The sequence below is a fragment of the Bradyrhizobium sp. CB3481 genome, from assembly GCF_029714305.1.
Taxonomy (GTDB): domain Bacteria; phylum Pseudomonadota; class Alphaproteobacteria; order Rhizobiales; family Xanthobacteraceae; genus Bradyrhizobium.
On sequence record NZ_CP121647.1, the window covers coordinates 3727302 to 3782713 of the forward strand.

58 protein-coding genes and 1 pseudogene (2 of these 59 cut by a window edge) are annotated in these 55412 nt (G+C 63.4%); 37 read left to right on the plus strand and 22 right to left on the minus strand.

Features of this window, described 5'->3' with window-relative positions:
• Positions 1-1146: the 3' portion of a DNA topoisomerase IV subunit A gene (parC, locus tag QA643_RS18065; RefSeq protein WP_283034431.1), read on the plus strand. 1110 nt of this gene lie to the left of the window's left edge; 1146 of the gene's 2256 nt are visible here — the last part of the coding sequence; the start codon falls outside the window, past its left edge; it ends in the stop codon at positions 1144-1146.
• 158 nt (positions 1147-1304) lie between these two features.
• Positions 1305-2252: a cation diffusion facilitator family transporter gene (locus QA643_RS18070; RefSeq protein ID WP_283034432.1), complete on the plus strand. Its 948-nt coding sequence runs from the start codon at positions 1305-1307 to the stop codon at positions 2250-2252.
• 35 nt (positions 2253-2287) lie between these two features.
• Here QA643_RS18070 and QA643_RS18075 read toward each other — a convergent pair whose 3' ends face one another.
• From QA643_RS18075 to QA643_RS18085, 3 genes are read right to left on the minus strand one after another with little or no spacing between them, the layout of a single operon-like run.
• Positions 2288-2521, minus strand: coding sequence for a hypothetical protein (locus QA643_RS18075; RefSeq protein WP_283034433.1), 234 nt, complete (start codon positions 2519-2521; stop codon positions 2288-2290).
• 60 nt (positions 2522-2581) lie between these two features.
• The gene (gene chrA / locus QA643_RS18080; protein ID WP_283034434.1) at positions 2582-3979 is read right to left on the minus strand and encodes a chromate efflux transporter; all 1398 of its coding nucleotides are present in this window, start codon (positions 3977-3979) and stop codon (positions 2582-2584) included.
• Positions 3979-4797, minus strand: a complete 819-nt coding sequence (locus tag QA643_RS18085; protein ID WP_283034435.1) for a chromate resistance protein ChrB domain-containing protein — start codon at positions 4795-4797, stop codon at positions 3979-3981. The genes chrA and QA643_RS18085 overlap by 1 nt, the downstream gene beginning before the upstream one ends.
• Positions 4798-5176: 379 nt before the next feature.
• Between QA643_RS18085 and QA643_RS18090 the strand changes: the two genes are divergently transcribed.
• A complete protein-coding gene (locus tag QA643_RS18090) occupies positions 5177-5749 on the plus strand; it encodes a hypothetical protein (protein ID WP_283034436.1) in 573 nt (190 codons plus the stop codon).
• A 12-nt stretch (positions 5750-5761) separates the two neighbouring features.
• Positions 5762-6988, plus strand: coding sequence for an MFS transporter (locus QA643_RS18095; RefSeq protein WP_283034437.1), 1227 nt, complete (start codon positions 5762-5764; stop codon positions 6986-6988).
• A 16-nt stretch (positions 6989-7004) separates the two neighbouring features.
• Here QA643_RS18095 and QA643_RS18100 read toward each other — a convergent pair whose 3' ends face one another.
• On the minus strand, positions 7005-7895 hold the full coding sequence (locus QA643_RS18100) for a DUF1259 domain-containing protein (RefSeq protein ID WP_283034438.1): 891 nt from the start codon (positions 7893-7895) through the stop codon (positions 7005-7007).
• Between the two features lie 413 nt (positions 7896-8308).
• Positions 8309-8563, minus strand: a complete 255-nt coding sequence (locus QA643_RS18105; protein ID WP_283034439.1) for a hypothetical protein — start codon at positions 8561-8563, stop codon at positions 8309-8311.
• A gap of 515 nt (positions 8564-9078) precedes the next feature.
• Between QA643_RS18105 and QA643_RS18110 the strand changes: the two genes are divergently transcribed.
• Together QA643_RS18110 and QA643_RS18115 are read left to right on the plus strand one after the other, a co-directional pair.
• Complete coding sequence (locus tag QA643_RS18110; protein ID WP_283034440.1) at positions 9079-9957, plus strand: DMT family transporter; 879 nt, start codon at positions 9079-9081, stop codon at positions 9955-9957.
• Between the two features lie 152 nt (positions 9958-10109).
• The gene (locus tag QA643_RS18115) at positions 10110-10928 is read left to right on the plus strand and encodes an N-acyl homoserine lactonase family protein (RefSeq protein WP_283034844.1); all 819 of its coding nucleotides are present in this window, start codon (positions 10110-10112) and stop codon (positions 10926-10928) included.
• A 41-nt stretch (positions 10929-10969) separates the two neighbouring features.
• On the opposite strand, the gene QA643_RS18120 is transcribed toward QA643_RS18115, so the two are convergent.
• The 4 genes from QA643_RS18120 to QA643_RS18135 are packed head-to-tail and all read right to left on the minus strand — an operon-like array spanning position 10970 to position 15098.
• On the minus strand, positions 10970-12133 hold the full coding sequence (locus QA643_RS18120) for an MFS transporter (protein WP_283034441.1): 1164 nt from the start codon (positions 12131-12133) through the stop codon (positions 10970-10972).
• Positions 12130-13293: an MFS transporter gene (locus QA643_RS18125; RefSeq protein ID WP_283034845.1), complete on the minus strand. Its 1164-nt coding sequence runs from the start codon at positions 13291-13293 to the stop codon at positions 12130-12132. Before QA643_RS18125 ends, QA643_RS18120 begins: the two co-directional genes overlap by 4 nt.
• 52 nt (positions 13294-13345) lie before the next feature.
• On the minus strand, positions 13346-14710 hold the full coding sequence (locus QA643_RS18130) for an NAD(P)-binding domain-containing protein (protein ID WP_283034442.1): 1365 nt from the start codon (positions 14708-14710) through the stop codon (positions 13346-13348).
• A gap of 55 nt (positions 14711-14765) precedes the next feature.
• Entirely contained in the window at positions 14766-15098 is a 333-nt protein-coding gene (locus tag QA643_RS18135) for a metalloregulator ArsR/SmtB family transcription factor (RefSeq protein WP_283034443.1), read from the minus strand.
• Positions 15099-15213: 115 nt separating this feature from the next.
• On the opposite strand from QA643_RS18135, the gene QA643_RS18140 reads away from it, so the two are divergent.
• From QA643_RS18140 to QA643_RS18165, 6 genes are all read left to right on the plus strand, one after another.
• A complete protein-coding gene (locus QA643_RS18140) occupies positions 15214-15576 on the plus strand; it encodes a metalloregulator ArsR/SmtB family transcription factor (RefSeq protein ID WP_283034444.1) in 363 nt (120 codons plus the stop codon).
• Complete coding sequence (locus tag QA643_RS18145; RefSeq protein WP_283034445.1) at positions 15569-16096, plus strand: arsenate reductase ArsC; 528 nt, start codon at positions 15569-15571, stop codon at positions 16094-16096. The genes QA643_RS18140 and QA643_RS18145 overlap by 8 nt, the downstream gene beginning before the upstream one ends.
• Positions 16096-16779 (plus strand): MIP/aquaporin family protein, encoded by a 684-nt coding sequence (locus tag QA643_RS18150; RefSeq protein ID WP_283034446.1) that lies wholly within the window; start codon positions 16096-16098, stop codon positions 16777-16779. Before QA643_RS18145 ends, QA643_RS18150 begins: the two co-directional genes overlap by 1 nt.
• Positions 16776-17186 (plus strand): arsenate reductase (glutaredoxin), encoded by a 411-nt coding sequence (gene arsC / locus QA643_RS18155; protein WP_283034447.1) that lies wholly within the window; start codon positions 16776-16778, stop codon positions 17184-17186. Before QA643_RS18150 ends, arsC begins: the two co-directional genes overlap by 4 nt.
• Before the next feature lie 208 nt (positions 17187-17394).
• Positions 17395-18654, plus strand: coding sequence for an adenylate/guanylate cyclase domain-containing protein (locus tag QA643_RS18160; protein WP_283034448.1), 1260 nt, complete (start codon positions 17395-17397; stop codon positions 18652-18654).
• 75 nt (positions 18655-18729) lie between these two features.
• On the plus strand, positions 18730-18945 hold the full coding sequence (locus QA643_RS18165; RefSeq protein WP_283034449.1) for a hypothetical protein: 216 nt from the start codon (positions 18730-18732) through the stop codon (positions 18943-18945).
• A gap of 177 nt (positions 18946-19122) precedes the next feature.
• On the opposite strand, the gene QA643_RS18170 is transcribed toward QA643_RS18165, so the two are convergent.
• From QA643_RS18170 to QA643_RS18185, 4 genes are all read right to left on the minus strand, one after another.
• Positions 19123-20367, minus strand: coding sequence for an MFS transporter (locus QA643_RS18170; protein WP_283034450.1), 1245 nt, complete (start codon positions 20365-20367; stop codon positions 19123-19125).
• 166 nt (positions 20368-20533) lie between these two features.
• Positions 20534-22303, minus strand: a complete 1770-nt coding sequence (locus QA643_RS18175) for a flotillin domain-containing protein (protein ID WP_283034451.1) — start codon at positions 22301-22303, stop codon at positions 20534-20536.
• 3 nt (positions 22304-22306) lie between these two features.
• Positions 22307-22966 (minus strand): OB-fold-containig protein, encoded by a 660-nt coding sequence (locus tag QA643_RS18180; RefSeq protein WP_283034452.1) that lies wholly within the window; start codon positions 22964-22966, stop codon positions 22307-22309.
• Positions 22963-23877: a PspA/IM30 family protein gene (locus tag QA643_RS18185; protein ID WP_283034453.1), complete on the minus strand. Its 915-nt coding sequence runs from the start codon at positions 23875-23877 to the stop codon at positions 22963-22965. Before QA643_RS18185 ends, QA643_RS18180 begins: the two co-directional genes overlap by 4 nt.
• A 51-nt stretch (positions 23878-23928) precedes the next feature.
• Between QA643_RS18185 and QA643_RS18190 the strand changes: the two genes are divergently transcribed.
• Both QA643_RS18190 and QA643_RS18195 read left to right on the plus strand, forming a co-directional pair.
• Entirely contained in the window at positions 23929-24156 is a 228-nt protein-coding gene (locus QA643_RS18190) for a hypothetical protein (protein WP_283034454.1), read from the plus strand.
• Positions 24157-24269: 113 nt separating this feature from the next.
• Positions 24270-25610 (plus strand): Nramp family divalent metal transporter, encoded by a 1341-nt coding sequence (locus tag QA643_RS18195; protein ID WP_283034455.1) that lies wholly within the window; start codon positions 24270-24272, stop codon positions 25608-25610.
• Positions 25611-25748: 138 nt separating this feature from the next.
• On the opposite strand, the pseudogene QA643_RS18200 reads toward QA643_RS18195, so the two are convergent.
• Positions 25749-26156 (minus strand): annotated as a pseudogene (locus QA643_RS18200) (arginyltransferase); the annotation flags it as partial.
• A 314-nt stretch (positions 26157-26470) separates the two neighbouring features.
• Between QA643_RS18200 and QA643_RS18205 the strand changes: the two are divergent.
• The 4 genes from QA643_RS18205 (at position 26471) to QA643_RS18220 (ending at position 31960) form a co-directional block, all read left to right on the plus strand.
• Positions 26471-28105, plus strand: a complete 1635-nt coding sequence (locus QA643_RS18205; protein WP_283034456.1) for an L-lactate permease — start codon at positions 26471-26473, stop codon at positions 28103-28105.
• An 11-nt stretch (positions 28106-28116) separates the two neighbouring features.
• Positions 28117-28338, plus strand: coding sequence for an EmrB/QacA subfamily drug resistance transporter (locus tag QA643_RS18210; protein WP_283034457.1), 222 nt, complete (start codon positions 28117-28119; stop codon positions 28336-28338).
• A gap of 45 nt (positions 28339-28383) precedes the next feature.
• On the plus strand, positions 28384-30084 hold the full coding sequence (ggt, locus tag QA643_RS18215; protein WP_283034458.1) for a gamma-glutamyltransferase: 1701 nt from the start codon (positions 28384-28386) through the stop codon (positions 30082-30084).
• A gap of 61 nt (positions 30085-30145) precedes the next feature.
• Positions 30146-31960: an SLC13 family permease gene (locus QA643_RS18220; protein WP_283034459.1), complete on the plus strand. Its 1815-nt coding sequence runs from the start codon at positions 30146-30148 to the stop codon at positions 31958-31960.
• A gap of 100 nt (positions 31961-32060) precedes the next feature.
• On the opposite strand, the gene QA643_RS18225 is transcribed toward QA643_RS18220, so the two are convergent.
• The 4 genes from QA643_RS18225 to QA643_RS18240 all read right to left on the minus strand — a co-directional run bounded on the left by QA643_RS18225 (position 32061) and on the right by QA643_RS18240 (position 35089).
• Positions 32061-32837 (minus strand): arginyltransferase, encoded by a 777-nt coding sequence (locus QA643_RS18225; RefSeq protein ID WP_283034460.1) that lies wholly within the window; start codon positions 32835-32837, stop codon positions 32061-32063.
• Positions 32838-33025: 188 nt separating this feature from the next.
• A complete protein-coding gene (locus QA643_RS18230; protein ID WP_283034461.1) occupies positions 33026-33568 on the minus strand; it encodes an RDD family protein in 543 nt (180 codons plus the stop codon).
• A 251-nt stretch (positions 33569-33819) separates the two neighbouring features.
• Positions 33820-34881 (minus strand): porphobilinogen synthase, encoded by a 1062-nt coding sequence (gene hemB, locus QA643_RS18235; protein ID WP_283034462.1) that lies wholly within the window; start codon positions 34879-34881, stop codon positions 33820-33822.
• The gene (locus tag QA643_RS18240) at positions 34844-35089 is read right to left on the minus strand and encodes a hypothetical protein (RefSeq protein ID WP_283034463.1); all 246 of its coding nucleotides are present in this window, start codon (positions 35087-35089) and stop codon (positions 34844-34846) included. Before QA643_RS18240 ends, hemB begins: the two co-directional genes overlap by 38 nt.
• On the opposite strand from QA643_RS18240, the gene QA643_RS18245 reads away from it, so the two are divergent.
• From QA643_RS18245 to QA643_RS18285, 9 genes are all read left to right on the plus strand, one after another.
• Entirely contained in the window at positions 35088-35567 is a 480-nt protein-coding gene (locus QA643_RS18245) for a DUF6163 family protein (RefSeq protein WP_283034464.1), read from the plus strand. The genes QA643_RS18240 and QA643_RS18245 overlap by 2 nt on opposite strands.
• Before the next feature lie 454 nt (positions 35568-36021).
• Entirely contained in the window at positions 36022-36537 is a 516-nt protein-coding gene (locus QA643_RS18250) for a MarR family winged helix-turn-helix transcriptional regulator (protein ID WP_283034465.1), read from the plus strand.
• A gap of 353 nt (positions 36538-36890) precedes the next feature.
• Positions 36891-37784, plus strand: a complete 894-nt coding sequence (locus QA643_RS18255) for a sugar ABC transporter permease (protein ID WP_283034466.1) — start codon at positions 36891-36893, stop codon at positions 37782-37784.
• A 4-nt stretch (positions 37785-37788) separates the two neighbouring features.
• Positions 37789-38625: a carbohydrate ABC transporter permease gene (locus QA643_RS18260; protein WP_283034467.1), complete on the plus strand. Its 837-nt coding sequence runs from the start codon at positions 37789-37791 to the stop codon at positions 38623-38625.
• Between the two features lie 57 nt (positions 38626-38682).
• Entirely contained in the window at positions 38683-39972 is a 1290-nt protein-coding gene (locus QA643_RS18265; RefSeq protein ID WP_283034468.1) for an extracellular solute-binding protein, read from the plus strand.
• Positions 39973-40044: 72 nt separating this feature from the next.
• The gene (gene ugpC, locus QA643_RS18270; protein WP_283034469.1) at positions 40045-41142 is read left to right on the plus strand and encodes a sn-glycerol-3-phosphate ABC transporter ATP-binding protein UgpC; all 1098 of its coding nucleotides are present in this window, start codon (positions 40045-40047) and stop codon (positions 41140-41142) included.
• Between the two features lie 157 nt (positions 41143-41299).
• The gene (locus tag QA643_RS18275) at positions 41300-41524 is read left to right on the plus strand and encodes a hypothetical protein (RefSeq protein ID WP_283034846.1); all 225 of its coding nucleotides are present in this window, start codon (positions 41300-41302) and stop codon (positions 41522-41524) included.
• 40 nt (positions 41525-41564) lie between these two features.
• Positions 41565-41786, plus strand: a complete 222-nt coding sequence (locus tag QA643_RS18280) for a hypothetical protein (RefSeq protein WP_283034470.1) — start codon at positions 41565-41567, stop codon at positions 41784-41786.
• Between the two features lie 117 nt (positions 41787-41903).
• Positions 41904-42473, plus strand: a complete 570-nt coding sequence (locus QA643_RS18285) for a histidine phosphatase family protein (protein ID WP_283034471.1) — start codon at positions 41904-41906, stop codon at positions 42471-42473.
• Between the two features lie 12 nt (positions 42474-42485).
• On the opposite strand, the gene QA643_RS18290 is transcribed toward QA643_RS18285, so the two are convergent.
• Together QA643_RS18290 and QA643_RS18295 are read right to left on the minus strand one after the other, a co-directional pair.
• Entirely contained in the window at positions 42486-42737 is a 252-nt protein-coding gene (locus QA643_RS18290; RefSeq protein WP_283034472.1) for a hypothetical protein, read from the minus strand.
• Between the two features lie 124 nt (positions 42738-42861).
• Positions 42862-43074, minus strand: a complete 213-nt coding sequence (locus QA643_RS18295; protein WP_283034473.1) for a hypothetical protein — start codon at positions 43072-43074, stop codon at positions 42862-42864.
• 1050 nt (positions 43075-44124) lie between these two features.
• On the opposite strand from QA643_RS18295, the gene QA643_RS18300 reads away from it, so the two are divergent.
• The 10 genes from QA643_RS18300 to QA643_RS18345 all read left to right on the plus strand — a co-directional run bounded on the left by QA643_RS18300 (position 44125) and on the right by QA643_RS18345 (position 53625).
• Entirely contained in the window at positions 44125-44760 is a 636-nt protein-coding gene (locus tag QA643_RS18300; RefSeq protein ID WP_283034474.1) for a glutathione S-transferase, read from the plus strand.
• 288 nt (positions 44761-45048) lie between these two features.
• The gene (gene glyA, locus QA643_RS18305; protein WP_283034475.1) at positions 45049-46350 is read left to right on the plus strand and encodes a serine hydroxymethyltransferase; all 1302 of its coding nucleotides are present in this window, start codon (positions 45049-45051) and stop codon (positions 46348-46350) included.
• Positions 46351-46363: 13 nt separating this feature from the next.
• The gene (gene nrdR / locus QA643_RS18310; RefSeq protein WP_171712444.1) at positions 46364-46846 is read left to right on the plus strand and encodes a transcriptional regulator NrdR; all 483 of its coding nucleotides are present in this window, start codon (positions 46364-46366) and stop codon (positions 46844-46846) included.
• Positions 46843-48006, plus strand: coding sequence for a bifunctional diaminohydroxyphosphoribosylaminopyrimidine deaminase/5-amino-6-(5-phosphoribosylamino)uracil reductase RibD (gene ribD, locus QA643_RS18315; protein ID WP_283034476.1), 1164 nt, complete (start codon positions 46843-46845; stop codon positions 48004-48006). Before nrdR ends, ribD begins: the two co-directional genes overlap by 4 nt.
• Positions 48006-48614: a riboflavin synthase gene (locus QA643_RS18320; protein WP_283034477.1), complete on the plus strand. Its 609-nt coding sequence runs from the start codon at positions 48006-48008 to the stop codon at positions 48612-48614. Before ribD ends, QA643_RS18320 begins: the two co-directional genes overlap by 1 nt.
• A gap of 162 nt (positions 48615-48776) precedes the next feature.
• A complete protein-coding gene (gene ribH / locus QA643_RS18325) occupies positions 48777-49268 on the plus strand; it encodes a 6,7-dimethyl-8-ribityllumazine synthase (RefSeq protein ID WP_283034478.1) in 492 nt (163 codons plus the stop codon).
• A gap of 4 nt (positions 49269-49272) precedes the next feature.
• Positions 49273-49767 carry a transcription antitermination factor NusB gene (gene nusB, locus QA643_RS18330; protein ID WP_225669249.1) on the plus strand — a complete coding sequence of 165 codons (495 nt, stop codon included), beginning with the start codon at positions 49273-49275 and terminating at the stop codon, positions 49765-49767.
• Positions 49760-50752, plus strand: a complete 993-nt coding sequence (gene thiL, locus QA643_RS18335) for a thiamine-phosphate kinase (RefSeq protein WP_283034479.1) — start codon at positions 49760-49762, stop codon at positions 50750-50752. Before nusB ends, thiL begins: the two co-directional genes overlap by 8 nt.
• A 207-nt stretch (positions 50753-50959) precedes the next feature.
• A complete protein-coding gene (locus tag QA643_RS18340; RefSeq protein ID WP_074832427.1) occupies positions 50960-51169 on the plus strand; it encodes a cold-shock protein in 210 nt (69 codons plus the stop codon).
• A gap of 341 nt (positions 51170-51510) precedes the next feature.
• Positions 51511-53625: a sodium-translocating pyrophosphatase gene (locus QA643_RS18345; RefSeq protein ID WP_283034480.1), complete on the plus strand. Its 2115-nt coding sequence runs from the start codon at positions 51511-51513 to the stop codon at positions 53623-53625.
• A 205-nt stretch (positions 53626-53830) separates the two neighbouring features.
• Here the strand turns inward: QA643_RS18345 and QA643_RS18350 are convergent, their stop codons facing one another.
• Positions 53831-54835, minus strand: a complete 1005-nt coding sequence (locus QA643_RS18350; protein WP_283034481.1) for a tripartite tricarboxylate transporter substrate binding protein — start codon at positions 54833-54835, stop codon at positions 53831-53833.
• 127 nt (positions 54836-54962) lie between these two features.
• On the minus strand, positions 54963-55412 hold the 3' portion of the coding sequence (bamE, locus tag QA643_RS18355) for an outer membrane protein assembly factor BamE (RefSeq protein ID WP_283034482.1). 27 nt of this gene lie beyond the right edge of the window; 450 of the gene's 477 nt are visible here — the last part of the coding sequence; the start codon falls outside the window, past its right edge; its stop codon occupies positions 54963-54965.

The window sequence follows — 55412 nt, forward strand, 5'->3', positions numbered from 1 at the left end:
CGGCGCTCGAACTACCGCAAGACCCAGATCGAGAACCGCCTCGAGATCCTCGGCGGCTATTTGATCGCCTATCTGAACATCGACAAGGTGATCAAGATCATCCGGACCGAGGACGAGCCGAAGCCGGCGCTGATCAAGGCGTTCAAGCTCACGGAAGTCCAGGCCGACGCCATCCTCAACATGCGCCTGCGCTCCTTGCGCAAGCTGGAAGAATTCGAAATCCGGACCGAGGACAAGAATCTTCGCAACGAGTTGAAGGGCATCAAGTCGCTGCTCGGCTCGGAAGCCGAGCAATGGTCCAAGGTCGGCGAGCAGGTCCGCAAGGTCCGCGACATCTTTGGGCCGAAGACGCCGCTCGGCAAGCGCCGCACCCAGTTCGCCGACGCGCCCGAGCATGATCTCGCGGCGATCGAGGAAGCCTTTGTCGAGCGCGAGCCGGTCACCGTCGTGATCTCCGAGAAGGGCTGGGTGCGTACGCTCAAGGGCCATGTCGAGGATATTTCGGGCCTTACCTTCAAGACCGACGACAAGCTCGACCACGCCTTCTTCGCCGAGACCACGTCAAAACTGCTGCTGTTCGCGACCAACGGCAAGTTCTATTCGCTGGATGTTGCAAAGTTGCCGGGTGGCCGCGGCCATGGTGAGCCGATCCGTATGTTCATCGATCTCGAGCAGGACGCGGCGATCGTCTCGCTGTTCGTCAACAAGGGCGAGCGCAAGTTCCTGGTCGCGAGCAGCGAAGGTCAGGGTTTCGTGGTCAAGGAAGAAGACTGCGTCAGCAATACCCGCAAGGGCAAGCAGGTGCTTAACGTCACCATGCCGGCGGAGGCCTGCGCGATCGCGACCGTGCAGGGTGACACCGTGGCGGCGATCGGCACCAACCACAAGATGGTGCTGTTCCCGCTGGAGCAGGTGCCGGAGATGGCGCGCGGCCGCGGCGTGCGCCTGCAAAAGTATTCCAGCGCGAAACTGTCGGATGTCGCGGTGTTCGAGCTCAAGGCGGGCCTGACCTGGAAGGATTCGGCCGGCCGCGAGCAGAGCATGAGCGCCAAGGATCTGGCCGACTGGCGCGGCAACCGCGCCGACGCCGGCCGTCTCGCGCACGGCCTGCCGAAGTCGAACAAGTTCTTGCGCGGCGTGGAGTAAATGTAGGGTGGGTTAGCCGAAGGCGTAACCCACCAAGGTCTCGATACGCGGCACGTCTGTCGGTGGGTTACGCTACGCTAACCCACCCTACGGCTCCTGTAATAGTATTCGAGATTCCGCGCGTTATATAAGTCGCCGTCCAAATTCATCGAGGCGGAATGGCGCAGGATCACTCTCATCACGCTCACTCTCACGCCCACGGCCATTCCCATGGTCATGCCGGCCACAGCCATGCGCCCGACAATTTCGGCTGGGCGTTTGCAATCGGCGCCTCGCTCAATACCGGCTTTGTCATTGCCGAACTGATCTTCGGCTATGCCGCCAACTCGCTGGCGCTGATTTCCGACGCCATCCACAATCTCTCCGATGTGGTCGCGCTGCTGCTGGCATGGGCCGCGGCCTGGCTGGCGCAGAAGCAGCCGACGCAGCGGCATACTTACGGCTATCGGCGCGCCTCGATCCTGGCGGCGCTGTTCAATGCGGGCTTGCTGCTGGTGGCGGTCGGCGGCATTGCGGTCGAGGCGGTCAACCGGCTCTATAGCCCGGCGCCGGTCGCGGGCTGGACGGTCGTGGTGGTCGCGGTACTCGGCGTCGTCGTCAATGGTTTCACGGCGCTGTTGTTCATGCGCGGCCGCCACGGCGATCTCAACATCCGCGGCGCCTATCTGCACATGGCGGCGGACGCCGGTGTCTCGCTCGGCGTGGTGGTGGCGGCGTTCGTCATCATGGTGACGGGATGGCTGTGGCTCGATCCCGCCATCAGCCTCGTTATTGCGGCCGTGGTGTTCTGGAGCGGCTGGGGCCTGGCGCGCGACAGCGTCAACCTCGCGCTCGACGGCGTGCCGCGCGGCATCGAGCTTTCGGATGTGAAGGACTATCTCGGCGGATTGGAAGGCGTCATCGAGGTGCACGACCTCCACGTCTGGGCCATGAGCACCAATGAGACCGCGCTGACCGCGCATCTTGTGCGGCCGGGTGGAACGGACGATGCCTTCCTGCATGGCGTCTGCGAGCAACTGTCGCACCGTTTCAACATCCACCACGCCACGTTGCAGATCGAAGCCGCGGCCGAGGTCTGCAAGTTAGCACCGGCCGAACGGGTGTAGTCCCGCCTGTGCACCGACACGCATTAGGGAATGCCTTACTTTCGCTCTTTGATCTGGCCGCTGCTATCGACGACGAGCCGCACTTCCTTACCGTCCTTCATCGCCTTGGCGGTCGTACCTTCGGCAGTCGACTTGATGTCGCTGACCTGCGAGTAGCCGGCCGCCTGAATCTTGGCGATGAGTTCCTCCTGCGTCAGGGCATAAACGGGTGATAGTCCCGCCGCGATCGTCAGCCAGATGGTTGCCTCAAAGATCCTCCGTGTGCGCATGCTCGTGCTCCTGGTTATATCTCTGCCCAGGTGAAGTCCGCTCTACTCCGCAGTGTTCCCCTAGATGATGCCAATCGACCGCAGCAGGATGCCTATGCTGCATGAAGCGGCCAGGACGACGAGCATCCCAATACTGAAGCGGAAGATTGCGGTTGCCGCCGCTATCGATAGGACGAGCGCCGGCAGGTCGATGCTGGCCAGCACGGGCGCGTCGAACGACAGGCCGAATCCTTGAACCGGAAAGGTTTGTCGGAACACAGTGTGTAGCGCGAACCAGATCGACAGATTGAGGATCACGCCGACGACCGCCGCGGTGATCGCCGAGAGCGCGCCGGCCAGCGCCTTGTTGCCTCGCAGCGCCTCGATGTAGGGCGCTCCGACGAAGATCCAGAGGAAGCAGGGTGCGAAGGTCACCCAGGTCGCCAGCAACCCGCCGAGAGTGCCGGCGAGCATGGGCGACAGCCCGCTCGCTTCGCGGAATGCCGCCATGAAGCCGACGAACTGAACGACCATGATGAGAGGTCCGGGCGTGGTCTCCGCCATGCCGAGGCCGTCGAGCATCTCCCGCGGTGTGACCCAGTGGTAGTATTCGGCGGCCTGCTGCGCGACATAGGCCAGCACAGCGTAGGCGCCGCCGAATGTCACCATCGCCATTTTGCTGAAGAATATCGCGATTTGGCTGAAGACATCGTTCGGTCCCAGCGCAATGAGGAGCGCAAAGACGGGAACGAGCCAGATGGCGAGCCAGACGGCCAAGACCCGCAGCATGCGCGACGTATTCGGTCGAACATGTTCGGGAATCCCTTCGCCAAGCATGCTGTCGATGATGGCAGAATTCTTTCCGCCATGTTCCAGAGCCGCGAATTCCGGCCTGCCAAGCCGGGCACCGACGAAGCCGATGCAGGCGGCGGCCACGATGATCAGGGGAAATGGCACCCCGAAGAAGAAGATCGCGACAAAGGCGATGGCCGCGAGCGCGATCATCACCCGGTTGCGCAGCGCACGCTTGCCGACGCGAACCACCGCCTGGATCACGATGGCGAGAACGGCCGCCTTGAGGCCGAAGAACAGCGCCTCGATGAAGCCGACATTGCCGTAGGCCGCGTAGATATAGCTGAGGCCCATGATGGCGATGATGCCGGGCAGGATGAACAGCCCGCCGGCCATGATGCCGCCCGCGGTCCGGTGCAAGAGCCAGCCGATATAGGTCGCAAGCTGCTGCGCCTCGGGCCCCGGCAGCAGCATGCAGTAGTTCAGCGCATGCAAAAAGCGGCTCTCCGAGATCCAGTTCTTCTCCTCGACCAGGATGCGGTGCATCACCGCGATCTGTCCGGCCGGGCCACCGAAGCTGAGCAGGGCGATCCGCAGCCAGACGCGGAAGGCTTCACCAAAACTGATGCCGTGATCGAGATGCCGGCTTGCGCCGGCATCGATCGTCTTTTGCACTGTGGCGTCCATCACGGCTTCGCCTTGTTGGTCGGCCAGTTATGCGTTTCGCCTGACGCGTCGCGGCACCAGCGGTAGAACGCGTCGTAGAGCATCATGCCGGCTTCAAGCTGCTCGAGATCGTCGTCGAACATGCGCGACAAGCCGAGCGAAGCGGCGAGCAGGCCGGGCGCCTCCGGCGATAGATCAGGCCGTCCGGTGTCGGCGCCGCGTACCATTTGCGCGAGCCGCAGCAAAGGCGGCGTGGCAAGGCCAAATTCCTCGATCATGACGTCGAAGGTGCAGAGCTCGCCGCGGTGGCTCCAGAACACGTTCTCGATATCGAAGGGCGCAGCGTTGAAACGATCGCCGACGGCGATGACCTCGGAAGGCGCGACATACAGGAACACCGCATGCGGATCGACAAAGCGGCGGATCAGCCAGGGGCAGGCGATGCGGTCGACCTTCGGTCGGGCGCGCGTCACCCAGACGGTGCGGCCCTTGGCATCACGGTGCGGCAATTTGGACGTATTGAGCAGCGGAAGCTTGGCCTCCTTCCAGCCCTCAAAGCCGCCTTCGAGTGTTTCGGCGGCGACGCCGGCGTGCCGCAGCCAGGCCGCGGTACCTTGCGCGAGTTTGGCGCCGCGCAGGCAAACAACGATCGCGGAATTGCCGGAGAAATTGCCGCTCCACTCGCCGGCGTCCTGATGACTGCGCCTGATGGCGCCGGGGATCAGCCGCGGGTCGGCGGCAAAATCTTCGTCGGTACGAACGTCGATCAGGGCCGGCATACTCGCCGTGCCGATCAACTTTGCAAGCTTGTCTGGGGATATAGTGGTGTAGGCTGACATGGCTGCGCCCTCGTGAAAAACGGGACGCGATACTTGGGCTTGTCGCCTCGTGGGGGGATCGCAAAGCCCCCATGGCCTTCTATTAGCCGCCGGCTGCTCCCGCTGTCAACGGCGCATCACGGTTCCGCCATCACACGCAAGAGCGCTTGCGAAACCTGACGTTCGGTCCTAACTTCAAACGTATCGGGGACAAAGCAGGCTCCCCGTCAGACGGTCGCCGTCCAAGCTCTGCGCACACTCGACGTGTCGAGGATGGCGCATGGACGGAAACAAGCCGAAATTTTTTCAAATTATCAGACCATATCCGGACGCTCTCCTTCTCGCGTGCATGCTTGCGTTCGCGCCATTGTCCGCGACCGCCGAGACAGGAGCCACCACCATGATAGCCATCGATCGTATGACGCCGGGATCGCCCCCGGTCGGATTTTCGTTCGCGCGGACCGGCCAGGGCCGCGAAGGCGAATGGACCGTCACACCGGACACAACGTCTTCAGCGGGAAAGGTGATCGAGCAGACCAGTACCGACCGCACCGATTACCGATTTCCGTTGGCGATCCACGAGGGCCTGTCGGCTGTCAATGTCGACGTCGAGGTCCGGTTTAAGGCCGTGGCCGGCAAGACGGACCAGGCCGGTGGCATCGCCGTGCGACTGCTGGATCCCGACAATTACTACGTCGCCCGCGCCAATGCGCTGGAAGATAACGTTCGCTTCTATCGCGTCGTCAACGGCCGGCGCGAACAACTGGATGGTGCCAATCTGAGGGTCACGCCGAATCAATGGCACACGCTGGGCCTGCGTGCGGAGGGCAATCGCTTCACAGTTTCCTTTGACGGCAGGAAATTGTTCAGTGCAACCGACAAGACCTTTGCCAAGGCCGGCGGCGTGGCGCTGTGGACCAAGGCCGACAGCGTGACGCGCTTCGATCAGGTGAAGATGACAGTCTTGCCTTAACGGAATGCTGGGATGACCGAACTCGCGACTGAAACGAAGGCTTCAGCCGGAAACACGCTGATCTCGCTGCTCTATGTCGCGCGTGGCCTGCGCGGCTTCGGGGATGGTTTTGCCGTCATCATCCTGCCGGCTTACATGACTGCGCTGGGTTACGACGCCGTCGCGGTCGGCATCGTCGCGACGGCCTCGCTGCTTGGCACCGCGCTGCTGACGCTGATCACGGGGTGGATCGCGCCGCGCCATGACCTGAGGCCGCTCTTGATCGCAGGCGCCAGCCTGATGGCAGTGACCGGAATCGCCTTTCCCGCCGTCGAGCACTTTTTACTCATCGCGCTGGTCGCCTTCATCGGCACGATCAATGCTTCCGGCGGCGATCTCGGCATGCTGGTGCCGCTCGAGCATGCGGTGCTGGCGCATAGCGCTGCCGACGAGCGCCGCACGCAGGTGTTTGCGCGCTACAGCCTGATCGGTGCGCTCTGCACCGCGGCCGGATCGCTCGCGGCCTCGCTGCCCGATTTCCTCGTCGCAGGCGGCAGCACGCAGCTCTCCGCGTTCCGCCTGATGTTCTATGCTTACGCCGCGCTCGGCATTATCTGCGCCGCGCTCTATCGCTATATGCCGCATACGCAGGGCGAAGAGAGGGCGCCGCAAACCCCGCTCGGGCCGTCGCGCGCCACGGTCTACAAGCTCGCGGCGCTGTTCAGCATCGACTCCTTTGCCGGCGGTTTTGTCGCGCAATCGCTGTTGGTGCTCTGGCTGCTCGAGCGCTTCGATCTGTCACTGTCGGCGGCCGGACTGTTCTTCTTCTGGTCGAGCACGCTGAGCGCGTTCTCCTATCCGGTCGCTGCCTGGATCGCGAAGCGCATCGGCCTCGTCAACACCATGGTGTTCACGCACATTCCCTCCAGCATCTTTTTGATCCTGGCGGCGTTCGCGCCGAACCTCTATGTGGCGCTCGGGCTGTTGCTGTTGCGCGCAGCGCTGTCGCAGATGGATGTGCCGACCCGCACGTCCTATGTCATGGCGGTGGTGACGCCGGCCGAACGGCCGGCAGCCGCGAGCCTCACCGCCGTGCCGCGCAGCCTGGCGTCGGCGATCAGCCCGGCGATCTCGGGCGCGCTATTGATGACGTCGTTTACCGGGCTGCCGCTGGTGGTCTGCGGCACGCTCAAGATTGCCTACGACCTGGCGCTATTGTTCTCGTTCCGCCATATCAAGCCGCCGGAGGAAAAGCGCTAGCGGTCGATCGAAACCTTCAATGATGCGCGACGTCTGTCTTGTCGAGCGCGGTGCGAACGTTGCGCGCCAGTTTCAGAGCGTCGTCATTGGCCCAGAAGTGCACGAAGAACATGCGCGGCTCTTCTGCAAGCATGTGGCTGTGGATCGCGGTGACCTCGATATCTCCTGCGCGTAGCGCCCGGATCAAGGGATTGACCTCGTCGCCGGTCACGAGGAAATCGCCTGTTATGGCGGCCTTGCCGCCGCCGGTCGGTTGAAAGTTGATGGCGTTCGCGCCGCCGAGAGCGGCAGTGACCTGCATTCCGCTTTCCTTGGCCGGATCGCGCCTCGGAATGCCGTACTGGTAGACACCACCATTCACGGTGCCCTTGGCACCCATTGCAGCGTCGATGCCGGCGGTATCGAGATCAATTGCCGGTGCTGCGGTGGCGGTGGTGGCAGGTGGTTCGAAGGGCGTCTTGCTCGCCGACGAAAGCGCCGCGCGGATTGCGGTCGCTATTTTTTCAGGGTCGCCGTGCCCCGCAACATGCATATAAAAGGTCGCGGGAAAGGCGCGGAGAATGTGATTGTGGATCGCGCTGACGTCCAGCCCGCTGTCCAGCAATTTGGTCATGACCGGCGTGATTTCCGTATCCAGCAGCACCAGGTCGCCCATCAGCATGGCCTGTCCCTGCATGGGCGCGAAAGCGATCCACCCTCCGAGCGCTAGCGCCGGCTTGATGGTGACGCCGTCCAGCGTGACGTGCAGATCGGATCGCGGCAGTCCGTAACGATGCACGTCGCCGCTTACGGTGGCGGTCTTCCCGAGAGCAGCGTCTACCTTCTTCCAATCAATAGCATCGGCGCGGGCGGCCTGTGACAGCAGCAGCGCAGCGCCGAGCGCCAGTAGCGTAAGCGACTGTTTCATGGTGTTCTCCTTCTTGCGCCCCATATTCGGTCGCGCCTCACAAAGTTCCAGCGAGGCATGACGCAGCGCGGCCAAGCGTTGATTTTCGTATGTGAGGGGAAGGTGTTCGGGCATGCGCATGCGCCTCCGGGAAACCGGGACGCGATACTTGGGCATGACGCCTCGTGGGGAGATCGCAAATCCCCATGGCTGTATTCAGCCACACTAAAGCGGGCTGTCAACGCAGTCACGCGACGGCGGTTGCGATGGGTGCGACGAGAACGGCGCGAAAGTCTTTATTTCGAGCGCGTTACTGGATGACTTTCCCAGAAGCCGACCGCGCGCTCACTTTCAATTGATCCATGGAGGTTGGATCATTTGTTCTCCGGTTTCAGCATTGAAGGGCAGATCACCGTGAACCACGGCTCGCGCAACTACCAGGGCGACTTCCGTCCGTCGGGGAGGGGGTCCATCACGCGCCGCTCGTCGCGGACGTGCGACCATTGCGCCAGCTTGATTTCCGGCGTGCGGGGCGCGCCAGCCTCTTCCGAAAGAAAGGCGAGCTTCTGGCTTGCCTGCACCTGGTACTTGGCGGCTTGTGCCAGCCAATACCATTTCTTGTCGGGTTCGCTCAGCGCGCGTTGCCGGCACTCGGCTTCCAGTTCACGTAAGCGGATCGCTTCCTTCATCACCAATTCCAGAGCCTGGAGGCTCCATTTCGGGCCTCGAAACCACCGGAACTCGGATTCCGGCAATTCTTCATGGCAAAAACTTCTTGACGGCATCCTATGCCGGATAGGGACAATTGATTGAAATTTACCAAGGGATTGACGCGTAATTAGCTAATCTGCCGAGCCTCGCACCAACTGATTGTACCAGCATGCTTTTTCAGAGGGAGGCTGTGGCCTCCGTTGGCGTTTTTAGGCCGAGCCCCGCGTCGGGGACAACCGGCGGCAATCCGTCAGGAATAGGTTGGATCGTCTACAGGCACGCGTGCCGACGACGATCGCTCGCTCAAACGCATGATTCATGACTCCGCGTTGGGACTCCTTAAGACCCGCTACCAACTTCCTGCTGACACGTACTGCCAACTGTCAAAAAGATTCGGATGATCAACAGTTTTGAATAGCGCATGCGATCAACCGCGATCACATGTGTAGCAGGCGCTGAATTCGATGGCGCGACGAGAAGCGAGGACACGGCGTTGGGCGAATGGGTTGGCGTCGCGATCGCATTGCTATCGAGCTGTCTGGGCGGGACCGCGGCGGCGATCACGCGCTATCTTGCCGGCAACACCGATCCGATCACGCTGGCGATCCTGCGCTGGGGAATCGGCTTCGCTTGCGTGTTGCCGGCGGCGCTACTGCTGAAGGCGCGATGGCCGAAGCGGCAGGATTGGCCTGCCGTCGCCGCCCTCGGCTTCGCCTTCTTCGGTGTGTTCTTTGTCCTTTATAATATCGCGATGTCCTACACGACGGCGGCGCGGGCTTCGCTGGCGCTGGCGACGCTGCCGCTGCACACCATGGTGGTCGGCGCGCTGCTCGGCATCGAGCCGCTGACGAGACGGAAATTGATCGGGGTCTGTATTGCCGTGCTCGGCGTGTCAGCCGCGCTCGCGACCGGATTGTCGGCCGCGCCGCCGGGCGCCTGGCGCGGCGAACTGATCATGACCGCCGCCGTGCTCTGCATGGCGTTCTACAACGTCTGGTCCCGACCGTTCATCCAGCGCTCCAGCGCGCTCGGCTTCCTCACCCTCGGCATGGGGACGGGTGCGCTGGCGCTGGTCGTGGTGAGATCGTTGACCGGAAGCATCGCGGCTTTGAGCCAGTTCGGAGCACCGCAATGGATCGCGGGCGTTTACCTCGGCTTTGCCGGCGGCGCGCTCGCCTTTATCTTGTGGGTCCTGGCGCTGCAACGGGCCTCGCCGACGCGGGTGGCCAATACCATGACGATCAATCCGGTCGCCGCAGCGCTGCTTGCCACCCAGCTCGTCGGCGAGCCGATCACGCCCAACCTTGTGGTCGGGCTGGTCGCCGTGTTTGCGGGTATCTGGATCGCGACCTCGGAGGTCAAGAAGGCGTAGGATTTGCGAAGGTAATGCTGCAACGTCGCTGTCGGCGATAACGATCAAAAATTCGTAAGCCATCATCATTTGCGACATCGTTGAGGTAGATTCAGGCGGCGGACACAGCGGCCGGACCTGCCAACAGTGGAGGAAGCAACGTGACGAGAACAATGGGTTTTGCCCTGGTGCTGTTGACGGGTGCGGTGTCCATCGGAAGCGGCCATGCGCAATCGGGCAGTCCGGGCGTCGAGAAGCTCTACATCTTGAATTGTGGTGAGGGCGTCGCCGGCGACATCTCCCGTTGGTCGCCCGGCGTCAACGAAGGGAAGTCGATGGACTTCGTCGACAATTGCTATTTGATCAAGCATGCGCAGGGCTGGTTCCTCTGGGATACCGGCGTCACCGATGCGGTTGCGGCAATGCCCGGCGGCTTGGCGCCGGCCGATCCGAGGGCGGTTCACTGGCGGCGGCCCAAGACGCTCGCGGCGCAGCTCGATCAGCTCGGCGTAAAGCCCTCCGATCTCAAGGGGATGGCGATTTCTCATACGCATCCCGATCATGTCGGCAATGTCGAGTTGTTCCCAACGACAATGCTGTATGTCCAGAAAGCCGAATATGAGTGGCCCGCCGCCAACAACCAGCCTCGGTTCAAGCCCGAACACCCCGTGACGAAACTGGAAGGCGATCGCGATGTGTTCGGCGACGGTAGCATCACCATTCTTTCCACGCCGGGACATACGCCCGGGCATCAATCATTGCTGGTAAAGCTACCCAGGACTGGCACGGTCGTTCTTTCCGGCGATGCCGTGCATTTCAAAGCCAATTGGGACAATCGCGGCGTGCCCGCCATGAATGTCAGCAAGGATGCGACGCTGGCCTCGATGCAGAAAATATCGGACGTGCTGACGAAAGAAAAAGCGCAGTTATGGATCAACCACGACAAGGCGCAACGCGACGGGTTGAAGATGTCGCCGGAGTACTATGACTGAATGTCAAACCGGCGATAGCGGGTCAGCCGCTCGCATTCCGCTCAGGACGTCGACTGTGCCGCCTGCTTGCGCAGCAGGAACAGTGCGAGCAGCGCCGAGAGGCTGAGCGCGGAGGAGACGATCAGGACCCGCGCGCCCATCGCATCGATCAGGAGGCCGAACAATAGCGGCGCGGCGGCCTGCGCCATCCGCGCCGGCGCTCCGATGATGCCGAGCCTATAGCCGTAATTCTCGGGACCGAAGATCGCGAGCGGCAGCGTGCCGCGGGCGATCGTCAGGATGCCGTTGCCGGAGCCGTGGAACACCGCGAACAGGCTGGCCGCGCCGCCGCCGGCGAGACCGAGGATGGCGGCGCCGATCGGATGCGTGATGCAGGCAAGGCGGGTCGAGACCAGCGGATGGTAGCGGCTGAGAAAGCTGGCCTCGAAGATCCGCGCCGCCACTTGCGCCGGGCCGATCAGCGCGCCGGCGAACACCGCCTGTGTCGTCGTCGCGCCCGCCGCCTCCATCAGGCGCGGCAAATGCGCCGCCATTGCGCCAGTGACGGTCCAGGCCGCGGCAAACACGAAGGCGAGGATGATCATGGTGCGGTCGATCGGGATGTGCGGCTTGACGGCGGCGGCCACCGCCGCCTTGGCGCCTTTCACCGCCGGCAACACCAGCAGGTTCAGCGGCAGCCCAAGCAGGATGTGCGCCGCCGCCCAGGCAAAGCAGGTGTTGCGCCAGCCGATCGTCTCCAGCCCCAGCGCCGACAGCGGCCATCCGACGGTCGAGGCAAAGCCCGCAATCAGCGTGATGCCGGTGATCGAGCGCCGCGCCGCATCGCCATAGATGCGCCCGAGTGCGGCAAAGGCGGCATCATAGAGACCGGCGCTCATGCCGACGCCGAGCAGCAGCCAGGCCATCACGAGCATCGGGATCGATGTCGTGAAGCCGAGCAGCACGAGGCCGGCCGCGAGCAGCAGGTTGGACATCGACAGCACCGAGCGGCCGCCGACCAGGTCGATCTGGCGTCCGATCCGCGGTGCCAGCACCGCGGAAATCACCTGTGATGCGGAGAACGCCGCAAAGATCCAGTTCGAGGAGACGCCGAGATCGCGCGCGATGGAATCGGCAAGGATTGCCGGCAGATAGTAGCTGGATGCCCAGGCCAGCGTTTGCGTCGTGCCGAGTGCGATGATGATGGAAATCTGGCTGCGGTTCACGTCGTCTCTTGCCTCGACCAGTGGAGCGCCAGCGGCCCGAGCAGGATGCCGGTCGCCAGCACGGAAAATGCCGCCATCCAGGCCGACGAACTTTGCGGCCCTCCCGCTGCGTCCAGCGCCACGCCGACAGCCCAGGCGCCGAGTGCGGAAAGGCTGAAGCCGACAGTGGAATGCATCGCCATGGTCGCGCCGCGGTGGTTCGGGTCGGCAGACATCGACATGCCCGAGGTCAACGCGCCGGAATCGGCGGGAACGGTCAGGGCATAGATCAGGATCAGGGGCAGCAGCAGCCACGGTGACTTGTCGGCGAAGAAGCCGATCAGGATCGCCACTGCGGCGGAGGCAAACATCACGGTGGATATGGCGCGATGGCGGCCGAACCGCAGCGCGAGCTCATTGCCAAGGATGCTGGCGGGCATCGCCAGTACGGAGAATACCACGCTGACCACGATCGGCGTCAGGAGCGAAGCGTCCGAACTCCTTGCGGCCACGAACGTCCAGAACGCCACGATCCAGGTCCTGATGCCATACAGCTCGAAGCAATGCGCGCCGTAGCCGAGCACAAATCCCATAGCGCTGCGGTTCCGGAACACGGGCGCGAAATCCAAGAGCTTGCCTGAGGCGGGCGCCGGATTGACCGGGCGCAACAGCAGGCAGACGGTGAGCATGATGAGGGGCCCGACGGCGGTGACAAAAAACGCGCTGCGCCAGCCCCAGGCCTCGGCGACAAGCTGCGAAACCAGAAACGATACGCCGACGCCGAACGAGAAGCTCGAGGTGTACAGCGTGATCGCGCGGGAGGAGTCGCCGGGCGCGAGACGGTCGGTCAGCGCCTTGAGGCCGGGCATATAGGCGCCGGCAAAGCCGACGCCGGCCATCGCGTTGAAAAGGGCGCCGGACCACAGGCCGGTGGCGAACAGGCCGAACAGCAGCGTGCCGAGCGCACTCAACGCCGACCCTGCGATCAGGATTTTCCGCGCGTCGATACGATCCGTGAGCGTTGCCAGCACCGGCACGGTCACCATGTATCCGGCGGCGCCCGAGCCCGCTAGCAGGCCGGCCTGCGCGCCGCTCAGATGCCATTCCGGAATCAGGAATGCGGCGAGAATGGAAGGCACGACGACATGCGGGAGCAGGCTGCCGAGCTGCCCCACGCACATTGCGATAATAACGGATCGGCCCTCCAGATAGATTCTGCTCACTCCCGATCGATCAGGCCGCGCAGCCGCAGCCTGCTTTGCCTTGCTGCTTTGCTTTTTCATCCGCGACGCAACACGCGTCAACATCCGATAATGCAGGGCCGCCGCAACAATTGCTGACCTCTGGCGCGAGCGAGCGACTGCAGACGCCGGTCTCCGGCAGCACCAGCTCGACCCGTTCCGCCGCCGCACGGTCGCCGGCGATGTCGGCGGCGATCGAACGCACCTGTTCGTAACCTGTCAGCATCAGGAAAGTCGGCGCGCGGCCGTAGGATTTCATGCCGGCGAAATAGAAGCCGGGCTCATCCTGCGCCAGTTCGCGCGCGCCATGCGGGCGCACGGTGCCGCAGCTATGCTCGTTCGGATCGATCAGCCGCGCCAGCGCAACCGGGCATTCGATCGCCGGGTCGAGCCGGATGCGCAGCTCGCGCACGAAATCGAGATCGGGGCGGAAACCCGTCGCCACGATCAGTTCATCGGCCATGATTCGCCGGGCGCTGCAGTTCGACATGGCTGCGATGATGAGGCGAGGGCCCTCGGCGATCAGATGCGAAACGCGAAATTCGCTTTGCAGCTCGATCCGGCCGGCGGCCACCAGCGCGGCAAACGCCTCGCCAAGCTGGCCGCGCGCCACCAGCCTGTCGTTGGCGCCGCCGCCGAATGCCTTGGCGGGATCACTGCCGCGCAATAGCCAGATCGGCCGGGTGCTGGGTGCCTGCTCGGCGAGTTTCGCCAGATCGATCAGCGCGCCCACAGCAGAATGGCCCGCGCCGAGCACGGCGACCGTCTTGCCAGCATAGCGCGCGCGTTCCTTGCCGAGCACGTCAGGCATGCCGTAGGCGATTTTGCCCGCGACATCCTGCTCACCGATCGCGGGAAGGCCATTGGCCCCTGCGGGGTTCGGCGAATGCCAGGTGCCGGTTGCATCGATCACCGCATCAGCCTTGATGACCTTGGGGCCCAGTCCGTTCTGGTACCTGATCTCGAACGGCGCCGCTTCGCGGCCCCTGGTCTTCATCTTGTCGAAGCCGGTGCGGCTGATGCCCGTGACGCGGCTTGAGGTCTGGATGTGAGGGGCGAGCGCGGCGTGGGCCGCAAGCGGCTCGAGATAGCGTTCGACCAGTTCGGCGCCGGTTGGGTACTGCTGCGGTTCGGGAGAATTCCAGCCGGTTGTTGCCAGAAGCCGCGCCGCGGCCTTGTCGATGTTGTACTCCCATGGCGAGAACAGCTGGACATGGCCCCATTGCCGCATGGCGTGGCCGACATTTTCTCCAGCTTCCAAAACGATCGGTTGCAAGCCGCGCTCCAGCACATGGGCGGCGGCGGCAAGGCCAACCGGCCCGGCTCCGATGATCGCAACAGTCTTGGCTTCGCTCATAAGTCCTCCCATATAACTAGAAATACCGAAATAGAAGCCGAGAAAAAAGCGGCTGCTAGGCCGCGGTCTTGGTATCAGCGGTCTTGGTATCAGGGCTTTCGGCGCTCTCCGTGCAGCATTCGGCAACCAGAAACCCCACAAGCTCCCGCATCACTTCGTAGTTGGCATGGCAAACCAGCGTCGTCCCCTCGCGCACTTGGTTGATCAGCCCCACCACCATCAGCGCCTTGATGTGGTGGGAGAGGGTGGATGGCGCGATCTTCAGCTTCTCCTGCAGGCGGCCGACGGCGAGGCCGGCGCCGCCGGCGCGGATCAGCGCGCGGTAGATCTTGAGCCGGGTCGGATTGCCCAGTGCTTCGAGATGAGCGGCTGCGTCATCGATTTTCATAACGGCAGGATGACAGCGCGCGGCAAGTCTGTCAACCGTATTTCTAGAATTATAGAAATATGGCGGCGCGCACACAAAGATTGACAGCGACAAATATATCGATAAATCTCGATATATGGATTCTGAACGAACCATTCTTGCGCTGGCCGCGCTGGCCCAGTCGACGCGCCTCGATGTGTTTCGGCTGCTGGCGAAGCATGAGCCCGACGGGCTGGCTGCCGGCGACATCGCCAAGAAGCTGGCGGTCCCGCAGAACACCATGTCTTCGCACCTGTCGATCCTGTCTCGGGCGAAGCTCGTGACGGCGCGCCGCGTCAGCCGCTCGATCTTCTATCGTGCCGATCTCAAGGCCTTTCAGGCCGTGGTCGTGTTCATGCTGCGCGATTGCTGCGACGGACGCCCCGAAATCTGCGGGCCATTGATTGAAGACCTCACGCCTTGTTGTCCGCCGAAGACAAGGAGGAAAGCCCATGTCTGAACGCCTCTACAACGTGCTCTTCCTGTGTACTGGAAACACAGCTCGTTCGATTCTGGCGGAATCGATCCTGCGCAAGGAGGGCCGCCGCAATTTTCGCGCATTCTCCGCAGGGAGCCAGCCGAAGGGCGTGGTCAATCCGTTCGCGATCAAGGTGCTCAACCGCCTCGATTACCCGACGGAAGGGTTGCGTTCGAAGAGTTGGGAGGAGTTCGCCCGCAGCGATGCGCCCGTGATGGATTTCGTCTTCACGGTTTGCGACAATGCCGCGGGCGAATCCTGTCCGGTTTGGCCCGGACAGCCGATGACCGCGCATTGGGGCATCGAAGATCCGGCGGCGGTCGAGGGAACGAATATCGAGAAAGAATCGGCCTTCGTCGCGGCGTTTCGCTATCTCAAGAATCGAATTGCCGCCTTCACCAGCCTGCCGCTGCAAAGCATCGACAAATTGTCGCTTGGCACCAGGCTGCGCGACATTGGCCGCGGCGAGGGCGCTACCTCTGGTCGGAACAGGGCATCCTGATGCAGGAATTCGATCTGCCACGCCGGCTCGCAGCCGAAGCATTGGGGACCGCGATTTTAGTCGCAACCGTGGTCGGCTCCGGCGTAATGGCCGAGACCTTGACCAAGGATGTTGCGCTGGCGCTGCTCGGCAACACGCTGCCGACCGGCGCCATCCTCGTCGTGCTCATCACCATTCTCGGACCTGTTTCCGGCGCGCATTTCAATCCGGCCGTATCGCTGGTCTTTGCCTTGAAGGGCGAGCTGACCCCGCGCGAGACGCCGCTTTACATCCTTGCGCAGATTGCCGGCGGCATTGCCGGGACCGTGATCGCGCATGGGATGTTCGCGCTGCCTTTGATCGACGTCTCGCTGAAGATGCGAACCGGCGGTGCGCAATGGTTTGCCGAAGCTGTCGCGGCGTTCGGCTTGATCGCGACTATTTTGGGCGGCATCAGGTTCAATCTCGCCGCTGTGCCCTGGCTGGTCGGTCTCTATATCACCGCGGCCTATTGGTTCACGGCATCCACCTCGTTCGCCAATCCGGCCGTGGCAATCGCCCGCGCCTTGACCAACACGTTCTCGGGCATTCGTCCCGTGGACCTTCCCGGTTTCATCGTGGCCGAAACCTGTGGGGCGCTTGTTGCGTTGGCGGTCATGGGCTGGCTGCTCGGTGGGTCAGCAATCAAGGAGGCGCGGCCATGACCGTCACGATCTATCACAACCCCGCCTGCGGCACCTCGCGCAACACGCTCGCCATGATCCGGCAGAGCGGCGAGGAGCCGGAGATAATCGAGTATCTGAAGACGCCGCCGGGCCGCGCACGGCTGGTCGAATTGATCAACGCGCTCGGCATTACGCCGCGTGAGCTGCTTCGCGAGAAGGGCACGCCCTATGCCGAGCTGGGCCTTGCCGATCCCAAGTGGAGCGACGACGAGCTGATCGATTTCATGCTGGCGCATCCGATCCTGATCCAGCGGCCGATCGTGGTGACGGCCAAGGGCGTGCGCGTGTGCCGGCCGTCGGAGCTGGTGCTCGACCTGCTCGATAAGCCCGTCGAGTCCTTCGTCAAGGAAGACGGCGAGGCGGTGACGCGCGCAAAGCCGGTCTGATGTTTCTCGCGTCCCGGACGCGGTGCGGCACGCAGTGACGCGCCGCAGAGCCGGGACCCGTGCCTGACACATGGACCCCGGATCAGCAGCGCATCACCACAGCGCGTCTAAGACGCGCGTAAACGCGCTTACGGCGCTGCGCAGAGTCCGGGGAATGTTGGCCGGCATCAGCCTTCCACCCGTCACGATTGCACGGCATAATGGCCGCATGGAACTCACGCCCCGTCTACGCCTGACGAACTGGCTGGTCAGCCAGGGCCTCACCGGCTTGCCCGAAAACGATTTGATCCGCGGCTTCTGCGAGCGCTGCTGCGCCGAAGGTCTGCACGTCTCGCGCGGCATGGTCTTCATCGACACGCTGCACCCGATCTTCGAAGGGCGCGGCTTTCGCTGGAACGATGCCGAAACCAACGAGAGCGACGTCTTCGAATATGGTTCGACCAATGAGGGCGAAGCCGCGGAGGCCTGGCGCAGCTCGATCTTCTATCACATGCTCGAACAGGGCTTTTCCGAGTTGCCGATCGACCTCGCTGACCGGGCGGTCCAGCGCTTCAAGTTCGTCAACGAACTCGCCGACAAGGGGCATAAGCACCTCGTCGCCTATGTGCACCAGTTCGGCGAGGCCGGCACCATGGGGCAGATGGACTGCGTCTATTCCTATTGGGTGACCCGGCGCGACGAGGGGTTTGGTACGCAGGGGCTGGCGGCGCTGCGCGACCTCGTGCCCGTGCTCGGGCTCGCGATCAAATCCGCAGCACAGGCCGACATCACCAAGACACTGGGGCGGGTCTATCTCGGGCGCGACACCGCCGAGCAGGTGCTGCGCGGCCGCATGACGCGCGGTATCACCGAGCAGATCAACACGGTGCTGTGGTTCTCCGATCTGCGCGGCTCGACCGCGATCAGCGAGAGCATCGATCCCGGCGAGATCATTCCGTTCCTGAACGATTATGCGGAGGCCTCGATCGACGCCATCCATGACGCCGGCGGCGAGGTGCTGAAACTGATCGGCGATGGCGTGCTGGCGATGTTCACCCATGAGAACATGGCAAAGGCCAAGCGCGCCGCGCTGCGCGCCGAGCATCGCTTCCGCCGCAACATGAGGACGCTCAACGCCCGCCGCAGCGCGGAGGGCCGCCCCGCGACCTCGGCCCATGTCGGGCTGCATGTCGGCGAGGTCTTTTATGGCAATATCGGCAGCGACGACCGGCTCGACTTTACCGTGGTGGGGCCGGCGGTGAACGAGGTCAGCCGCATCGCCTCGATGTGCCGTTCGGTCGACCGTGAGCTCCTGGTGTCATCGGCATTCCGCAACGGGCTCGACGCCGCCGGACGAAACTACCTGGTCTCTACCGGCCGCTATGCGCTACGCGGCATCGGCCGCGCGCAGGATTTGTATACGCTCGATCCTGACATCGCGGCGGACGAGGTCGTGGCGGGGAAGTACGAGCGGTATCTGACGTCATAGCTCCTTTCGGCATTGATGCACGTCAAGGCATGTGACTCCGCTGCGGTCTTAACTGGCGAGAGAGGTGCAAACCGCATGTCAGCAACTGAGATCGCTACACGTCATTTCTCCACCGCCATTGCGGATGCGGAGGGCGCGGGCCTCGGGCCCGACAGCGTCTTTCGCGCGCTGCTCGGCCTTCTGGTCGCGAAATATCTCGAGAGCCGCTCGGTCGCCGACGTTCAGTCGGAGCTGCGCTTTGTCGCCGACAATTGCGATCCCGACACCGATTTCATGTTCATGCGGCCGTGAGCGCGCTTAACGACGCTCGGCAAAGCCGCTTGGTGTCTCCCGTGCCCCGGACGCGGCGCAGCACGAAGTGATGCGCTGCAGAGCCGGGGCCCATTTTAACGGGCTCTGGGTCCCGGCTCTGCGGTGCATCGCTGCAGAAGCGCTGCACCGCGTCCGGGACACCAACACTCTCCTCGGCTAGCACCCTGCCGGTTCGCCGACCATCTCCGGCTGCTGCGCCAGCGCGACGGCGGGCGACACCCAGATCACCAGCGCCTGCGCGGCGAAGATCGCGGCGGCCAGATAGAGGCAGGCTTCTGCGCCATAGAGTCCGCCGACGATGGCCCCTAACGCCGAGCCGAGCGGCCGGGCGCCATAGCTCATGATGTTGATGGCGGAGACGCGGCCGAGCAGCGATGGCGGCGTCACCGATTGCCGCAGCGTCGTCGTCGAGATCACCCACAGGATCGGGCCGGCGCCGAGCAGGAAGAAGCTGAGGCCCGCGAGCCACGGCACCGGCAGAAGCGTGGTCAGCGCCATGATGGCGGCGGCGATGAAGCCAGTGATCGGGCCGAGCCCGATCACGGTGCCGAAGGCGAGCCGCGCCATCACCCGCGTCGCCGCGAGCGCGCCGACCACCATGCCGACGCCATACATCCCAAGCGTCACGCCGACGCCGGTGGCGGACAGTCCGAGATGGCGCACGGCATAGGGCACGAACACCGCCAGCAGCAGGAACGACGCCGTATTGAAGATGAACTGCGTGATGAACACCGGCCGCAGCAACGCATGGTGCAGCACGAAAGCGGCGCCTTCCCTGATCTCCTGCAGCGGATGGCGGCGTGGGGCCGGCGCGCGCGCCGGCTCATGGATCCCCGACAGCAGCACGACGGCAATCACCGATAGCGCCGCGGCAACGCCGAAGGCCGGTGCGGCGCCGACCCAGCCGACCAGTACGCCGCCGAGCGCCGGGCCGCTGGCGAATGCGATAGTGCGCGCCAGCTCGATCCGTGCATTGGCCGCCGGCAATTGCTCAGATGTCACCAGCGACGGCACCAGCGCCGGCGCGGCGACGCTGTAGGCGACTGTGCCGCAGACCGCGATGAAGCCGAGCAGCGATAGCAGCGGCAGCGTCATCGACCCGAGCCAGAGCAGGAGCAGGATTCCGGCAAGCGCCGCGGCCCGCAGCGCCTCGGAGGCGACCATCACAAAGCGCCGCGAAATGCGGTCGGCGAGGAGGCCGGCGGGGATCGCGAACAGGATGAAGGGCAGCGTCAACGCGGTCTGCAACAGGCCGGTCTGGCCTTCGCCGACCTCGAGCAGCAGCACCGCCACGATTGGCGCCGCGGCCAGCGCAATCTGCTCGGCCGATTGGGCCGCGAGGTTGGACCAGGCCAGGCGGTTGAAGGTTTTCGGCAGGCGCGGCGTGTCGACAGTGGACATGGCAAATTCCCTGAGATTCGATACCTCCATTGTCCGAGCTCAGGAGGATCGAACCCACCCGTTTCCCGACAAAGGCAGAGGCGCGCCAACGCAAGAAAAAGGCCCGCCGCGAAAAATGCGGCAGGCCTCTTTCGATTTGATGGAACGATCGAAGTTCCCGGAGGCCTTACGATTTCGGACCGAGCGTGGCCTTGCCCGTTCCCGAGATCGTCGTGGGCGGGGATATCACGTCATCATCAAGATCAGATTCGATCGCGGGCGGTTCGGCCGGATTGGCCAATTGCTGCGCAGCCAACGCATTCGTCAGGCTGGTCAGCGCGTCCGGGCCTGCGGCAAAGCCGCCTTCGGCGAGGATCTTGTCGATGATCGGCTTGAAGGCCGAGACCGACAACAACTGCGCCGCAAGGCCATCGCCGAGGCCAAGGCCATTGCTGTGACCGTTCATCGCGCCGTTTCCGCCGCCACGGCCGAGCATGCCGCCGGTGTCGAAAATGCGGATGTCCGAAATCTTCTCGATCGGCTTGACCGCTTCGGCGAGCGCGCTCGGGATCACGTTGATGCGCGCCATGGTGAGATCGTAGTCGACCAGCGCCTGGCTGAGCTTGTTGCGCGCTTCCGCCTTCAGCGCGGCGACCTCGGCCTCGGCCTGACCGAGCGATTTGACGCCGGCGGCGCGGGTGGTCGCGGCATCGGCGTCGGCTTTGGCCAGCATGGTGATGGCTTCCGCTTTGTTGGTCGCGGCCTGGTTCTCGGCTTCCGCCATCACGGTGATCGGCATCGCCTCGGTCTCGGCCGCCTTGCGCGCCGCGATCACGTTGATGATCTTGTCGCGCTCGGCGATTTCGACCGCCTTGGCGGTGGTGACCTTTTCCTCCGCCGCAATCGCCAGCGCCCGCGCGGTTTCGGCAACCGTCTGCGCCTCTGACTGCTCCTTGCTCTTGTTGGCGACCGCAATGGCGCTTTCCTGCGCCACGATTTGCAGGTCGCGCTCCATTTCGGTGTTGCGGCGCTTCACCGCCAGATCGGCCTCGATCTTGCGGGTGTCGCGCGCCTGGTTGGCCTCGGTCTGCTTGTTGGCGACCGCCAGCTCCTGTTGAATGCGATACTCCGCCTCGTTTTGCAGCGCGGTCTGCTCGACCTGCGCGGTCTGCGCGCGCATCGCCGCCGTCTTGTTGGCGATGTCGCGCTGCTGCGCCAGCTCCGCCTCGCGCTTGGTGGCCTCGATGGTCAGCGTGGTCTGGCGTGCCACGAGGTCCTGCTGCGCGATGTTGACCTCGGTGGTGCGGACGATCTGGTTGCGCTCCTGCTCACGCTCCCTTGTGATCTTGGTCAGCGTCGTCAGGCCGTGGGCGTCGAAGAAATTGCTCGGGTTGAAATGCTTGATGTCGCTCTGGTCGAGCCGGGTCAGCGACACCGATTCAAGCTCGAGGCCGTTGTTCTGGATGTCGGCGCCGACCGCGTCCTGCACCGATTTGACGAAGGTGGCGCGCTGCTCCTGCAGCTCTTCGAGATGCATGGTGGCCGCGACCGAGCGCAGGCCGTCGACGAACTTGGCTTCGATCAGCTCGCGCAGCTCGCCGGCATTGTTGGTGCGGCTGCCGAGCGTCTGCGCGGCGAGCGCGATCGAGGAGGTGTCGGGTTTGACGCGCAGGTAGAATTCGGCGCCGATGTCGACGCGCATGCGGTCCTTGGTGATCATCGAATCCGGACCGCCGCGGGCGACTTCCAGCCGCAGCGTCTTCAGATTGACCGCGGCGACCGAGTGGAACACCGGCAGCACGATCGAGCCGCCGTCGAGCACGACCTTCTGTCCGCCGAGACCGGTGCGGACATAGGCTTCGTCACGGGTGGAGCGGCGATAAAGTTTGGCAAGCAGCAGGCCGATAACAAGAACGACGATGACGCCAATGGTGACGGGTATTGCAAGTTCCCACATGTGTTAGGCCCTGTCTGAATGTTGTTGCGCAATGAGGTCGGCGGGGGCGGAAATGGCAATAAAGCTCTTGGCGTCACGGTCGACCAGCAGCACGCTGGCGCCGACCGGGAGCGGTGCGGAATTGGGACTGGCGCGCGCCACCAGAGAATGCCAGTTGCCGAAGACATCCTTGAGACGGACGCGGCCGGGCAATCCCTGGTCGAGCGGCCCGACCGAGACCTCGGCGACCTTGCCGACGAAGTCGGCGTTATCAACCGCATAGGTCTCGTCGCGCGGGATGATGCGGGCGATGCCGCGGCTGGTGACGCGGATGGCCGGAAGGCTGACGGCCGCGGCAGCCAGCGCCGCGATCGGGGCCGGGAGGGAGAGCCCCGCACCATGGGCGAGACCCTGCAGGAAGAAGCCTGCGATCGAGAATAGGCCGAGTGCGAGGATGATCAGGACCAGCAGCGGCAACCGGCCCGCGTTGACCCACAGAAACATGCCACCGAGGCCGCTGTCGCTGTCGGCTTCGACCGCAAAATCCTTGCCGAGGAGTTCGCTGATCGAAAATCCGACCAGCGTCGTCAGCAATTCGATGCCGCCGAGCGCCAGCATGATTCCGGCGGCAATTGCAAAGGGACGTACATCGGGCGCCAGCAGCAGGTCGGATACTGCACTCATTGCTGCGATTTGATCCTTTCAAGTCTTGCTGCGATTTCCTTTTCGCGATGCAGCCGGTCGAGTTCGTCGAGCTCCTTGTCGCCGAGCACGCTGGAAGCGGGCACACCCGTTACGCGTGCAATCGCTGCCATCGCGCGGTCGGCGCTTACCGTTTTAGTCGTGGGAACCCCGCGTCCGGTTTCAAGAGGCGCTTGCTGCACAAGGCTCGCCTCGAGATCGGCGAGGCGGACCTCCGCTTCACGTCGCGCGCCAAGCATCGCCTGCAAGGCCTTGGTCTGCTCATCGATTTCGAGTTCGACGAAATCCATCGCGCGCTCGAGCGCGATGGTCTGCGATTCCAGATCAATTTGCCGTGCGACGCCGGCGCGCGCGAGATCCTCGCGATTTTCTGCAATCGCGAGACGGATTTTTTCCGTTAACGCCGACACTTCGGCGTCGAGCTCCTCGCGCCGCCGCTTCAGGCGGAATTCCTCGGCACGCGATTTGCCGAGCGCGTAACGCGCTTCGTCGGCGCCAGCATCGATTTCGCGGATCGCCTGCTTGACCAGCGCGACCTTGTTGCTGTTCTCGGCGTTGTCGATGGTCTGGCTGGCAATGGCGGCAAGAAGCCGGCCCATACGTGCAAGAATGCCTTCGTGAAGCATGGTCTTCTCCTCCGGTTGGACTGATTTCGATTTGACGGCGATCTGAATTTCGTAGTCATGACCGTCCGAGACCAGGTGAGCCGGGAAGGGGCTTTCCCAGCCGGCAACGTAGCCCGGCACATCGAACGGCACCAAGACACGTCCTTGGACAGTGCTAATGGTCAGTGAAGTTGGTCCCTTGATCGCAAACAACTTGTCGTCGAGCGGAATCCTGCGCACCGCTGCGTCAGCCACGTAGCTGGCGCGGTCGCGCAGCCCGAGCGTCACAAGGCGCGCCGGCAGGCCGGTCTCGGTGCGGATTCTTTCGTAAGCCTGGGCGTGAAGGGCCACGAGGTTGGCGCCGACGGGCGCGACCTCGGCAAGGATCGCCATCATCCGGTCGTAGGCGGCAAAGGTCGCCTCGATGGCGGCGATGCCGGCCTCGTCGGGGGTGAGGGCGTATCGCAGCGTGGCCGTTGGGGTTTCGACCGGGAGCTTGATCATGGCAACGATCATAAAGTACTTCCCCAGTACTTTCTAGCCGAGGCGCCGGTATCATTTTCGTGATCGCTAGATGCAGTTGCAAATGAGTTGCAATAAGGACGAATATCGGCCATCTTGTCGCAATGGACGCCCGAACGCCCGGATTGGGCCCAAAGACCACGGCCGAGAGTTTACCGATGACTGACACGACTGCCGCCGGATGGCGCGCGGATGCCGCCGCTGGCGCGCAGCGCAGCCTGCCCGAAGTGAATTCGACCATCAGAGTGCCCTTTGGCGGGCATTGGTCGCGGCGGCTCCTGGCCTTCCTCGGACCCGGCTATTTGGTTTCGGTCGGTTACATGGACCCCGGCAACTGGGCCACCGATCTCGCCGGCGGCTCGAAGTTCGGCTACACGCTGCTGTCGGTGATCCTGCTGTCGAACCTGATGGCGATCCTGCTGCAGGCACTCGCCGCACGCCTTGGCATCGTCACCGACCGCGACCTTGCGCAGGCCTGCCGCGCCAGTTTCTCGCGTCCCGTGAACTTCCTGCTCTGGGTGGCCTGCGAGGCCGCGATCATCGCCTGCGATCTGGCGGAAGTGATCGGCACCGCGATTGCGCTAAAACTTCTGTTCGGCATTCCCCTGATCGGCGGCGCGCTGATCACCGCGCTCGACGCCTTCCTGCTGCTGCTGCTGATGAACAAGGGCTTTCGCTTCCTCGAAGCCTTCGTCATCTCGCTATTGATCGTGATCGCGATCTGCTTTGCGATCCAGATCACCGCCGCCGCGCCGCCGGTCGCCGCGGTGCTGCAGGGCTTTATGCCCTCGACCGAAATCGTCACCAATCCGGAGATGCTTTACATCGCGATCGGAATCATCGGCGCCACCGTGATGCCGCATAACCTCTATCTGCACTCCTCGATCGTGCAGACCCGCGCGTATGAGCGCAACGACCAGGGCCGCCGCGAGGCGATCAAATGGGCGACCACGGATTCGACGATCGCCCTGATGCTGGCGCTGTTCATCAACGCCGCGATCCTGATCGTTGCCGCCGCTACTTTCCATGCCACCGGCAAGACCGAGGTCGCCGAGATCGGCCAGGCGTTTGAATTGTTATCGCCGCTGCTCGGGCTGGGCATCGCCTCGACCCTGTTCGCGGTGGCGCTGCTCGCCTCCGGCCTCAACTCGACGGTGACAGCGACGCTGGCCGGCCAGATCGTGATGGAAGGTTTTCTGGATCTGCGGCTGCCGAGCTGGGCGCGGCGGCTGTTGACCCGCGGCATCGCCATCGTGCCGGTCGTAATCGTCACCGCGCTCTATGGCGAGCGCGGCACCAGCCAGCTCCTGGTGTTCAGCCAGGTCATCCTGTCGATGCAGTTGCCGTTCGCGGTCATTCCGCTGGTCAAGTTCGTCTCCGACAAGCGCAAGATGGGCAAGTTCGTCATCCCGCGCTGGGTTTCAGCCATCGCCTGGATCGTCGCCGGCGTGATCGTCGCACTGAACGTGAAGCTGCTGTTCGAGACGTTCTTCGGATAGTGCCGCACTCCCGCTGTCGTCGCCCGACCTTGATCGGGCGACCCAGTACGCCGAGGCGTCTCATTTCATCACTGCTGTCTCTGGAATACTGGATCACCCGCCTGCGCGGGTGATGACAGGTGGCGTTGTGGTGACAGCCTAATCCTGCGGCTCGGACAGCATCTCGCCTGTCGCATCCACCCGCAGCCAGCCGGACGGCGCCAGCCGCTGCTGCGGCAGGAAGCGGCCCTTGTAGTCCATCTTCTTGGAGCCCTCGATCCAGTAGCCGAGATAGACGTAAGGCAGTCCCAGCCGGCGGGCAAGGGTGATGTGGTCGAGGATCATGAAGGTGCCGAGCGAGCGGCTCTGCTGCGACGGCTCGAAGAACGAGTACACCATCGACAGCCCGTCGCTGAGCACGTCGGTGAGCGCCACCGCGATCAGCTCCTCGCCGCGGCCGGTGATGCCGGTGTCGACGCCGCGCTTGCGGTATTCGACGATGCGGGTCTCGACATGGCTGTCTTCCACCATCATGGCGTAGTCGAGCACGGTCATGTCGGCCATGCCGCTCTGCGAGACGTTCTTCGGGTGAACATCGCTGTGAACGCACGAAAACGCGGCCATTTTATCCAAGATTGTAATTTATTTGTAGAACAATCGAAAGTAGTGATGACGAGTTGCAAGGGAGGCGCCATCGGGTGTATATGCCTGAGAAAATTGCTCGCCTAGGTAGGCGGAAACGTCCGGTCACGCATCGCGTTTCACCGTCCGAACGGTTCGAAGCCTACCCTGCATACCCTCAACGTGGAGGCCGGCGTTGAGTGAATGGCGAACAAGAGAAGATCCCGCGAAGCCGCGATGGGGCAAGCAGGACGAAGTAGATGCAAACCACGCAGGTTCCGGTTGATCTTCTGCATTGGGTATTGGCGGTCTTACCGATTATCGCACTGCTCGTATTTCTTGTTCCGCTTCGCTGGCGCGCTCCCGAAGCGGGACCCATGGCGATGTTCACCGCCGCCATCGTGGCGGTGCTCGCCTTTCGGACGCCGTGGGAGACGCTGGCAGTTGCAAGCGCGAAGGGCGTGTGGGACGCCGTCTTCATTCTGTATGTGATCTGGCCGGCGTTGTTGCTTTACCAGATCACCAAGCAGGCCGGCGCCTACGACGCGTTGCGAAAAGGCATAGCCAGATTCAGCCGCAATGACCTCTTCATCATTCTGGCGCTCTCCTGGGTGTTCGCGTCGTTCCTGCAAGGCATTGCCGGCTTCGGTGCCCCCGTTGCCGTGGTCGTGCCGCTGCTCATCACGGTCGGTGTAAAGCCGATCCATGCCGTGGCGATGGGCGTTCTCGCACATGCCTGGGCGAGGTTCTTCGGCACCCTTGGGGTCGGCTGGCTGGCACTGGTGCGAGTCTCCAATCTCGAAGACGTCGTTAGGGCCGCCTATGAGTCCGCACTGCTGATCCTCATACCGACCTATCTGGGCGGTTTCCTTGTCGTGTGGCTTTACGGCAAGGGACCGGCAGTGCGTCATGCGTGGCCGCTGGTACTGATCCTCGGCACCATTCTCGGCGTCGGGCAGCTTTTGACGGCCCTCTTTAGTCCCGAGCTTTCGACCTTCCTGGCCGGAGCCGTCGCGCTTCTCGCGCTTTATCCATTATCGCGCTGGAAGAAATACGGCGAGCCGATACCGATCGAGGAGATTCCAGAACGGCCGGGCATGATGGAAACACGGGGGAGCGAACAAAAAGAGGAGGCGCCGGTGATGAGCCTCTCGATGTCGTTCCTGCCTTATATTGTGCTGACGGCCGTGACCCTTGGCGTCCTCCTGATTCCGGCGATCAACGAATTGATGCGGCAGATTCAGGTCGGGCTGCCGTTTCCGGCCGTTGAGACCGGCTTTGGCGTCCAGAATGCCGCGGTCGAGCGCTATGCGCCCATTACGGTCTTTACGCATCCCGGCATGATGTTGCTGATCACCGCCGTGATCGTCTGGATTGTGTATAGCGCCGGCGGTTACTATCGCGCCTGGGCAACGCGCCACCAGCCGGAGAGCATCTGGGCCGCACTACTCGTCGATGCCGTGCCTGCTTCGGTGCCGGTGATCGCGTTCCTGGTGACGAGCCGTATCCTGGATCATAGCGGCCAGGTGTTGACTCTCGCCTACGGCATTGCCGCGGCGTCGCCGCCGCTGGTGTACGCCGGCATCGCCAGTGTTATCGGCGCGCTCGGCGCCTTCATGACATCCAGCAGCACCGCTTCCTGCGTGCTGTTCGGTGCTGTGCAGAGCAGCGTCGCTCAGCTGCACGGGATGTCCAAAGAGACCATTATTGCCGCGCAAGCGGCCGGCAGTGCCTATGGCAATGCAATCGCGCCAGCCAACATCGTGCTCGGCACAAGCATCGCCGGCGTAAAGGGCCAGGAGGGTGCGGTTCTGCGCATCACCATGCCCTGGACGGTCCTCGTTGCCGTCCTGACGGGCGCGGCAACGATCGCACTGGTTGTTTGGGCGCGATAGCGGAGGGCGCCATGGACAAAAAGCTGAAGGCCGAGACTCTCGCGCTGGTGCTTCTGCTCGCCGCATTCCCGATCACGAGTTGGGGCACGGCGGCCGGCAATTATCTGGTTTGGTGGATCGGCTTCCTCAATCTTGTCGCCGGCGGCGTGCTGCCCGTCTGGACACGCTACATGGATCACTCCGCCGACAGGATCAGGGACGTCGGCATGGAGTTCGATGACCGGACGTCGTAGCGCCCGCAAGGGCCGCGGTCGTCACGTTTGCGGCCGGAGAAATTGATGCCTTCGGCGGTCGCTGCTGAGTATCAGGAGGCGAAGATGAGTCATCCCAATGGCCCGCGCAGCGGGCGTCCCCCGACCTACGCGCCACACGGCGTGGTCTCAACGCCGCATTATCTTGCCAGTGCGGCCGGGCTCAACATGCTGCAGCACGGAGGTAGCGCCGTGGATGCCGCCATCGCGGCGAACGCCGTCCTTTGCGTTGTCTATCCTCACATGGCGGGATTGGGGGGCGATGGCTTCTGGTTGATCGCAGAGCCGCAAGCCGGCCAGGTCCATGGAATAAATGCAAGCGGGCCGGCCGCGCGCAAGGCAACGCTCGACTATTATCGCGCACGGAGCAAGGACAACGAGATTCCGGCGCGCGGCGCGCTGAGCGCTCTGACCGTCCCCGGCGCAATCGACGGCTGGCGTTTGGCGCATGAACGGTTTGGTCGGCTTCCCTGGGACAAGCTGTTCGACGCTGCCATTGAGTATGCACGCGACGGCATGACCGTTACCCGTTCGCTCGCCGACTGGCTGGCGCAGGACGAACCTATACTGGCCGCCTACGCGGCGACCGCAGCGATTTTCCTGCCCAACAAGCGCGTTCCTCGCGAAGGCCAACGTTTGGTGCAGGGCGATGTTGCCCGTTCGCTCCAGCAGATCGCCAGCCGGGGCCCACGGAAGGGCTTTTATGAAGGGGAGATTGCCGACCGCATCTGTGCGGGCTTGCAGCCCCACGGCTCACCGCTGACGGCCGATGACTTTGCCGCCTTCCACGCGGAATGGGTCGAGCCCATCACGGCCAGCTACCGTGGCTACGATGCATACGAACTACCGCCCAACACTCAAGGATTCACTGCATTGCAGATCCTCAAGCTGATCGAGGGTTACGATGTGATCGCTTGGGGGGACGGAACGGCCGACTATTACCACCACATGGCCGAGGCGGTTAAGGTTGCATTTGCCGATCGAGAGGAGTGGTTGACCGATCCGAATTTCGTGAAGATTCCGGTGCAGCAACTCATCAGCCCGGCTTACGTCAATGAGCGCCGGCGTTTGATCGATTCCGAGCGGGCGCTCGATGTCGGCAAGGTGCCGGCGGGTATCGCTTACGCCCATCCACACGAGCGGCGAGCGCCTGACGGCGACACGTGCTATTTCTGCGCCGCCGACCGCGACGGTATGGTCGTGTCGCTGATCCAGTCCATCTATCACGACTTCGGCAGCGCGATGATGGGCGGCGACACCGGCATCATCCTGCAGAACCGCGGCGCCTTCTTTGCGCTTGACGAGAAGCATCCCAACCATTTGCAGCCGGGCAAACGGACGTTCCACACCCTGATCCCCGCGCTGCTCATGCGGGGCGGCCAGCCCTACCTCGCGTTTGGATCGATGGGCGGCGAAGGGCAGCCGCAATCACAGGCCGCGCTCGCCACCCGCATCATTGATTTCGGCTATGACGTGCAGCAGGCGATCGAGGCGCCGCGTTGGCTGATGGGCCGCACGTGGGGTGTGCGGTCGCGCAATCTGTCGCTTGAAGGCCGCATCTCGGATGAGGTCGCCCGGGAACTGAAACGGCGAGGCCAGCCGGTTCAGATGGTCACCGATTGGAACGACAATCTGGGGCACGCACAGGCCATCCGCGTCAATCGCGATCAGGGGCACCTCGAGGGTGGAGCCGATCCGCGGGGCGACGGCGCTGCCTTGGGCTATTGATCGCGGCCGGACCATGAGGCGCTGGCAGTAATCGAACTGCGCGTCCGATGGAGCAAGTCACATGACGACGCAGATAATCATGACGCTGGCGATCATCGCCGCGGCCATGGTGCTCTTCGCGTGGAACCCCGTGCCCGCGGCGGTGGTCGCAGTCTGCGCGTCGCTGGCGCTGTATTTCACGGGCATACTAACGATGCAGGAAACCCTCGCCGGTTTTGGCGATCCGGTGGTCATTCTGATTGCGGCGTTGCTCGCGATCGGAGCGGGACTTGAAACAGCTGGAGTGGGCGCTTGGGCCGGTCAACTCCTGATTCGCCACACCGGCGGGAACGAAACGTGGCGCATGGTCGCCATCATGATCGTGGCTGCTGTCTTTAGCGGAATGATCGGCATGAACGGCGCGGTGGCAGCAATGTTGCCCATCATCGTGGTGGTCGCGGTGAGGACCGGCGTCGCACCGTCTCGCCTCATGATTCCGCTCGCATTCGCATGCCTGACCGGCTCCAAGCTGACCTTGCTGGGTACCCCCGTCAACGTGATTGCGGCGACGCAGGCCGACGAGGCAGGCGTGGGGCATATCGGCTTCCTCGAGTGGTCGGTGCTGGGTATCCCGCTCCTCGCGGGCACGATTGTCATTACTCTGTTCTTTGGGCGGTGGTTGTTGCCGGAAAGACGGAGTCTGTCGATCCCCTCCGATTTCAGCGCCCACGCACAAACCCTCGTCGAACAATACCGTCTCGAAGACGGGCTGCATCATCTTCGCGTTCGCTCGACATCACCCTATATCGGCAAGGCGCGTGCCGACGTCGACCTGAAGGACTATGTGGGCCTCCATCTGGTCGCTCTGCTGGAGGGCGATCGTGCGACCCCGCTGCAACGTGCAGAGATCGCCGAAGGTGACCTGGTGCTCGTCCGCGGTGATGCCGAGACGGCCGGGCGGTTTGCGCTCGATATGCACCTCGCCGTTCGCGAATACGAGAAGGCAGACCCCATTGCCGACGTGCTGCTTAGTCGCGCTTCCGGGCTGGCGGAAGTCGTTATCCCGTTGCGCTCCAAGATGATCGGACAATCAGTGTTCCCCGGGATGACGACGGAGGACGGCGATCTCATGATCCTGGCGTTACAACGAGGCGGCATCGAAATGCGCCGGGAGCCCGTTGCATTGCGCGCCGGCGATCACCTTCTGCTGCAGGGAACGTGGAAAGCCCTGGACAAGTACCTTTCCGATCCAAAGGTATTGGTCGTCGATTCCCCCGAAGTCGTGCAGAAGCAGGCTGTGGCTCTGGGCCAAGGCGCGCCCGCGGCGATTGCCATCCTGCTGCTGCTCTTCATCCTGCTTGCCTTCGAAATTGTTCCCCCGCCGATCGCCGCGGTGCTTTGCGCGGCCCTCATGGTTATTACCCGGGTATTGACGCTTCCGCAGTTTTATCGAGGCATCGACTGGAATACATGCATCCTGATCGGGGCGATGATACCGCCCGCGACCGCGATGACCAAAACCGGCGCAGCCGCCCTGATCGGAGACTATGTCGTTGGTGCGCTGGGCTTTGCCGGCCCGCTTGCCGTGCTGGCGGGAATCTTTCTGGTATCGGCAGTCATGACTCAATTCATTTCCAACACTTCGTCAGCGCTGGTCATGATGCCGATCGGCTTGGCCACCGCTTCTGAATTGGGCGTTTCTGCGCTTCCCATGATGCTGGGTGTCGCCATGGGGGCGAGCGCATCCTTCCTGACGCCTTTCGCCAATGGCGTAAGCCTGATGGTCTATGGGCCAGGAGGATACCGGTTCGGCGATTTTTGGAAGCTCGGCCTCATTGTCACGGCTTGGGCATTCGTCGTTACCGTGGTCGTCATTCCGCTTTACTGGGCGTTCTGAACGGCACCGAAGCACCCCTTGCCGAAGGGACTGGCCGCGGCAGATGATGCGATGGCCTGCGATGGCCACTCCCGCATTCAAGGCGGATGAGGGGGTCTCCCTAATCCTGCGGCTCGGCCAGCGCTTCGCCGGTAGCATCCACGCGCAGCCAGCCGGACGGCGCCAGCCGCTGCTGCGGGAGGAAGCGGCCCTTGTAGTCCATCTTCTTGGAGCCCTCGATCCAGTAGCCGAGATAGACGTAAGGCAGCCCGAGCCGGCGGGCACGGGTGATGTGGTCGAGGATCATGAAGGTGCCGAGCGAGCGGCTCGCCTGCGACGGCTCGAAGAACGAGTACACCATCGACAGCCCGTCGCTGAGCACGTCGGTGAGCGCCACCGCGATCAGCTCCTCGCCACGCCCGGTGATGCCGGTATCGACGCCGCGCTTGCGGTATTCAATGATGCGGGTCTCGACATGGCTGTCTTCCACCATCATGGCGTAGTCGAGCACGGTCATGTCGGCCATGCCGCCGTGGCGGTGCCGCTTGTCGAGATAGGCGCGGAACACCGAATATTGCTCGGATGTCGGCACCGCGCTGCGCTGCTCGCCGATGATGTCGGCGTTGCGGGCCAGAACCTTCTTGAAGTTGCGCGAGGGGCGGAATTCATTGGCGATGACGCGCACCGAAACGCAGGCGCGGCACTGGTCGCAGGCCGGACGGTAGGCGATCGACTGGCTGCGGCGGAAACCGCCATGGGTCAGGAGGTCGTTGAGGTCGCCGGCCTTGTCGCCGACCAGATGCGTGAACACCTTGCGCTCGTGCCGGCCCGGCAGGTAGGGGCAGGGCGAGGGCGCCGTCAGGTAGAATTGCGGGGTATCACGCGAGTGCTGGGTCACGTCGGGTCGTCACGCCTCCGAAACAAGTCAACCATAGCGCTTTCGAGCCCAGTAGACACCGGTTCCCGTTAAGAAAGCGCGTCAACGAATCAAAAACGCCGGCCCGGCCCCGGTTCATTTCAATTCGGGGACGGATCGGCTCTAGCATTGCGCTCCGAAGGCGGGCGGTCAATCGGTTTGCTGCTCGCTCAATAGCTGCTGCGCGGGGCGGGCGCTACCTGAGTACGGACCGAGCTGTTAACGATCACGGTTCCCAGGATCATGTCGTGCAACAGCCGGCGGCGGCCGTTGAACAGGCCGATCAAGAGTACCAGCGGCGTCAGGAAGGAGATCGAGACCCAGTACAGCACGGCATGGCAGGCGCCGAGCACGAAATAGCCCGGCGCGCCGTACCAGGTCCGCAGCTCCAGGTCCATGGCACGCATGCCCATGGTGGCCGAATGCGGGCCGCCGATCGAGGCGCCGTAATAGACGATCGCCCAGACGATGGTGGCCGGCCATGCCAGCCAGAACAGCATCCAGCCGAGGGTGAGCGTGATGATGCCGAACAGGAAGATGAAGATGTAGCCGAGGATCACGGGCACCGAGAGCACGACGATGTCGATCAGGAAGGCAAAAACCCGCCGCGTCAGCACGCCGCGAAACAGCTCCGGCTGCAGATCCGGATCGAACGCATGCGGCGGCACCCCGCCGTCGTTCCGCCAGGCGCCGCCAGTGTTGCTATAAGACATGATCCGTCCTCCAGGCCGAATGAATGCAGGGATCACATGGGAACCGGCAGGGTTCGCGCCAAGGCCCTGCGACCATTAACAGCGCGCAATATTCGAGTGCGAGCGGAACGGATCACAACGTTTCCGTCGTCCCTGCGAACGCAGGGACCCATAACCACCGCTGCACATTGTAGCAAAGGCAACTGGCCCCATCGTCTATTGATAAGCCGCGGCGTATGGGTCCCTGCGTTCGCAGGGACGACAGGGAAGACTTACCCTCCGGCCTTCAACCGCTCCGCCGCCTGCGGCGCAAAATACGTCAAGATCCCATCCGCGCCGGCGCGCTTGAAGCCAACGAGGCTTTCCATCATCGCGCGGTCGCCGTCGATCCAGCCGCTATTCGCGGCGCCGGCGATCATCGCGTACTCGCCGGAGACCTGGTACACGAAGGTCGGCATCGAGAACGTGTCCTTCACCCGCCGCACGATGTCGAGATAGGGCATGCCGGGCTTCACCATCACCATGTCGGCGCCTTCGGCGATGTCGAGCTCGACCTCGCGCAGGGCCTCGTCGGAATTGGCGCTGTCCATCTGGTAGGTGCGCTTGTCGCCGGTCAGCGTCTTGGCCGAGCCGATCGCGTCGCGGAACGGGCCATAGAAGGCGGAGGCGTACTTCGCCGCATAGGCCATGATCTGAACGTCGACAAAACCATTGTCGTCCAGCGCCTCGCGGATCGCGCCGACCCGGCCGTCCATCATGTCCGAGGGTGCGATGATATCGCAGCCGGCCTCTGCCTGCACCAGCGCCTGCTCCACCAGCACCGCCACCGTCTCGTCGTTGAGGATCTTGCCGTCCGCGATCAGCCCGTCATGGCCGTGGCTGGTGAAGGGATCCAATGCGACGTCGCAGAGCACGCCGAGGTTGGGGAATTCGTCCTTGATCGCGCGCACCGATTGGCAGACCAGGTTTTTAGGGTTGAGCGCTTCGGAGCCGTGTTCATCGCGCAGCGATGGCTCGGTATAGGGGAACAGTGCGATGCAGGGGATGTTCAGCTTGGCCGCGCGTTCGGCGTCGCGCACTGCCTGATCGACGGTGAGGCGGTCGACGCCGGGCATCGAGGGGACCGGCGTGCGAGTGTTGTGGCCGTCGACCACGAACAGCGGCCAGATCAGGTCGTCGGTGGTCAGCACGTTTTCCCGGACCAGCCGCCGCGCCCATTCCGCCTTGCGGTTGCGGCGGGGGCGGATCGTCAGGTCGAGCGGGTTGGAGGCGAGGGCGGTCTGCCGCCGCGGCGCGTCACGCATCTCGATCGGACGCCCGAATTTGATCGCCATGTGATGGGTACTCCTGAAGGCGCGGGTAAAGCTTTGTTCCAATTCTAGCACCTTGCGCCGGCCCCGTCACCGCGACCCGTTCGATCTCATCGGCAATTGATTTTGCCGCCCCGGCAGGCCAAGAGATGAGGCCATGAGGCCATTCCAGCACCCGTTGCGCCGCCATGCCGAGATCGGCGGCCAGGATATCCGCCAGGACAAGTGCCATGTCTGACATGTCGGCGCGCGATGCTGCGCGGGACAAGGCCAGGGACCGGGACGGCGCGATGTCCATGGCGGGCATGTCGTCGGAGCGGATCGAGTCCGACGAGAATGTGTGGACCCGGCGCCTCGTCACGTTCCTGCGCATCATGGCCGTCATCTCGATCATGAAGGGCCTGTATCACTGGGCGCAGGTCACCGGTTTCATCGGCGGCGAGGAGGAGGCGTTCGAGAACCAGTCGATGGCCTGGCAGACCGCGACGGTCTATTTCGCTGTCATCGAACTCGTCGCCGCCGTCGGGCTCTGGCTCGCCACGCCCTGGGGCGCGGTGGTGTGGCTCACCACCGTGGTGTCGATGGCGGTGATCGAGCTGATGTTTCCGGGGATCTATGGCGGCAGCCTGACGATCGTCGCGCTGGAAGCCGTGATGCTCGGTGCCTATCTCGCGCTCGCCTGGATGGCCGCGCGCGAACGCCCGCCGTAGGAGGCTTGCTTCAACCTGCACCGCGAAGAGCGGGGCGAGGGAGCAGCAGCGCCGCCCAACGTGTCAGTTTTCCGCCATAATCCGTCCGCGTGCAGAAATCGCGACGTCATCCCTTACAATTTTCCAAGATTTCGCCCGTTAACATTTCGCTCACGGTTAAGGGCCGTAAAGGTTCCACCACACTTATTACGCGAGAGTTGCCATTCCGGCCGCACCTGTTTCCGAATGCGACAACCCTTGCAGACGAAGCGTGAACATCGCGCTTCCAGCGTCAATGAAACATTGCAAAAGGCCTTGATCCGCCGGGCTTAATCCACAATTCACTCTGTTAAATTCATGATCTCTTTATTGTCTTATTTAAGCGGATGTTCAATCCGCCCCCTTAAGTTGAACCTATCAGGCGGGACAGAAGTTTCGTCGAAATAAGTCGAAAAACGACGACAGGGGAAGTGTCATGATCAAAGCCGTTGCAACGGCGGTGGAAACCGCTGAACGTTCTGCCGGTCAAACTGCCGTGCAGCCGCTCTATCTCGAAGCGTTGACGCTCGTGGAGCGTCTGCATCGCCGGCTGCTCGATGTCATCAAGGACGAATTCGATCGCCGCGGTCGCGCGGACATCAATTCGGTGCAGGCCTTGCTGCTCTATAATATCGGCGACAAGGAGCTGACCGCGGGCGAACTGCGCACGCGCGGTTACTATCTCGGCTCCAACGTCTCCTATAACCTGAAGAAGCTTGTCGAGCTCGGCTTCCTCGATCATCAGCGCTCGCGCGTTGATCGCCGTTCGGTCCGCATTCGCCTGACCCCGCAGGGCCAGGAGATCCGCAAGATCGTCGACGCGCTCTACCAGAAGCACGTCAAAACGGTCGAGCAGGTCGGCGGCATCTCGAACGAGGAGTTCGCGACGCTGAACAAGTCGCTGCACCGCCTCGAGCGGTTCTGGACCGACCAGATCCTGTATCGGCTCTGAGAAAAGCGTTGTGGCGCGTGGGGGCGCGCCATCAAACGTTTCAGGAGAAGACTTCAGTCCGCCTGAGGGCCAAGCCGGCCGTATCGACAAGACCGGCAGCCGACAAGCGGACAAATGAACTGGCAAGGCAGTAAGCCTTGCTCAAAGCGCATCGGCGCCGGTCTTCCGGCACCGGTGCGTTTTGCTTTTTGCCCGCGAAAGCGGCGTGCATGGGGCATCGGCGCTGGCCCGTTTCGCAAATCCGGATTGACGAGCCTTCGACGGCCCGCCCATAATCCCCGAAAATAAAGGCGTCACGCGCGTAGCGGCCGCAAGAGTCGTGACGGCTTGATGCCCAAATGGGGAAAACGGGCTTGTCGGCATCACGGCGTCCCATGTTCGGCGAGCAACAGCGCTTCGTGCTGCTTCTGATCGCGCCGGCTGCGCTGCTGCTGCTGTTGTTTCAGGTCGTGCCGATCGTGATCGGCGCCAATGCCAGCTTTCGCGACTGGGCGCTCTATAATCCCAAGAAGACCTGGATCGGCTTCGACCATTACGCGGCCGTGATAACGGATCCCGCGTTTCTTTACGTCGTGCTGCCGAATACCTTCCTGTTCATGATCCTCAGCGTCGCCGGCGCGCTGGTCGTTGGGCTCGCGCTGGCGCTGCTGCTCAACCGTCCGTTTCGCGGGCAGAAGCTGGTGCAGACGATCCTGCTGGTGCCGCTGATGGTGGCCCCCGTGATCGCCGCGATCATGATCCGCTGGATCTTCAACGACCAGTTCGGCATCGTGAATGTGGTGCTCGAGGCGATCGGCCTCGAGGGCCAGCCCTGGCTGGTGCAGCGCTGGAGCGCGTTCGGCGTCATCCTTTTGACGGACATCTGGCTGTGGACGCCGTGGTTCACGCTGCTGCTTCTCGCCGGCCTGCAGAGCCTGCCGAAGGAGCCGTTCGAGGCCGCCGCCATCGACGGCACCTCGACCTGGCGCGTGTTCCGCTATTTGACGCTGCCAATGTTGCGCCCGGTGATCGTGGTCTGCGTCGTGATCCGCGCCATCGACGCGTTCCGCACCTTCGACATCGTGTGGACCTTGACGGGCGGCGGACCGGGCCGCTCGACCGAATTGTTCAGCCTCTATGCCTATGTCCACGCCTTCCTCAACCTCGATCTCGGCCGCGGCTCGGCAGCGGCGATCATCGGCGGGCTGATCATCCTCGTGATCGGCATCGCGCTCTATCGTCTCGTCGACCGCATCGCAAAGGCTTGACCCGATGGCCATGGTGACCCGCCCACAATTCCTGCCATGGCTGCCCGCAATGGGACACAAGACGCTGTTCGCGCTCGCAGTTGCCTTCATCTGCTTCGCGTTCGCCTTTCCGGTACTGTGGCTGATCCTGACCTCGCTGCGGCCGGAATCCGGCGTCTATTACGTCCACCGCGGCACCGAGTTCACGCTCGGCAGTTTTGCCGAAGTGCTGAGCGACGAGCGGATCGTTGCAGCCTTCCTCAACAGCGCGCTGATCGCGACGCTTGCCACCGGGTTCTCGCTGCTCGTCACCGTATCGAGCGGCTACATGCTGTCGCGCTTCACCGGGCCGGCCTCGCGGCTCTGGTTCGGGACCATCTACGTGTTCCGCTGCGTGCCCTACATCTCCTGGGTGCTGCCGCTCTATTTCGTGACGCAAAGCTGGGGCCTCTACGACACCTATACCGGGCTGCTGCTGCCGCACGTGGCCGTGCACATCTGCTTCTTCTCCTGGCTGATGAAAGGCTTTTTCGACGGCATCGATCCCTCGATGGAATATGCCGCCATGATCGACGGCTGCACCCGGTGGGGCGCCTTCATCCGCGTCGCGGTGCCCTCGGCGCTTCCGGCGATATCGGCGCTCGCCGTGCTGTGCTGGCTGTTCACCTGGAACGAGTTCCTGTTTGCGCTGATCCTGACCGGTAACCGCGTGCCTGTCATCACGGTGGTGATGGCGCAGTTCGTCACCGAGATGGGGCTGCGCTGGAATCTGATGGCGGCGACCGCCGTGCTGGCGCTGGTGCCGGCCTTCCTGATCGCGCTGTTCGGCCAGAAATACGTGATCAGGGGACTGAGGATCTGACGGAAGGAAAGACCAAGCCTAGGCAACGAAACAACGACAAAAACAGGAGGAGAGGCGATGCAGGGACTGGCAAGATGGTTGATGGCGGCGGCCGCGGCCCTGGTGGCCGTAACAGGCAGTGCCGCCGCACAGGTGAAAGAGCTGCGGATCGGCTATCAGCCGAGCCCGATCCAGGACGCTTCGATCGCGATGTTCGAGGCCTGGGGCGCCAAGAACGGCGTCAAGATCGTCAAGGTGCCGAACTCCTACGGCGTCTACGTCGAGAAGATGACGGCCTCGCTAACCTCGAACGCCGACCAGTACGACGTCATCTGGCACAATGACGATTGGGGCCAGACCTGGGCGCATCTGCTGGAACCGATGGACGACGTCGAGGCCAACAAGTTTGGCTCCAAATGGAGCATGTCGCCCATCGTGTTCGCCAATGCGCAAGGACAAAATACCGTCGTGCCGATGGGCCAGACCTTCAGCGTGTTCTTCTACCGCTCCGATCTCGTCAAGCCGGAGGAGGTGCCGAAGACGCTCGAAGAGCTCGTCACCGTGAGCAAGAAGCTTCAGGCCGACGGCAAGGTCAAGTTCGGCTATGTCGGCGGCATGTCGATGAACCACTCCTGGTTCTCCTGGTTCTGGTCGATGTGGGCCAATAATTGCGACGTCCTGCTGCCGGCCTATGAGCGCGACAACAAGAAGCTCGCCGAAGCCGGCTGGAAGTCGAGCCTGACCGATCCCTGCATGCAGAAGACGGTTGAGTACTGGTGGGACGCGATCAACACCCACAAGATCGTGCCGCGCGGCATGCCGGCCTATGACCGCAACGAAGCCAACGCCATCTTCATGGCTGGCGACGCCGCATTCACGGTGGCCGATACGTTGTGGTGGGGCACCTTCAACGATCCCAACAAGTCGAAGGTCGCAGGCAAGATTGCCGCCGCGCGCTTCCCGCTCGGCCCCGACCGGAAGAAGCCGTTTGGCTGGGACGACATCTGGGGCTGGGCCATCCCGAAATCGATACCGGAAGAGCGCAAGAAGCTCGCCAAGCAGATGCTGAATGCGATGATGCTGGACGAGGAAGGCCAGACCAAGCTGTTCAAGTCGACCGGCGCGCCGCCGCCCAATACGACATTCTGGCCGAAGATCGCCGAGCAGGATCCCTTCATGAAGCTGCTCAAGGAAGCGGTACTCGACTCTCCGGACAAGGTGCGCGGCGCCTATTACTTCCCGCAATGGCCCGCCGTGCACAAGGCGTTCAACGACGCCGTCACCAAGGCGGTCACCGGCAAGCGCGAGGACATCGCAAAAGTGCTCGCCGAGAATGCGCCGCTGGTCAGCAAGGCGGCACAGCAGTGAATGAGCGAAGCCCGCTGCGTGACTTGCGGCGGGCTTGTTTTGAATAGGCATCAGGTTGGCTACGGCGGGGCAATGGCAGCAATTTCACTGAGCAAGCTCAACAAGCATTATGGCTCGCTGTTCCACGCCGTGAAGGACGTCGACCTCGAGATATCAGACAAGGAGTTCGTGGCCCTGGTCGGCCCGTCCGGCTGCGGCAAGTCAACGACGCTGCGCATGATCGCAGGGCTCGAGGACGTCACCAGCGGCGATATCCGGATCGGCGACCGGTTGGTCAACCACCTGCCGCCGCGCGACCGCGACGTCGCCATGGTGTTCCAGAACTATGCGCTCTACCAGCACATGAGCGTCTATGACAATCTGGCGTTCGGCCTGCGCAACAAGAAGACTGCGGAAGCAGAGATCAAGGCGGCGATCGACCGCGCCGCCGGCATGCTCGGGCTGCATGATCTGCTCGAGCGCAAGCCGAAACAGCTCTCCGGCGGCCAGCAGCAGCGCGTCGCGCTCGGCCGCTGCATCGTGCGCAACCCGCAGGTATTCTTGTTTGACGAGCCGCTGTCGAACCTCGACGCCAAGCTGCGCGCGCAGATGCGCATCGAGATCAAGCGGCTGCATGCGGAGATTCCGACCACCTCTGTTTTCGTCACCCACGACCAGGTCGAGGCTATGACGCTGGGGGACCGCGTCGTCATCATGCGCGACGGCAGGGTGCAGCAGATCGGCACGCCGCTCGAGGTCTATGGCAAGCCGGCCAACAAGTTCGTCGCCGGCTTCATCGGCGCGCCCGCGATGAACTTCATCGAGATCACCGTCCGTAGCGCGGCTGGTGTGACGTCGATCGAGGCGGAGGGCCTGCGGCTGACGGTCGGGCTTGCGGATGCGTCCCTGCTCGCGCCCTATAGTGGCCGCCGGGTGATCATGGGGCTACGGCCGGAGCATCTCCTGCTCGGCAACGGGGCGCCGGGCCTTGGTTTCGACGCCCGCGTCGAGGTCGTCGAGCAGCTCGGCTCCGAGATCCTGCTGGAGACGAGGGTGGGTGGCGCCAGCATCACCGCCGCCCGCGTGCCGGCAGAAAGTGCCGTCGCCCGCGGCGATCAGGTCCGCCTTTCGGCGCAGACCGGCCGGTTGCATTTCTTCGATCCCGAGACCGAACTGCCGATTGCCAGATAAATTCCGGGTTATTTTCATGGAAATTTCCAAAGGCGGGGAATTTCCAAGTAAAATCAGCGAATGCACCCACCGTTATCCCAGTACCCGGGTTCCAAAAAAGTGGAACCATCCAGCACCGTTGCGCATTGTCGGCCCGGCCATAAAACGGGTGAGGGGCATGCTCGTCGAACGCGGGATCCAGGTGATGAATTTTGAGGTGGTGGGCGATGCCTACGCGATAGCCTCAAACTACCTGCGCAAGACCGGCGCCATCACCCACAGCATGGTCACGGACGAGCGGTTGCTCAGGATCATCATCAGGATGTTTCAGCACGGCGAATACAACAGGCTCAAGCTAGCCAACAAGGCGATCGCCGAATTCGAAGCGCGCGTAGCGGCCTGACCGTATCATCCGCATTACCCCTGCATCAGGAGAAATTTCCATGGAAGCCGCGATCGACCGGATCATGCAGACCTATGACCTGCTGCTGAACTGCAGCAAGGCGGCGAGCGATGAGGCGCGCGCCAAGGTCACCGCCTATCTCACCACGCTGGTCGAGGCCGGCGAGAAGGATCCGCACCGCCTCACGGTGTGCGGGCTGACGTATTTGCGCCAGCTCGACGGCAGCAACGATCCGGTGAAGGCGGGGTATACGGGCTTGTAGCGGAAGGGCGCTCAGCCGCGGCGCTGCGAAGGCGACAGCGCTGATCTCGATCCTGCTGTGGCTCTGTGCCGTCTGCGCGGGGCGCCTGATCGGCTATTTCTGACGAGGGCCGCCGCCATGGGCCTCATGCATGTTGCGATCGTTGCATTGCTCCTGTTTGGCACGGCAGGGACCGCCGCCGCCGATCAGGCGGCCGATGCCTGGAGCGCGCTGCGCGCAGGCGCTCATGTTGCGCTGATGCGTCATGCCGACGCGCCGGGTGGCGTCGGCGATCCACCCGGCTTCCGCGTCGAGAACTGCGCCACCCAGCGCAACCTCAGCCCGAAGGGAAGGGCGGATGCGGAGAAGATCGGATCGCAGCTCAAGCAGGAGGGGGTTGCGTTCGAAAAGATCGTCAGCTCGCCGTGGTGCCGATGCGTGGACACGGCCAAATTGCTCGATCTCGGGACGGTCGAGACCGAGCCGACATTCGGCAACGTCGTCGTGCTACGCGATCAAAGGGAAGCGCTGACAGCGGGCGCCCGTGCGCTCATCGCCGGATGGAAGGCGCGCGGAAACCTGCTCGTCGTCACGCACGGCGCGAACATTTTCGCGCTGACCGGCGTCTCGCCGGCGAGCGGTGAGATCGTCATCGTCAAGGGCGGCAGCGATCGCGCCGCCCCCGTCGGCCGGCTGCTGCTCGATTGAGCCAGCTTAACACTACCGCGCGTCGGCTCTCGCGACCTTACCGCGGTAGCGGTTCCAGTTGGCGATGACGGCTTCGTATCTGCCAGGCTTGGCGGCCGCCACGGCACCCGTCTTGTCGACAGCTGCCTCGTGGATGACGTCGTCAGAATAAATTGCAAAGTATCCCAGAAGCCCGAAGACCATCATGCCGTAAATCAGGAAGGACGTTATCAGCCAGCGTCGCGTACTGGCTCGATGCTTCTGCTGTGGCAATGAGCTTTCCATGTCGGGAAATCCATCTGTCAGCCCCAGGGGTTTATGAACCCGCCCAGGACATTGCGCTGTGAACTGGATCACGTAGAGCCGATTTCAACGATGGCCGTTTAAGGCGGCGAGCGCAGCCGCGCGCTTAGTTTCGCTTCGCCGAATAGACCAGCGACTGATCGTCATACTCGTCGGTTGCAAGCCTGTTCACGTCACCGGCCAATTCGCTGACCGAAATTGTGCCGGCAGGTGCGTTCGGATGGTGCTTCGATGGCAGCGGCCGCGAGGTGACAGCCGTTACGGCGACGGCCAGCAAAGCGACGGCTACGAAACTGATGATCGTTCGATGCTTCGTCATTGGGAAACCTCCGTCCCCCAGCCCTTGATGTACGTCAGCGGCATCGCACGGCGGTTCAACGCCGGGTCAAATAAATGAGCGTCAGGGTTCATGTCAGAATTGCAGGTCCGCTTGATGTGAGCGGGCACTGTCCGTGCGGGTAACCATGTCACACCAAGCGGCAATTGAGACACACCCGGTTGCCTATGCGAGTGCCAGCTGATTTCGCGTGCAAAGCGCGATTGCGGATGGTGGCTTGCGACAAATCAACCCGACGGGCAAATCACTTCTGATTTTCAGAAGTGATGTCAAGTCGAGAATTTCTGGGAATCAGAAATATTGTGCTTCCATTCTGACCCAAATCGGCGGCATAACTGCGCCCGTCTCACCGCGAGATGAGGGGCGTTGGCCATCGTCACTGACGCGCGGGGAGATGCGATGGACGCCGAGGCCGTAACTGACGAGTGTGGCTGACGCGTACGGTGAAGTCGTGTGGTTCTGGCGCCGTGGTGCTGGCGTTAAGTCCGTTGGAAGCGAAAGCTGCTTGCGGGCGACGGAGGCAAAAGAGCCGTTCTCCGGGGAGAGCACGAAGTAAGCCGTAAAGCCATTGCGCAGGGAAGGCCGGGATGCTCCCGCCGAACCTGTATGCTCGTGTGCACCGCTTGCTATACGCAACAGCACACGAGACCGCGGGTGCGGCGCGCACCCGGTCTTCCCTGCGCCCTCATTTCGATGGGGGCAAATAAGATGCAAACCTCGGGCAATTCGTGTCGCGGGAACGCCGCCTCACACTCAGTCGTCGTCCTCCGCGAAGGCGGGGGACCCAGTATTCCAGAGACGCCAATGATTGAACCGATAAGCCGCGGCGTACTGGATCCCCGCCTTCGCGGGGATGACGATCGCGTGTTGGGGCGCTACCTCAGCGTCATTGCGAGCCACCCGGTCGGCGCGAAGCGCCGCCGGATGACAGGCTCCGCATCCATCGCGCAGCACGATGGATTGCTTCGCTACGCGCGCAATGACAGTCTCACGGGAGCCGTTTATGCTCCAACAACAACCCGAGGAAACCTCATGCTCACGCTTCATCACCTCAACGACTCCCGTTCGCAGCGAATTCTCTGGCTGCTGGAGGAGCTCGGCACGCCCTATGAGATGAAGCGCTACCAGCGCAACGCCGAGACTCGGCTGGCGCCGCCGGAATTGAAGGCGGTGCATCCGCTCGGCAAGTCACCTGTTATCACCGACGGCGACAGGACGATCGCGGAGTCCGGGGCGATCGTCGACTACATCATCCGCCGCTACGGCCAAGGAAAAGATGGACCCGCGATGATGCCGGAGGCGGGGAGCGCCGACTACGAGGCCTACAACGAGTGGTTGCATTATTCGGAGGGTTCGGCGATGCTGCCGCTGATGCTCAATCTCTATGTCGGGCGGTTGAAGGAGGCGGGCGCACCGCTGCATCCGCGCATCGACAGCGAACTGGCCAACCATCTCGGCTATGTCGACGCCGCGCTGAAGGGCCGCGACTTCTTCGTCGGGCCGTCGCTATCAGGGGCCGACATCCAGATGAGCTTTGTCGGCGAGATGGCCAAGGTGTTTGGCAAGCTGGAACCTTACCCGAACCTTGCCACCTGGCTGGAACGCATGCACGCCCGGCCGGCGTTCCAGCGCTCGATCGCCAAGGGCGGGCCGTATCGCTTTGCGTAATTTCCCCGATGTCGTCCCGGCGAACGCCGGGGCCCATACGCCGCGGCGGCGGAAAGGGGCACCTTGGCAGACGTCCCGCCGCCGGTGGCTCTGGGCCTCGGCTCAAGGCCGGGGCGACGATGGGAGGGGGCTTCCACCCCACCATATGTTGCATAAATATCAGCCGGATACCGCAAACCCTTGGCCATTCCGGCCCGGATGTGGTATCTCGCAGGCTTCTTTCGACCGCCACACCAGACCCGCCCGCTTCGCCCCTAAGGGCCTGCGGCGGTGGAGATATTTCGCCCAATGACCTCCAGCGCCAAGACCGCCTCTGCACCCGACTCGTTCTTTACGGCCACGCTGGCCGAGGCCGACCCGGAAATCGCCGCCGCGATCAAGGGCGAGCTCGGCCGCCAGCGGCATGAGATCGAGCTGATTGCGTCGGAAAACATCGTCAGCCGGGCCGTGCTGGAAGCGCAGGGTTCGGTAATGACCAACAAATATGCGGAGGGCTATCCGGGCGCCCGCTACTATGGCGGCTGCGAATGGGTCGACGTCGCCGAGACGCTGGCGATCGAGCGCGCCAAGAAGCTGTTCGGGGCAGGGTTCGCCAACGTGCAGCCGAACTCCGGCAGCCAGATGAACCAGGCGGCGTTTCTGGCGCTGCTGCAGCCCGGCGACACCTTCATGGGCCTCGACCTTGCCGCCGGCGGCCATCTCACCCACGGCTCACCGGTCAACATGTCCGGCAAGTGGTTCAAGGCCTCGCACTACACGGTACGGCGCGAGGACCAGATCATCGATATGGACGAGGTCGCCAAGCAGGCCGAGCAGGTGAAGCCCAAGCTGATCATCGCTGGCGGCTCGGCCTATTCGCGCGCCTGGGACTTCAAGCGCTTCCGCGAGATCGCCGACAGCGTAGGCGCCTATCTGTTGGTCGACATGGCGCATTTCGCCGGTCTCGTCGCCGGCGGCGTTCATGCCTCGCCGGTGCCGCACGCTCACGTCACGACGACCACGACGCATAAATCGCTGCGCGGCCCGCGTGGCGGCCTGATCCTCACCAATGACGAAGCGCTCGCCAAGAAGCTGAATTCGGCGATCTTCCCTGGCCTGCAGGGCGGTCCGCTGATGCACGTCATTGCCGCCAAGGCGGTGGCGTTCGGCGAGGCGCTGCGGCCGGACTTCAAGGTCTACGCCAAGAACGTCGTCGAGAACGCCAAGGCGCTGGCGGAAACGTTGCGCGGCCACGGCCTCGACATCGTCTCCGGCGGCACCGACAACCATTTGATGCTGGTCGACCTTCGGCCGAAGGGGTTGAAGGGCAACGTCTCGGAGAAGGCGTTGGTACGCGCCGGCATCACCTGCAACAAGAACGGCATCCCGTTCGATCCCGAAAAGCCGTTCGTCACCTCGGGCCTGCGTCTCGGCACGCCGGCGGCGACCACGCGCGGCTTCGGCGTTGCCGAATTCAAGCAGGTCGGCGGCATGATCGCCGAGGTGCTCAACGCGCTGGCACAGTCGGAAGACGGCAAGGCACCGCTGGTGGAAGCCGCGATCAAGGAACGCGTGAAGGCGCTGACCGACCGCTTCCCGATCTACCAGTAAAGGACGCGAGTGGATGCGCTGTCCGAGCTGCAACAGTCTCGATACGCAGGTGAAGGATTCGCGGCCGACCGAGGATTCGGCCGTGATCCGGCGGCGGCGCGTGTGCATCGCCTGCAACTTCCGCTTCACTACCTTCGAGCGGGTGCAGCTGCGCGAATTGACGGTGATCAAGCGTAACGGCCGCCGCGTGCCGTTCGACCGCGACAAGTTGGTCCGCTCGGTGCAGATCTCCTTGCGCAAGCGGCCGGTCGACCCTGAGCGAGTCGAGAAGATGGTCTCGGCCATCGTGCGCGAGCTCGAAAGCGGCGGCGAGGCCGAAGTCTCCTCGGAGGCGATCGGCGAGATCGTGATGGAGCATCTGCGCCAGCTCGACGACGTCGCCTATGTGCGCTTCGCCTCGGTCTACCGCAACTTCCGCGAAGCCAAGGACTTCGAGACCCTGATCGGCGAGCTCTCGGGCGAGGACGAAGCGCGGATCGCCACGTTGCGCAAATGATCTTCCGCATCCTGGAAGACCAGTACGGGCAGAAACTCAAGGACGCCAAGGAAGCGGCGCGGGCGGCCGACCAGCGCTTCATGCAGCTCGCGCTCGCGCTCGGCCGGCGCGGGTTGGGGCGCACCTGGCCGAATCCCGCCGTCGGCGCGGTCGTGGTGAAGGACGGCGTCATCGTCGGCCGCGGCTGGACCCAACCGGGCGGACGTCCCCATGCCGAGCCCGAGGCGCTGAAGCGGGCGGGTGAAGCCGCGCGCGGCGCCACGCTCTATGTGACGCTTGAGCCATGCTCGCATTTCGGCAAGTCGCCGCCCTGCGTCGATGCCGTGATCGCGTCAGGCATCGCGCGCGTGGTGTCGGCGATCGAGGACCCCAATCCGGAGGTCGCCGGGCAGGGGCATGCCAAACTCCGCGCGGCCGGAATCGCAGTCGATGTCGGCCTTGGCGCTGAGCAAGCTGCGCGCGATCACGCCGGCCATTTCCGCCGGATCCGCGACAAGCGCCCACATGTGATCCTCAAGCTGGCGGTGTCGGCCGACGACAAGATCGCCGCCAAAGGTGGCAAGCCGGTCGCGATCACGGGCGAGGCGGCGCGAACGCGGGTGCACTTGTTGCGCGCGCAATGCGACGCCATCCTGGTCGGCATCGGCACCGTGCTGGCGGACGATCCGCTGCTGACCTGCCGCCTGCCGGGAATGGAAGCGCGCTCGCCGGTGCGGGTGGTGCTGGACCGGGCCCTGCGCCTGCCGGGCGCGAGCAGGCTGGTTCATTCCGCGCGTAAGACGCCACTCTGGGTGATGACGTCGGACTTTGCCGAGGCACCGGCGGCCATGAAGCTCGGGGCGGCCGGCGCGCAGGTGCTGCGTGTTGCGGCGACCGCCAAGCCGCCGGGGCTCGATCCGGCGGCCGTGCTGCGCGCGCTGTCGGACAAGGGCATCACCAGGCTGATGGTAGAGGGTGGCTCGCGGGTTGCCTCGTCCTTCGTCGCGAGCGGCCTCGTCGATGAAATATGGCTGCTGCGCGGGGCGGAAGCCATCGGCGCCGACGGCATTCCCGCGCTGGACGCATTGCCGCTCTCGTCAATCACCGGCTCGCCCACATTCAAGGCACGTGCTAGCGAAAGCCTGGATAAGGATACTCTGACCGTGTACGAGCGCGCGTAATGTTTACCGGAATTGTCACCGATATCGGCGAGATCATTGGCTTCACGCCAACGGCGCAGGGGCAGTTGCACCGCATGCGGATCGCCTGCCGCTACGACCGGGCGACGATTGCCGACGGCGCCTCGATCGCCTGCAACGGCGTCTGCTTGACGGTCGTGGCTTCCGGCGTCGAGGGCGGCAAGACCTGGTTCGATGTCGATGCCGCCGCCGAAACGCTCGGCATGACGACGGCCAAACACTGGATCAAGGGCACTAGGCTCAATCTCGAGCGGGCGCTCAAGATCGGCGACGAGCTTGGCGGCCATATCGTCGCGGGGCATGCCGACGGCGTTGCGACCATCGTCAGGCGCGATGATCTGCCCGACATGGCGCGGTTCGAGCTGCGTACCGCCCGCGAGCTCGCCCGCTTCATTGCCGCCAAGGGCTCGGTGACGCTGGATGGCGTGTCATTGACGGTGAATACGGTCGACGATGTCACATTTTCGGTGCTGATCATTCCGCATACGCTCAGTGTCACGACGCTCAGCGGATGGGCTGCAGGCAGCGAGGCCAATATCGAGGTCGATCTGATGGCCCGCTATGCGGCGCGGCTGTCGGAAATGAAGTGACAGGGTAACATACGGCGCTTAAAACGCCGGCCCAACCCCTCATGGTGAGGAGGCGCACTTGCGCCGTCTCGAACCATAAGGCCCGGAAGTAACCGCATCCTTCGAGACGCGGCCAAGAGGCCGCTCCTCAGGATGAGGACCGAGCAAGACGGAAGATAATTGATGGCAGACGCACGGCGCGCACCGCTGAAGGACCAGACTGACATTTCAGGCGCGCGCGCCCTGATCGTCGAGGCGCGATTTTATGACGATATTCAGGACGCGCTGCTGGAGGGCGCGGTGGCCGAGCTGAAGGCCGCCGGCGTGACCCACGACCTCATCACCGTGCCCGGCGCGCTGGAAATTCCTGCCGCAATCGCGATCGCGCTCGATGCTGCCGAAAACAACGGCAAGCCCTATGATGCGGCAATCGCGCTCGGCTGCGTGGTGCGCGGCGACACCATCCATTTCGAGATCGTGTCGATCGAATCCTCACGCGCGCTGATGGATCTTTCGGTGGCGCGAAAGGTTCCACTCGGCAACGGCATCATTACCGTCAATACGGACGCGCAGGCCTGGGCGAGGGCGCGCGCCAGCGAACTCAACAAGGGCGGTGATGCCGCGCGTGCTGCGCTGGCGATGCTGCGGATCAAACGGCGGCTGACGAAGGCTTAAGGTGATGGCGGATCAAAAGAAGCCGGCCAAAGGCCCTGAAAGGAAAGCCAACCGCCGCGGCGCGGCGCGGTTAGCTGCCGTGCAGGCGCTCTACCAAATGGATATCGCGGGTGCCGGCATCAACGACATCTTCGCTGAGTTCGAGAGCCACTGGCTCGGCAACGAGGTCGAGGGCGACAAATATCTGCCCGCGGAAGCCGCATTTTTTCGCGACGTGGTGTCGGGCGTGGTCCGTGACCAGGCAAGGCTCGATCCGCTGATCGACGATGCGCTCTCCAAGGGCTGGCCGCTGAAGCGGATCGACGCGATCCTGCGCGCGGTGCTGCGGGCCGGTTCCTACGAGCTGGAGCATCGCAAGGACGTGCCGGGCCGCGTCGTGGTGTCGGAATATGTCGATGTCGCGCATGCCTTCGTCGAAAAGGACGAGACCGGCATGGTGAACGCGGTGCTCGACCAGATCGCGCGCCAGTTCCGCGCCGACGAGTTCGCGCGTGGCTAGCGCAAAACCCGCGTCCGGCGAGGACTCGCTGATCGCGCGCTATTTCCGGCCGCTTGCGACCGATCCAGGTGCTTACAGCCTCGACGACGACGCCGCGGCGTTGAAGCCTTCGGGTGACGATATCGTGGTGACGATGGACGCCATCGTCGAAGGCGTGCATTTCCTGGCCGACGATCCCCCCGATACCGTCGCGCGCAAGGCGCTGCGGGTCAATCTGAGCGATCTCGCGGCGAAGGGGGCAACGCCTGCCGGCTTCGTGCTGACGCTGGCGCTACGCAGCGTGGATGAGGCCTGGCTAAAGCCGTTCGCGGCGGCGCTCGGCGAGGACGCGTCGCAATTCGGCTGTCCGCTATTGGGGGGCGATACCGTATCGACGCCCGGCCCGCTGATGATCTCGGTTACGGCGTTCGGCCGGGTGCCGCCGGGCAAAATGGTTCATCGCAGTGGCGCCAAGGTCGGTGAGCGCGTAATGGTCACGGGCACGATCGGCGACGCCGCGCTTGGGCTGGCGGTCCTGAGGGGCGGAAAAGTCCACGCTGCTGCTGATACTGCCGCGCGCGAGGCGCTGGTGGGGCGCTACCGCATCCCGCAGCCGCGCGTGGCGATGGCCGAGATCATCAGCGAATACACCAGCGCGTCGATGGATGTATCGGATGGTTTGGCGGGCGATCTGGCAAAGCTCTGCCGGGTGTCGGGTGTATCTGCTGTGATTGATCTGGCGCAGGTGCCGTTGTCCGACTCAGCGCGGGACCTGGTGTCGCGCGGGGTTGTCGGGTTGGAAACCTTGATCGTCGGAGGCGACGATTACGAGATCCTCTGCACGATTCCAGAAGACCGTGTTGAAGCCTTCGAAGCTGCTGCGCAGCGCGCAGGGGTTGCGCTTAGTTCCATTGGAACGATCGTCACGGGCAGTTCAATACCGAAGTTCGTCAACGATGAGGGTAAGGAAATCGCGCTGGAACGGCTGTCCTACAGCCATTTTTGAAAGCTTCGCATAATGCCGTCGGCTTTATTTCCTGTCAGCCATTGCAATCCAGCGGAAAACCTATAGGTTGTACGCATTCGATTGCCGCCGTGCCTTTTTGAACGCGCCCCTAAGGGGCTTCTTCCAGAGACATCGTCGAGATTGGATTTTTGAATCTGCGCGATCGTCGCGTGGAATGAAAAGCCTATGTGCTTTGGAGAAGAGAAAATGGCTACGGGAACAGTGAAGTGGTTCAACGGTCAAAAGGGTTTCGGTTTCATTGAACCGAGCGATGGCAGCAAGGATGTGTTCGTGCACATCTCCGCCGTCGAGCGCGCCGGCCTCGGCGGGCTGGCCGAAGGTCAGAAGGTTCAATTCGAACTCAAGACCGACAAGATGCGGGGCAAGGTAAGCGCGGAAAACCTGTCGCTGGCCTAAAGCCTCGAAACGGTCGTTTCACGGATGTACTGGAATGGCTGATGAGCCCGCTCGATCCCGACAGGATTGGGCGGGTTTTGTATTTGGGTTGAGCCGCAACCTCCGGGCAAATGCCTTCCTGCCGCGCAGGCAAAAGCTTGCCCCGGGGGCCGCTTACCGGTGAATGCTTTCAAAAATCGACGGATTCTGGCTTCGGTGGCGTTGCGCCGCGGGGGCGATTTTGGCATGGTCCGGGCCGATTTGAGGTCACCCTTTGGGCAGGGAAGGCCTCCTTCAATAAATGCGCCGGCCGCGCTCGCGGGATGGCGTGGGGCGGAAAACGAGCATCTGAGGCAACTTCAATGACAGCATTATGGGTGATTGTGCTCTGCGGAGCACTTTCGGTTGTTTACGCCATCTGGGCGACGTCGTCGGTTCTGAAAGCGGACGCCGGCAACCCGCGCATGCAGGAAATCGCGGCAGCGGTGGCGGAGGGCGCGCAGGCCTATCTGCGCCGCCAGTACATGACGATCGGCATGGTCGGCGTCGTGATCTTCGCGCTGCTGGCCTACTTCCTCGGCATGCTGGTTGCGGTCGGCTTCCTGATCGGCGCCGTGCTGTCGGGCGCTGCGGGCTTCATCGGCATGAACGTCTCGGTTCGCGCCAACGTGCGCACCGCGCAGGCGGCGACGACCTCGCTGGCCGGCGGTCTGGAGCTCGCCTTCAAGGCAGGCGCCATCACCGGCCTTCTGGTCGCCGGCCTCGCGCTCCTCGGCGTCACCATCTACTTCATCTATCTCACCCAGCTCGCGGGGCTGAAGGCCAACGACCGTGTCGTGGTCGACGCGCTGGTGGCGCTCGGCTTCGGCGCCTCGCTGATCTCGATCTTCGCCCGTCTCGGCGGCGGCATCTTCACCAAGGGCGCCGACGTCGGCGGCGACCTCGTCGGCAAGGTCGAGGCCGGCATTCCCGAGGACGATCCGCGCAACCCCGCGACCATCGCCGACAATGTCGGCGACAATGTCGGTGACTGCGCCGGCATGGCGGCCGACCTGTTCGAGACCTATGCGGTGACCGCGGTCGCCACCATGGTGCTGGCCGCGATCTTCTTCGCGAACTCGCCGCTCTTGGTGAACATGATGACCCTGCCGCTCGCGATCGGCGGCGTCTGCATCATCACCTCGATCATAGGCACCTTTTTCGTCAAGCTCGGCTCAAGCCAGTCCATCATGGGCGCGCTGTACAAGGGCCTGATCGCAACCGGCGTGCTGTCGCTGCTCGGCGTTGCCGCCGTCATCAACTGGCTGATCGGTTTCGGCCCGCTGGAGGGCGTGAAGTTCACCGGCATGGCGCTGTTCTGGTGCGGCATCGTCGGTCTTGCCGTCACCGGCCTGATCATCTGGATCACCGAGTACTACACCGGCACCGACTACCGCCCGGTGAAGTCGATCGCTTCTTCCTCGGTCACCGGTCACGGCACCAACGTGATCCAGGGTCTGGCGATCTCGATGGAAGCGACCGCGCTGCCCGCGATCGTCATCATCGCCGGCATCCTCATCACCTACAGCCTTGCCGGCCTGTTCGGCATCGCGATCGCGACCACGACGATGCTGGCGCTGGCCGGCATGATCGTGGCGCTCGACGCCTTCGGCCCGGTCACCGACAATGCCGGCGGCATCGCCGAAATGGCCGGCCTGCCGAAGGAGGTCCGCAAGTCGACCGACGCGCTCGACGCGGTCGGCAACACCACCAAGGCGGTCACCAAGGGCTACGCGATCGGCTCCGCCGGCCTCGGCGCGCTGGTGCTGTTCGCGGCCTACAACGAAGACCTCAAGTTCTTCATCGCTACCAAGAACGCCTACTTCCAGGGCGTCGCTCCGGACTTCTCGCTCAACAACCCCTACGTCGTGGTCGGCCTTCTGTTCGGCGGCCTGCTGCCGTATCTGTTCGGCGCGATGGGCATGACCGCGGTCGGCCGCGCGGCCGGCGCGATCGTCGAGGAGGTGCGGCGCCAATTCCGCGAGAAGCCCGGCATCATGCAGGGCACCGACAAGCCGGACTACGGCAAGGCCGTCGACCTCCTGACCAAGGCGGCGATCAAGGAAATGATCATTCCGTCGCTGCTGCCGGTGCTGTCGCCGATCGTCGTCTACTTCGCGATCTACGCGATCGCGGGCGGCGGTGCGGCCGGCAAGTCGGCGGCATTCTCGGCCGTCGGCGCGATGCTGCTCGGCGTGATCGTCACCGGCCTGTTCGTCGCGATCTCGATGACTTCGGGCGGCGGCGCCTGGGACAACGCCAAGAAGTACATCGAGGACGGCCACTACGGCGGCAAGGGCTCCGACGCCCACAAGGCCGCCGTCACCGGTGACACCGTCGGCGATCCCTACAAGGATACGGCGGGTCCGGCGGTGAACCCGATGATCAAGATCACGAACATCGTGGCGCTGTTGCTGCTGGCGATCCTGGCGCACTGAGCGGCGAGAAGTTGATCGAATAAAAAACCCCGCGGTGCGAGCCGCGGGGTTTGTGTTTGACGTCCGTAAATTCTCACCACGTCATTGCGAGGAGCGAAGCGACGAAGCAATCCATGCTTCGGCAAGCGGACAGAATGGATTGCTTCGCGGAGCCTGTCATCGGGCGCGCGTTCGCGCGACCCGTTGGCTCGCAATGACGCCTGCGTTAATTCACATCCATCTGCAGGCCTTCGCGCTTGATGATCTCGGCGAATTTCGTCGTCTCGGCCTGCACGAAATCGGAGAACTGCTGCGGCGTGCCCCAATCGGCGGTGGCGCCCATGTTGCCGATTGTCTTCTTGACGTCATCGCGCGCCAGCATCGCCTTGATTTCCTTGTTGAGGGCATCGACGGCGGGAGCGGGCGTTGCCTTCGGCAGGAAGATGCCGAACCAGGAGGAGACGTCGAATTTTGCCAGCTCAGGTACGCCCTCGCGTATGCTTGGGATGTTGGGTGCCGCCGGGCTGCGTTCGGGCGTGGTGACGCAGAGTGCGGTGAGCTTGCCATCCTGCGTCTGCGGCAGTGACGGATAGAGATTGTCGAACAGGATCTGGATATCGCCCGCGAGCGCAGCCTGCAGCGCTGGCCCCGCGCCGCGGAACGGCACGTGCACCATCTTCAGGCCGGTGAGCTGCAGGAACCAGGCGCCGGTGAGGTGAGGGCTCTGCCCGACGCCGGAGGAAGCGTAGGTTAGCTTGTCCGGATTGGCTTTGATGTAGGCGATCAATTCGGGGATCGACTTGATACCGGTCGACGGATGCGCCGACACGATATTCGGAATCCGGATCATGTTGCTGACCGGCTGCAACTGGTCGGCCTTGTAGGTCATGTTGCGGAAGATGCTGTAGGCGATCGCGTTCGGACCGGGATTGCCGACCAGAATGACATGGCCGTCAGCCTTGCCGCGCACGACTTCGGCGGTGCCGATCGTGCCGCCGCCGCCGGAGCGATTTTCGACGACTGCCGACTGGCCCCATGCAGTCTGCAGATGCGCGGCCAGCAGCCGCCCCATCACGTCGGTGCTGCCGCCGGCTGCTGCAGGTACGATGAGACGGACGGTCTCGGTCGGACGCCAGTCGGAGCCGAAGCTCGTGCGTGGCAAAATCGCTGCGGCAGAAATGCCTGCGGCTCCGGCCAGCACGCGGCGTCGAGAAAAGGCTTTAATCGTCACAAGTTCACTCCCTGCTTTGGATTCTTGTTGGCAGGGACCGTAGGCAGCGCGCGCGCATGGGGCAAGCGGCGACTTGGCGCAGGATTTCCGCGCGACGGAACGTAGCGAGCCGGACGTTACCGCGCGCTTAGTTGAAGCTGAGCAGCTTGAAGAGCGGCGTGAGGTAGCTGAGTTCCTGGCCTGACGTCGGCGTGGTGCGGCTGATGAAGTCGAAGATCTTGCCGTCCTGCAATCCGTAATTGGCGAGCCGCGTCACCTGGCGGTTCTTGTCGAAATAGATCGCGATCACGCGCTGGTCGACCACCTGCTGATTCATGAACGCGACTTTGCGCTCGGAGCGCTGCGAGATGTAGTAGAACACCTCGCCGTTCAGGGTCGCGACCGTGGATGGTGTGCCCATCACGATCAGCACCTGATCCTGACTGGCGCCGATCGGGATCTGCTCCAGCGCGTTGGGCGGCAGGATGTAGCCCTTCTGGAACTGCTCGCCGGTGCACCCCGTGAGCGCCGCGCAGACCAGCGCCACGGCCGCCACCGCGCGAAGGCCGCGCCTTCGTGCGGTCATGCGGATCGGCGA

Coding starts and splice junctions, on each gene's coding strand:
- arsC (WP_283034447.1), top strand. CDS start 16,776: ATGACCGTCACGATCTATCACAACCCCGCCTGCGGCACCTCGCGCAAC.
- nusB (WP_225669249.1), top strand. CDS start 49,273: ATGGCGGATCAAAAGAAGCCGGCCAAAGGCCCTGAAAGGAAAGCCAAC.
- QA643_RS18075 (WP_283034433.1), bottom strand. CDS start 2,521: ATGCGCACACGGAGGATCTTTGAGGCAACCATCTGGCTGACGATCGCG.
- glyA (WP_283034475.1), top strand. CDS start 45,049: ATGACCTCCAGCGCCAAGACCGCCTCTGCACCCGACTCGTTCTTTACG.
- QA643_RS18130 (WP_283034442.1), bottom strand. CDS start 14,710: ATGAGCGAAGCCAAGACTGTTGCGATCATCGGAGCCGGGCCGGTTGGC.
- QA643_RS18245 (WP_283034464.1), top strand. CDS start 35,088: ATGTCTGACATGTCGGCGCGCGATGCTGCGCGGGACAAGGCCAGGGAC.
- QA643_RS18285 (WP_283034471.1), top strand. CDS start 41,904: ATGGGCCTCATGCATGTTGCGATCGTTGCATTGCTCCTGTTTGGCACG.
- QA643_RS18340 (WP_074832427.1), top strand. CDS start 50,960: ATGGCTACGGGAACAGTGAAGTGGTTCAACGGTCAAAAGGGTTTCGGT.
- chrA (WP_283034434.1), bottom strand. CDS start 3,979: ATGGACGCCACAGTGCAAAAGACGATCGATGCCGGCGCAAGCCGGCAT.
- ugpC (WP_283034469.1), top strand. CDS start 40,045: ATGGCAGCAATTTCACTGAGCAAGCTCAACAAGCATTATGGCTCGCTG.
- QA643_RS18295 (WP_283034473.1), bottom strand. CDS start 43,074: ATGACGAAGCATCGAACGATCATCAGTTTCGTAGCCGTCGCTTTGCTG.
- QA643_RS18300 (WP_283034474.1), top strand. CDS start 44,125: ATGCTCACGCTTCATCACCTCAACGACTCCCGTTCGCAGCGAATTCTC.
- QA643_RS18275 (WP_283034846.1), top strand. CDS start 41,300: ATGCTCGTCGAACGCGGGATCCAGGTGATGAATTTTGAGGTGGTGGGC.
- QA643_RS18180 (WP_283034452.1), bottom strand. CDS start 22,966: ATGAGTGCAGTATCCGACCTGCTGCTGGCGCCCGATGTACGTCCCTTT.
- hemB (WP_283034462.1), bottom strand. CDS start 34,881: ATGGCGATCAAATTCGGGCGTCCGATCGAGATGCGTGACGCGCCGCGG.
- QA643_RS18145 (WP_283034445.1), top strand. CDS start 15,569: ATGTCTGAACGCCTCTACAACGTGCTCTTCCTGTGTACTGGAAACACA.
- QA643_RS18205 (WP_283034456.1), top strand. CDS start 26,471: ATGCAAACCACGCAGGTTCCGGTTGATCTTCTGCATTGGGTATTGGCG.
- QA643_RS18250 (WP_283034465.1), top strand. CDS start 36,022: ATGATCAAAGCCGTTGCAACGGCGGTGGAAACCGCTGAACGTTCTGCC.
- QA643_RS18265 (WP_283034468.1), top strand. CDS start 38,683: ATGCAGGGACTGGCAAGATGGTTGATGGCGGCGGCCGCGGCCCTGGTG.
- QA643_RS18170 (WP_283034450.1), bottom strand. CDS start 20,367: ATGTCCACTGTCGACACGCCGCGCCTGCCGAAAACCTTCAACCGCCTG.
- ribH (WP_283034478.1), top strand. CDS start 48,777: ATGGCAGACGCACGGCGCGCACCGCTGAAGGACCAGACTGACATTTCA.
- QA643_RS18240 (WP_283034463.1), bottom strand. CDS start 35,089: ATGGCACTTGTCCTGGCGGATATCCTGGCCGCCGATCTCGGCATGGCG.
- QA643_RS18100 (WP_283034438.1), bottom strand. CDS start 7,895: ATGAAACAGTCGCTTACGCTACTGGCGCTCGGCGCTGCGCTGCTGCTG.
- QA643_RS18070 (WP_283034432.1), top strand. CDS start 1,305: ATGGCGCAGGATCACTCTCATCACGCTCACTCTCACGCCCACGGCCAT.
- QA643_RS18165 (WP_283034449.1), top strand. CDS start 18,730: ATGTCAGCAACTGAGATCGCTACACGTCATTTCTCCACCGCCATTGCG.
- QA643_RS18345 (WP_283034480.1), top strand. CDS start 51,511: ATGACAGCATTATGGGTGATTGTGCTCTGCGGAGCACTTTCGGTTGTT.
- QA643_RS18260 (WP_283034467.1), top strand. CDS start 37,789: ATGGCCATGGTGACCCGCCCACAATTCCTGCCATGGCTGCCCGCAATG.
- QA643_RS18160 (WP_283034448.1), top strand. CDS start 17,395: ATGGAACTCACGCCCCGTCTACGCCTGACGAACTGGCTGGTCAGCCAG.
- QA643_RS18090 (WP_283034436.1), top strand. CDS start 5,177: ATGATAGCCATCGATCGTATGACGCCGGGATCGCCCCCGGTCGGATTT.
- QA643_RS18140 (WP_283034444.1), top strand. CDS start 15,214: ATGGATTCTGAACGAACCATTCTTGCGCTGGCCGCGCTGGCCCAGTCG.
- QA643_RS18105 (WP_283034439.1), bottom strand. CDS start 8,563: ATGAAGGAAGCGATCCGCTTACGTGAACTGGAAGCCGAGTGCCGGCAA.
- QA643_RS18195 (WP_283034455.1), top strand. CDS start 24,270: ATGACTGACACGACTGCCGCCGGATGGCGCGCGGATGCCGCCGCTGGC.
- QA643_RS18085 (WP_283034435.1), bottom strand. CDS start 4,797: ATGTCAGCCTACACCACTATATCCCCAGACAAGCTTGCAAAGTTGATC.
- QA643_RS18115 (WP_283034844.1), top strand. CDS start 10,110: ATGGGTTTTGCCCTGGTGCTGTTGACGGGTGCGGTGTCCATCGGAAGC.
- ggt (WP_283034458.1), top strand. CDS start 28,384: ATGCCTTCGGCGGTCGCTGCTGAGTATCAGGAGGCGAAGATGAGTCAT.
- QA643_RS18210 (WP_283034457.1), top strand. CDS start 28,117: ATGGACAAAAAGCTGAAGGCCGAGACTCTCGCGCTGGTGCTTCTGCTC.
- QA643_RS18280 (WP_283034470.1), top strand. CDS start 41,565: ATGGAAGCCGCGATCGACCGGATCATGCAGACCTATGACCTGCTGCTG.
- QA643_RS18135 (WP_283034443.1), bottom strand. CDS start 15,098: ATGAAAATCGATGACGCAGCCGCTCATCTCGAAGCACTGGGCAATCCG.
- nrdR (WP_171712444.1), top strand. CDS start 46,364: ATGCGCTGTCCGAGCTGCAACAGTCTCGATACGCAGGTGAAGGATTCG.
- QA643_RS18095 (WP_283034437.1), top strand. CDS start 5,762: ATGACCGAACTCGCGACTGAAACGAAGGCTTCAGCCGGAAACACGCTG.
- QA643_RS18125 (WP_283034845.1), bottom strand. CDS start 13,293: ATGTGCGTGGGGCAGCTCGGCAGCCTGCTCCCGCATGTCGTCGTGCCT.
- ribD (WP_283034476.1), top strand. CDS start 46,843: ATGATCTTCCGCATCCTGGAAGACCAGTACGGGCAGAAACTCAAGGAC.
- QA643_RS18220 (WP_283034459.1), top strand. CDS start 30,146: ATGACGACGCAGATAATCATGACGCTGGCGATCATCGCCGCGGCCATG.
- QA643_RS18320 (WP_283034477.1), top strand. CDS start 48,006: ATGTTTACCGGAATTGTCACCGATATCGGCGAGATCATTGGCTTCACG.
- QA643_RS18150 (WP_283034446.1), top strand. CDS start 16,096: ATGCAGGAATTCGATCTGCCACGCCGGCTCGCAGCCGAAGCATTGGGG.
- QA643_RS18290 (WP_283034472.1), bottom strand. CDS start 42,737: ATGGAAAGCTCATTGCCACAGCAGAAGCATCGAGCCAGTACGCGACGC.
- QA643_RS18230 (WP_283034461.1), bottom strand. CDS start 33,568: ATGTCTTATAGCAACACTGGCGGCGCCTGGCGGAACGACGGCGGGGTG.
- QA643_RS18175 (WP_283034451.1), bottom strand. CDS start 22,303: ATGTGGGAACTTGCAATACCCGTCACCATTGGCGTCATCGTCGTTCTT.